The following is a 52,660-nucleotide window of genomic DNA, read 5'->3' on the forward strand; positions in this document are numbered from 1 at the left end:
TCTTTAAAGTCGCATTCAATCTGATTTGATTCTATAATACTTTTTATCTCTTGAAACGCATCATAATTAGAATCAAAATATTCTTTTGCCTTACTTTTATTATATGCCTCATATATATCAACACAAAGCACATCATGTAAATAACTAACTTTAGCTGTTGTATGACCTGTTGTTTTACTTGCAAGTGTATCACTCTCTATCAATGCAACCTTTAAATTACTATTATTTAATCGATATGCTAGAGTAATACCACTCATTCCCCCTCCAACAATTACAATATCATAACAATCATCCCACTTTATACTAGGATAACTAGGCATATTTACTGTTTTTTGCCAATATGATTCATTATTCATCTTTTATCACCTTATTAATTATATCCATTATAAAAAAAAAGATACTGACGATTCCAGTATCTAATATGGTTTTAAATTTTTCATTGAAAAATCAAGAATTGGTGCAGCATAAGTAATTGCTCCAGAAGAAATAAAATCTACTCCTATTTCAGCTATCTCTAATAATCTTTCTTTAGTAACATTACCAGAACATTCACTTTGTGCTTTATTTCCAATTAAAGCAACCGCCTCTTTCATCATCTGATTATTCATATTATCTAACATAATAATGTCTGCTTTTGCTTCTAATGCTTCTTTAACTTGTTCTAAATTTTCTACTTCTACTTCAATTTTACGTACAAATGGTGCATAATCACGAGCCATTTCTATTGCTTTTGTAATACTTCCCGCAGCTCCAATATGATTATCTTTAATCAAAATACCATCTGATAAATTATAACGGTGATTTGTTCCACCACCAACTTTAACCGCATATTTTTCAAAAATCCGATTATTTGGTGTTGTTTTACGAGTATCAAGTAACTTTGTTTTAAACCCTTTTAAAACTTCCACTGATTCATGGGTATATGTTGCAATACCACTCATTCTTTGTAAATAATTTAAAGCTACTCTCTCTCCTGACAATAATACTCTAATATCACCAATTACTTCTCCAATATAGTCTCCAGCTTTTATTTTATCACCATCATGATATTTAGTAATAAACTTACTGTTACTATCTAATAATTTAAAAGTTCTTTTAAAAACCTCTAGTCCACATATAATTCCATCTTGTTTACAAATTAAATCAACATGCCCTAATTTAGCATGAGGCATAACAGCATTAGTAGTAACATCATCACTTGTAATATCTTCTTTTAAAGCATTTAAAATATAATCATCAATATTAATCTTAAGATTTACACCATTTATCATAAAACTCACCGTCTTTTCTTTTAATTTCATCCATAATTATTTTTTTATTTTCAAGTTCCAGTTTATCTTTATCATATCCACTAACATCAATATATTTTGGATCAAAATCAATATTATTAATAGTTTCCTTTATAACTCCAGCTGCACGTTTTGCAAATACTAAACTTTCTAACAAAGAATTACTTGCTAAACGATTAGCACCATGAACCCCATTACAAGCAGTCTCTCCGACAGCATAAAGATTTTCCATTGATGTTCTACCATATGTATCACTTTTAATTCCACCCATTAAATAATGTTGTGCAGGAACAACTGGTACTGGCTCTTTATACATATCATATCCTTCTTCTAAACATTGTTTATAAATATGAGGAAATCTAGTTTGAATTTGTTTATGATCCATATGCATAACCGATAAATAAACATGGGCTGAATTATATTTATCCATTTCTTTTTTTATTGCATTACTTACTACATCACGTGGTAACAGTTCATCTACAAAGCGTTCCATATCAGGGTTTAATAAATATGCCCCCTCACCACGAACTGACTCACTAATTAAAAAACTTCTTCCTGGTTTAGTAGTATACAAAGTTGTTGGATGAATTTGTATATAATTAATGTTTTCTAACTCAATATTATTTTTTAATGCAATAGCAAAACTGTCACCTGTAATATGTTTAAAATTTGTAGAATGCTTAAATAACCCTCCTACTCCACCTGTAGCTAAAATGACTACTTTAGCATTCATTTGAACAACATCACCATTATTTTCCATTATAATTCCAGTTACTTTATTGCCATTACAAATAATATCCAGCATCGTTGCTTCTTCTACAAGTGTAACATTATTACACAATTCAATTTGTTTAATTAATTTAGAAGTAATCTCTTTACCTGTAACATCCTGATGATGTAAGATTCTAAATTCTGAATGTGCACCTTCTCGAGTATAAGCTAGATTTCCTTCACTATCACGATCAAATTCAACTCCAAAATCCATTAGATTTTTCATTATTTGTGGAGCTTGTTGAATCATTATTTTAACTGATTCTGGATTATTTTCATTACGCCCAGCTTTCAATGTATCTTGATAAAATGCATCAAAATCATCTGCACTTTTCAATGTACAGATTCCTCCTTGAGCTAAATAGGAATCACTATTTTCTATTTTGCTTTTTGTAATCATTAAGATATTTAAATCATGAGGTAAACAAAGTCCTGCAAATAAACCAGCAGCACCTGTTCCTACAATGATTACATCAAAATTATTATTCATTGTTATTCACCCTCTTATTTTGCTAACTCATGCATTTTTATTAATGGTTTTTTAGCTTTAGTCATAAATTCTTCATCAAGATTAACTTGGTTAGTATTATTCTTTAAACAATCTCTTATCTTCTCTAATGTATTTTTTTTCATATTTGAACAAATTAATTTATCTGTTGCTAAATAGAACTTTTTATTTGGATTACATTTTTCCATTTCATGAATTACCCCTGCTTCTGTAACAACGATAAATTCTTCATGTTCTTGATCATTTGTCGCATAATCAATAATACCAGACGTACTGCCTGCATAGTCAGCTAATGCTACACATTCAGGTTTACATTCTGGATGAATTAACACTGGGGCATTAGGATGCAATGCTTTTGCTTGTTTAATATCTTTAGATGTGACTAAATAATGTATTGGACAATATCCATCACAGAAAATAAAGTTTTTTTCTGGTACAAGTGCAGCAATATGTTTACCTAAATTTTGATCAGGTATAAATAAAATGTTCTTATTTGGTAAAGCTTCAACTATCTTTTTAGCATTTGATGATGTTACACATACATCTGCCATAGTTTTAATTTGAGCAGTCGAATTTATATAACATACCACACATAAATCTTCATACTCTTGACGCATTTGAGCAATAAAACGCTCATCAACCATATGTGCCATCGGACAATCAGCATTACAATCTGGCATTAATACTGTTTTATTAGGATTTAAAAGCTTAGCACTTTCTCCCATAAACTCTACTCCTGCAAAAACAATAACATCTTGTGGACAACTTACCGCAATTTTAGATAAATAATAAGAGTCCCCTAAATAATCAGCAATATCTTGAATCGCTCCATCAACATAATAATGTGCTAAAATAACAGCATTTCTTTCTTCTTTTAATTTTTGAATTTCCTCAATAATTTCATTCATTTAACTATCCCCATTTACTTAATTTCAAAATTCTTGTACATTAGATAAAATATCCCATAAATCACAACTAATGTCAAGTGAAATAGTTAACAAGACATTAGTTACTAAATCAAAATATTCCCTTTTATTATACTTATTTCCCTTTACAATTAAAAGACCTTAAAATAATAAATCCCTGGTTAACCCAGGGTTCTATTACATAGATAATAATGATGATGATATTGACTCTAAATTAATTTTTGCACTTTTAATTTCATCAAATTTTTCTTGATTACAAGTTTCATAATCAATTTTTTTTGTAAGCTTTTTAAAAGATGTTAATTCATTTTTGATATTTGATTTTAATACTTTATCAATTTGTTTACCATTTTTTGATAAAGCTGCTTCAATTGAAATAACTAAATTTTCTACTTCGTTTTTAAAGATCAAACGTTCTTTAATAATTGCATCTTGTTGTTCAAACTGTTTAGCTTCATTAACCGCTCTTTCAATATCAATGTCTGACATATTTGATGTATTTTCAATAGTGATACTTTGCATATTCCCACTAGCTAGATCTTTAGCTGATACATTGACAATTCCATTTGCATCAATATCAAATGTTACCTCTATTTGCGGTACACCACGCATTGCTCGTTTAATCTTTTTTAATTTAAATTTACCTAGACTCTTATTATCTTTAGCAAGTGGCCTTTCACCTTGTAAAACATTAATTTCAACTTGAGTTTGAAAATTTGCAGAGGTTGTAAATATCTGCGAATGACTTGTTGGAATAGTAGTATTACGTTCAATCAAAGGGGTTGCTACACCACCTACTGTTTCAATTGATAAAGTTAAAGGTGTCACATCTAATAACAATACATCAAAGTTTCCAGTTGTACTAACATCACCAGATAACTTTCCTCCCTGAATACTGGCACCTAAAGCAACACACTCATCAGGATTTAAAGATTTACTAGGTTCCTTACCTGTAATCTCTTTAATTTTCTCTTGAACAGCAGGAATTCTTGAAGAACCTCCAACTAAGATTATCTTATTTAGTTCTTCAGGAGTTAATCTAGCATCATTTAAAGCATTTTGCATAGGAATCACAATTCGATCAACTAAACTTCTTGTTAAATCATTAAATTTAGCTCTTGTTAGTTCTATTTCTAAATTTTTTGGTCCCATATTTGTATTAGTAATAAAAGGTAAATTAATAATTGTAGTAACCATAGTTGAAAGTTCAATTTTAGCTTTTTCTCCAGCTTCATTAATTCTTTGTATAGCAATTTGATCATGAGTTAAATCAATTCCCTCAATTCTTTTAAATTCTTCAACTATATACTTTGCAACACAATCATTAAAATCATCACCACCAAGATGATTATCACCAGAGGTAGAAAGAACTTCAATAACACCATTTCCAATTTCAATTATAGAAACATCAAAAGTTCCACCACCTAAATCAAACACCATCACTTTTTGACCATAACTATTTTCTAACCCATATGCAAGAGCAGCAGCTGTAGGCTCGTTAATAATTCTTTTAACTTCCAATCCTGCAATTCTACCAGCATCCTTTGTTGCTTGACGTTGAGCATCATTAAAATAAGCAGGAACTGTAATTACTGCTTCAGTTACCTTTTCTTGTAAATATGTTTCAGCATCTATTTTTAATTTTTGTAATACCATTGCTGATATTTCCTGAGGACTATAAACTTTACCATTAATTGTTTTTCGATAACCAGTTCCCATCTCTCGTTTAATTGACGATATGGTATTACCAGGATTTGTTACAGCTTGACGTTTAGCATTTTCACCTACTAACCGTTTTCCATCTTGATTAAAAGCTACTACACTTGGCGTTGTTTTATTCCCTTCTCCATTAGGGATGATCATTGCCTTACCATTTTCCATATAAGCCATACAACTATTAGTCGTTCCTAAATCAATTCCAATTACTTTACCCATTTATATTTTCTCCTTTTAACAAACCCTACAGCCACAACAATTTAATAAACAACTACACAACATTATATTATAACAAAATGACATGTCATTAAATGGCGACCCATATGTTTCCTGCCCCGTTTGATACTGTCTTTGTCCACCTTTTAACTGTTGTAATAATAATAAATATTGCAAGTTACCAGGCTCCATTTGAGCCGCAGTTTGAGCATATTCTACTGCAGTTATATTATTACCAATTCCATTTTCAGCAATTGCACTATAATAAAACCACATTCCATTATGCGTTCTAATTTGATTTAAAATATTAAGTGCTTCCTGATATCGCCTAGCATTAATAAAACCTGCGGCTTCATTAAAAGCTGCCTGATCATTACCAGTATATTGATAACTATATTGTCCACTTTGACTTGTATTTGTACCACTACCATAATTACGGTTAGTAAAACCACGTTTACGATCATCCATTATTGTCTTATAGGCAGTTTGAACCTCTTTGAATTTTTCTGTATATGCTGCTTGATTTGGATTGTTTATATTAGCATCAGGATGATATTTTTTACTCAATGTCCGATATGCTTTTTTTACCTCGTCATCACTTGCACTTGGATCTATTCCTAATATTTGATATGGGTTCATTATTTCCTACCTTCCATTCGTTTTTTCTTAATTAATTCATATTTTGTCCATACACCACTATATAATATATTTCTAATGATTTCAGCATTTTCAATTATTGGCAATCTTTCAAAAGCCATAGTTGCCTCAGATATCATTAACTCTAAAATATCTTTACATCGTTCATCAAACTGCTTTGTTTGATACATCTTTTTTAAAGGATTATAATTCCCTTTCTTTAAATCATCCTCTATATCTTCATAAGCATCAATAAAATAGATAAACCTTCCTAAATAAAAACCAAGCTCATACAATTCATCATACCATTCATCATCTTTATATGCACAAATAAGTCCCATGACTTCTCCAAAGTACTTTGAGACTTCATCTAAATTATCTAATCCCTGCTTTTCATAATCATTTATTTTATGTAAACATAATTCTATTCTGTTTACTTTATCAGGATATTCTTTTTTAACCTTATTATAAGCTTTTTTTATTATTTTCTTATATGTTTGGCGACTAACTTTTCTTTCATCCAGCCAATCATCTTCACATTTAAAGTATGTTAAAACTATTGTCATTTTAGCTGCATAATCAACACATTGATTATAACGTTCCTGGTGTTTTTTTAGGGGATGCATAATACATCTTTCATACTTTAATTCTGTTTCAGGCTCATATAACCCTGTCAGTAAAAGAGCTAAGAAATTCATATCAAAATTTAGTGAGACTTGTGCTCTTAATCCAAATCTATTTTTCAATGTTTTACACAAACCACAATAATAAGAATGATATAAATCAAACTCTTTAAACTTCATTTCTGGTTTATTTACAACTACATATCCAAACATAATCAGCTTCTCTTTTCAAATTTATTTTTACAACTAGAACATGTTATAATACTTTATCACGTCCGCTTAATCCCCTTATATACCCTACATAAACTTTCTAATATTAAATTTCTATGACATAGTATATTTTTTTATTATTAACTATTCATGAACTTAGCTATTATAGCACAATAATTTTAGATTGTATAATCAACATAAATATAAAAATTTGACTAACTCCTTCAAATTAGTCAAACTTTTCAACTATAGCGATTTAAAAAATTACTTAAATCCATTTTGAATGCTATCTCCAATAGCACTTCCAACAAGACTTATTCTATATCCAAGAAGATATATAAGCGCTACTATTAAAGAAAAAAATAGTTATTAAAAATGCAAAATATATCTTAAATGAATATATCATTCTAAAAATAATTGAACATATAAAAACAATAGTTGGTATTTCAATTAATAATAAATACATAGCTAAACCTGTACCTACTATAAATGATAACGGTATATAAATCAATCAATATAATTATTAAGATTATGATAAATAATATTATATTTTTTCATATAGCTATTTTTTATATACTATAAAAGTTAACATGATTAGAAATCAAATCTATTTACAACTTTAATTCTCAAAAACCAGCATAACAAGGTATACTGGCTTTTATTCTAAACCTAATTAACTTTTTTATTTACAAAAATTCCTGAACAATACATACCATCTTCCACTTTATGTTTTATACTCTCTGTTAACAAAAAGTTATCCTTAATGTTATATATGCAAAGCTCATTATCGTTAGTTAATACAATTAATAGACTATCAATTACATCTATTGACATAATCGGTTTTTTAATATCTATTATCTTTTTACTATTATCTTTTAAATCAAGTAATGTGAGTTTCGTTCCTTCTAATAAAACCTCACTAGTATGAGCTATTATAATATTATCTTCAATTGCTCCACTAGCATCAACTATGTCACTTGGATATTCTTCATCTAACTCAATTTTTACTATCTCAAAGGTATTCAAATCAAGCATACTTATACTACTTTCTGGAGTTGTATTTTTTGTATATGCATTTGAAAAAATAAGTTTATCATTTTTGATAAGATATTTAGAATGGCTACATCCATACTCTGTTAAATTTATACTATTGACTTTTTCGAGTTTTTCATTATATACATCTATTCTTGATTCAATTGGTAAATCAGGTTTGGCACTTTGAATAAAAGCAAATACTAAATTATTATGAAGTGCTATTAATCCTAAATATTCATCTACTAATGCAATTTCTCTTTCTGTTTTTTTGTTTTTATCATATTGAGATAGGTATGAAGTAAAGTTTATATTACTACCAGCATAAACATATTTTTTATTTGCCGCAGTACATTGAATATTACTTTTATCAATTGAATATTCAGTTGCTTTTCCCGTCTTTTTTTCAATACTAACTATTTTTCTAGTATCATGTCTTTTCATCAACCCTTTAGGAACTATATAGACTTGATCTTCACTATACTCAGGTTTTAAAAAATGTGTTCCAAATTCAGCATATTTATATTTAAAAGAATCCATTTTTTTTAATTCCCAATCATAATATGTTATTTTGCTTTTTTCTTTATTTGAAGCAGTCTCTATTACAGCAACAGTAAACTCATCTAAATTCACCTTTGCCTTATTGAAAATACATCCTGAAAATATCCCACCTAAAATCAAAAATAATATCAATAAATATTTTTTCATTTTTATCACCTCCAATATATAAGCACTTCTAAGTTTTTATTTTTTCCGATAAACTAAAGAAGTTTTTGGCCCATTTACAAGTTCCATTGGATGAATTGCTTTAGCACCAGCTACGTCAAAATCACCAGTATTCAAATCTATTCCATACAGATCCAAATATGCAGATCGTATCAAATGGGAACAATAAAACTTATCTCTATAGTCCATTCTATAAAAATTAGGATTATATGGCAATCCTCTGCGGTTATAACACCAATTAGCTGCATCTATATCTTGTGCATTTGTAACCGATGTTACTGTTACACCATATGCCTGATCCTTACTTTTATCCCAATTATTATTCCCTATCTCTACACCAGTCGCATTAGCTTCAACCACTTGAGATGGTATATATATAATACCAGCGTGTCCAATATTTACACCTTTGTATGGATCAGGAGTAACGAGAATAACTCCTTTTCTAGTTGGATAACTACCATACGATGCTCTTGTATTTATCCCTTTATCCATCTCAATAAGCATATCATTTGCAATTTCTACTAATTCTTTTACTTTTTCTTTGTTAAAAACTTCACTTGCTGATGGAGGATCATCTTGATTAGTTGCATTTACTGTTATTATTCCAGATATCACTATCGACATAGAAACAATTGTTATAGAAATTAATTTTTTTATTTTTAGTTTCATAAATAATCACCTTCCTTTTGAATTAATAATTTACTAAAAATAATATTCTCAATACTATACTTTTTATCACTCTCCTTTTTCCATTTTCATCTATTTAAGTACTAACCTATATATTTTCATTGTAAATAAAGGTAAAATAGTGTGTTCATATTTTATTTTAACTTTAATAAATTAACCTTCTTTTAAGTTTAAATATCTATTTCACTATAAATATAACATAAAAAATATAAACTTATTTATTTTTGTATTGAATGGTTAAAATATATGATTGAACGGTTATGTTATTGTTAAAATTAATTTTTTATATATACTTATATTCCTAAATATTATAGATTTTTTCATGTTATGCTTTTTAAAATATTTAATAACAAATATAAATTAAATTACAATATAAATACAATCTTATCTGAACTCATCTATATAAGAATATTCCCCCCAGCAGCAAGCGTCCATCTTATGATCTCACTTCTACCTTGTTAGAAAAAACTGCATATGAACTACGTGATGTTTATGAAGCTTTATCTGTTTTAACTAATAAATCAGATTGTATTTAGGCTGTATTATATAAAAACAGTCATTTTATCAAAAAAAGAAATACCTTTATACTTTATTATGACTGCACCAACTATTATTTTGAGATAGAAAAGTGTTTTAGAATAATAAAAACTGACTTTAAAGCCAGACTAGTATATTTACAAAATGAAGACAGTATCAGGGGACACTTTTTGTTATGTTTTATTTCACTTATCATCTATAGATTACTGGCAGAGAAACCAAAAGAAAAATATATAGTAAATGAAATTGTGAAAACATTAAGAGAAATGGAAGTAGTAGATATACAATATAATGGATATATACCAGCATATAAAAGAACATAACTAACAGATGAACTACCTCAAATATTTGGATTTAGGACAGATTATGAGATCATAGGAAAGAAGATGAGAAATATAATAAAAAATACGAAGAACATATAAAATACGCATATTCTAAGCAAAAAGAAAAAGTATGAAAAATATTGAATATATCAATGTTTTCTATACTTTTTTATACTGTTGAACTGTCAAAGATAGAATTATAGCATAATAATTTTAGATTGTATAATCAACTAAAAATATGCATTTTTGTTACATAAAAAATTACTGACAACACTAGTTTGAAAATGACTTACATATATTTAACTACATACTAAACATATACACAACAAATAATATTAAAAATCTTAACCCCTTTAAAAAGTTCACAAAAATTAAAACATTATTTCCTACAGATAAAGGTTTATTTAAATCACTGTATTTAAAACTATCACTAAATACAACACTTAAAAATCATAACATGCTTAAAAAAGGTAAAATAAACTTATATAAAAGTATTTTACCTGTATTAATAAACAAATCAAAATAGTCTATATTATGATTATTTTTCAATTATATCATTTGGTGAAATTATTTTATATTTTTGATAAATAGTATCACTACTATGTATTTCTACTGCAATAAAATCTTCATTTTCTAATTTATAGATTTTTGTTCCAACTTCTAATTTACTTGCTTCACAATTAACAAACTCATACTTTCCATTAGTTTTAGGAGTTGTCAATTTTACTTGGCCCAATTCAGTACCTAATTCATCCAAAGAAACCGCATCAGATGTTCTTTCATAGTATAGATCATTAACTTTTACAATATTCTTAAATTTTAAATTATTTACTGAACTACGCCCTAAAAAAATAAAAACAACAATTAACAATATAGCTAGTGCCCCTATAATTACCTTTTTATTTATAGTTTTAAATTCCATGAGCTCCCTCCTTTATTCAATAACATACTTTAATATATACAGACAGTAAATTTTGACCATGTAAATAATTAAAAAAATATTTCCCAACTTCTATCTTACTTTAACTAAACCTAGGCTATTTAATTATCTAACTTAATCAACTTTTTTATGATCAAATAATTCATACATGTAATAATAATTATAGCCAGCACAAGAACAATTGAAACCATCATATCCATAGCTCTAAAATAATAAACCGCTAAACATCCACCTACAATAAAATTAATTCCAACAAGACTGCTTAAAATCCTAAAATTTTTAAAATATTATTTTTACTTTTTATCATAAAAAAGAGCTATCCAATAATATTATCGCCATATATTATTAAATAGTCCCTTTCATTCAAAGCCACAAGTTATTTTGCAAACCCAAAATTATGTTCAATTTCTATCTGTTTTAACATAACAATTTAAAATTAATCAGACTTATTTTAATTACTGTTAGTTTTCCTTATCTCGATAATCATAACCTTTATAAATATCAATAACTCTACCATTGATTCGGATATGTTGATTATCTATCCATTCAACATCACACGTTTCCCAATAGTCGTCACCATCTAAACCATTTGATACTTCACTGCTAGCTACTTTTTCCCAATAAATAGTTTTTAAAACGTGATAAACACGATCTTTTGAAACTACCAATTCTCCCTTTATATATGATTCATTACTACTTTTATCTTCTTTACATATATCTACTATCACAGTATGCTTATTATCTGGAGAATCAAGACCATAACGAACACCATATTCAATGTGACATAAACTTGTATCAATTTCATTTACAGGCTTATTGCTATAGATTTTATAACTGACAATCAGTAATATAAGCAATAATCCTATCGCTACCTTTTTATTTATAAGTTTAACTTTCATAAACTTCCTCTCCTATTTAATTAACTTCTTCTTTTTATAAAAGCCTATATTTCAATAACTGTATTACAATTTTGAGCTACAACATTATCATGTGTAACTATGATAATTGTTTTACCTTTCTTTTGCATTTCTAATAATATTTTAATTATATCATTTCGATTTGACTCATCAAGATTTCCAGTAGGTTCGTCAGCTAAAATCAATTTAGAAGGTTTCAATAAAGTTCTTGCTAAAGATACCCGTTGTTGCTCTCCACCACTTAAAGAATATATTTTCTCATTAATATCTTTTTCAATTCCAACTTTTTTTAAAGTCTTTTTGATTAAATCTTTTTTTTCTGTTTTATTCATCTTAACATATTCTAAAGCAAGCATTAAATTATCTTTAATTGACTCATCGTCAATTAAAGCATAATTTTGAAATAAATAGCTTATATTCTCACGAATAAACTGTTCTCTTTTCTTTCTATTAAGATTGCTAACATCTACACCATTAATAATAATATTTCCTTTATAATCATTATCTAATAAACCAATTATATTTAATAATGTTGTTTTACCACTTCCACTCATTCCCTTAATTGCAACCATTTCGTTTTCATTAATTTCACAATTAAAATTTTTAAATATTTGATTATCATTATACTTTTTACACAAGTTATTTATTTTTATCATCAACTATTCCCCTTTCAATAAACATATAATATTATCTAAATTAATCTTATTGCAAGAAATGATAAAAACTATGTTTTCAAATATAATTAACAGAATCAAAGAAAGTAATAAACTTAAATTAAAGCCCCAACCAATTAAAATCATTATAATATTCAATAAAATAATTGGTACTAAGATAGAACAAATATTAAAATAATAAATACCTCGATATACCTTTACTCTACTAAATCCCATAAATATTTTTGTACAAATCTTAGATTTTTCTTTTTCAATCATTAAATAGTTTGTCTCAAAGGTTAAAACGATATAGATAATAATAACGAATATCAACATAATACTTTCAGCATAAATAATATTTTGATAATTATTAATATCTTCACCAATTAATTCTCCCATTGTTACAAATGTTTGTAATGTAAAAATTTTATCTATATTATTTTCAATTAATAAAGGTAAAAGCTGATTATATGTATTATTTTTATCTATCTCAGTATCTATTTTCAAGCTTGTTGTTTTACTTGTACCTCCAACATTCAATCCAATCATATAATCTAAATAATTGATTGGAAAATTACTATAAGTAACTCTTAAAATAGGAATATCTATTAATATATTACTTTTGACCTCATTACTACCATCTTCATTTGATGAATATTTTAATAACTCTGTATCTTTATACATATAAAAATCATAATTACTATTTATATTATTTATCCCGTATCTTTCTAAGCTCGTTTTATAATACCTAATAAACTTTTCATAATAATCTTTGTACTTTTCTGGAAACACAAAGATTTCAAAATTATTGGCCTTAATTTCAACTTCTTTACCTTTTTGATCATATATTTTAATATTATTCTTTTTCAGATAATTCAGATCAACTGTTGCAAACGGTATATAAGAACCTTTCTTTATAGCTCTATTAGTTCGTTTCAAATCTTCTTTATCCAATAAACGATACTGTGAAAATTCAGCATAGATATAATTTAAATCAGTATCCTCTAATAATTTGTATAGCCTATTTAAATTACTTCTATCAATTTCATTATATTGCTCATTATGTTCATTTATTTGAGCAAAAAAAGCATAATTTATAATTTCTTTCATATTATGTAATTCTTCTAACTTATTAAAATATGAAGAACTAGTAGTTAGAGTAATCATTAAGATAATAATAAATAATGAATTTATTATTATTTTAAAAGCTCCACATAATTTTATTAATTTAGAAATAATAAGCTTATTTTTTAATAATTCAATCATACTCTTTTTATAACAGATAATATATATACTCAAATATGATAGACCTAAAAAAATTAATATTATAAGAACATAAATAATAATAAACGAAAATATATTTGCCTTATAAGGAATAATAATAAAATCAATTATTATTAATAACATTGATAAAGATATATATAAAATAATATCTTTTTTTACTACCTTTTTTAATATCATAAAATTACTAAATCCTAATAATTTCATAATAACTAGTTTTTTTGAAATATTATAAATACTAAAAACCTTGATAATCAAATAAAACAATCCAGCAATTATTAATATTAATAATGATATTAATATTTCATTACTACTTTGTATATTCTGCTCTTGTATATTAACTTTCAAGTCATTCCCAAATATTTCTTTAATTTGATTAATATACTCAGTATACTCTTGTTCATTTTCATAAAATATCTGATAGTCAGAAAATAGATATCCCTGGTTATCAATCAATTTTTTAAACGAAAAGATAGCAAAGTTATCATTATGTAAAATATCATCAAGTTTATATTTTAATAACTTATCATTACTTTCCTTAGTCGCAGCATAAATGTTACTTGAATCTTCAGTTTTATTTGAAAGAACTTCATATTTTAAGTTCATTAATTTTAATGCATCTTGTACATCTATGGAAACATATATTAAATTAGTTAGCTTTTGATCTTGGTACCTTGTTTCTATCTTTGTTAAAAGGATATTATATTTTTGTGATAAAGTTATTAGCTTATAAAAATCATCATTATCATATTTTTGATTATAATCAATAGTTAATGTAGCACGATTATAATTATTAAGATTTATAAATTTATTTTTCTCCTTTAAATCTAAGTTTATTACTAATAGTATAGAAACAAGTAGAAAAATAAAAATTATATATACTTTTCTTAGATATTGTAATTTCATATATATTATCAACTATAATTATATTTATAATCGTATTTACTATTATCTATTGACCCAAATAATCCATAATTTTTCTTATAAGCTCTTAATGATACTGAACTTATCCAATTCCCTTTCAATACAATGTATCCTATTTTATGAAATTCTTTCAAATTTTCAAAAGTACATGTTATACCACAAGCATAAACACTTGTCATAGTTACACATAATAATAAAGATAAAATACTAATCTTAAAGAAATTTATCTTTTTCATAATAACTTCCCTTCCTTTCTTCTAATAGAATTAAAACAGATTACTTAATAAGAATAAATATTATAATCTTTATCTTTTATACTTTGTTATTTAATAAATCTTGATATTATAAATATTTTTCCTTCCAGCTTATCTAATCGATTAATTAAATTTTTAACTTCTATAGTTTTACTATAGCATAAAAAAAGGAAGAATTGTTTCTTCCTTGTTCCAACGGTTGTAAATATGATTAAACGGTAATAAAATCATTTTCTATTTAATATTTTTAATGAGAAATTTAATAATATAACCAAACTATTAATCACTCAAAAGTTTTCAAAAAAGCCTTTAAAACTACCTTTCTTTGTCTTCGACTAATACGAAATAACCTTTTTATTCCCTTTAAATAAACACCACTATCCGATATACTAAATACTTTATTTTTATTAATAGCGGTTCTTCGACTAATCGGTATAAAATCATCCCCTAAAATTTCTAATACATCTTTAAAAGATTTATTTTTTACTGTTATTTGTTTATTATTAGCTATTATAACAGTATTCATACCACCTATATATGTACAATATATTATATCATTTACTTTTACCTTAACTTTTTCTCTATTTACCTTAAACTCAACTACTGCATTCTGTTTTTCTATTCTAATAAGCATCTTTGAAACATTTTCAACTAACTCTGTTTCTAAATTATCTTTTCCAATAAATCCATAAATATTAGGGCCAAATGCTTCTTTGCATCTACTATCATAACAACTTACAAAAAGTATTTTTTTATCCTCATTCTTTTTAGCGAACTCAACACCATCACAATCTGGCATATTAATATCCAATAATATAAAATCAAAATCCTTATCCAACTGATTTACTGAACTATATGTATACACATTTATATTATCAAATTTCTGTAATAGAATATTTTTCATCATATTACAAAATACTGGTTCATCATCCACTATTCCTATCTTAATCATTTAATCCCTCTCCCTTATCAATTTTAATGTTATTATAAATATATTAACATTAAAATGAATAATAGTAAAATGATTAAGATATTTGAAAATTTATTCTTTTTTTAAATTTCTACCAATTGTAAACCACATCGTAATATAACATGCCCCACCACCGATAAAATTACTAATAGCTTCAGCTATAAAAACCCCGTTAATGCCTATATAAAATGGTAATATTATAGTTAATGGAGCGACAATAATCACTTTTCTAAATACTGAAAAGAAAATTGCCTGTTTGGCTTTTCCTAATCCAACTGCTACTGCTTGACCTGCCATCTGAAAGGCCATCATGAAAAAACCAAAAAAATAAAGTCTTAAAGCACTAGTACCATTATTTATTATCTCTTGGTTTTGTGAAAAAATTTTGATAAACATTTCTGGAAAAATAGTTATTGATAACCAAAGTATTAACATCATTGATAGAGAAGTCAGTGTTACAAATTTAATCCCCTGTAACACTCGATTATATTCACCAGCACCATAATTATATCCTAATACAGGTTGACAGGCATTTGCCATTCCCTGTCCTGGAAGTGATGCTACTTCACGAATTGAATTGATGATTGTCATAATAGCAATATATAAATCCCCACCATATGTTTGTAACGTTGCATTACAAATAATTGTTACAATTGAATTAGTTATTGCCATCATAAAACCTGCTGTTCCTAAAGAAAATATTTTTGTTACATACTTTTTCTTTAAAAACATATTTTTTATTTGTAGTTTAAGAATTGTTTTTTTACCTGTTAAAAAATATATAGTCCAAAAAGCTGAAATAAATTGAGAAATAACCGTTGCTAGAGCTGCTCCTTTAACCCCTAATCCTAAAGTAAAGATAAATATTGGATCTAAGATAATATTTATTATTGCACCAATCAATACAGTCAACATCCCAATCTTAGCAAAACCTTGGCTATTAATAAAACTGTTCATCCCCAAACCAATTAATACAAACACTGTTCCTAATAAATATATCCCCATATAATCATTAGCATAAGAAATTGTACTTTTACTTGCACCAAACAGCCATAGTAGATCTTCTTTAAATAAAAAAACAATAATAGTTAATATAATACCAAAGATAATTAATAAGATAAATGAATTTCCCATTATCTCTTCTGCTTCTTTATTTTTACCTTGCCCTCTTGCAATTGAACAAAGTGGTGCTCCACCCATACCAAATAAATTTGCAAATGCAATAATAATAGAAATCAATGGTAAACATAGCCCCAACCCTCCCATTGCTAGAGTGGCAACATTGGGTATTCTACCAATATAAACTCTATCAATCACATTATATAAAACGTTAATTAGCTGAGCGATAATCATTGGCCCAGCTAAATTTATAATATGTCGTGGTATACTCCCATAGGCAAAATTATTTTTATCAGTCTCCATTTTGATCACCTTTTTATTATTTATCCATTATTTGAACATTTTTGAGCATCAATAGCTAAAACTATCATTAAAACATATAGTGCATTTTGAGGACTATTAATATTTAAAGAATATGTATCTGTTAAATTAAAAATCTCTTTATTAATATCACCAATAATTACTCCATTATCATCAATTATTTCATAATTCCATTCTAAAAAATCACCTGTAATTTGCCAATTATTACAATCAAGGATAAATGATGGTTTAAAAAGAGTAAATTCCTTTTTTATTTGTCCAATATATTGATCATTTATATACATCTTAAACCTTGGAAGTAATGTTAAAACTTCCTCTTTAATAGTTCCAATATGTAATCCCTGATTATCATAGATACATAGTTTATGCCCCCAACTTAATTCTCCCTTTACAGTATATATGACATTTCCATATTCATCATATATATCATAGCTATCAAACCATGAAAATAACCTTTGTTTAAATAATAATTTCATCCTTCTTCCTCCATATATATTTATCATAACATAAAAAGGATAGCTTAAACTATCCATTTATATTCTTTTCAATAATAAAGCTTACACCAACATCTCTATTCACTGCTGTTACATTATAGCCATACATTGTACATGTTTTATAAACAATTGACAAACCTAATCCAAATTGACCTTTGGTTCCTTTTTCATAGGGTTTAAATAATGCTTCTATATTTTCATTATCTAATGATTCTCCATCATTATATAGTTCTAAATAGTTTTGTTTTAAAGTTATCTTGATTTTACTGTTCACATAACGATATGCATTTTCTATAATATTTTCTACACAGATACGCCAACACTCTTCATCGCCTTTAAACGAAACAAATGCTAAATCAGTTTCTATTGCTATTTCTGGATGCATTCCTTGTAACTGAAGAGTTATGTGTTCAATTAATGTTTTCATATCTACTTCATTATTAACATTTTCACTACTTAAAAAATCTAAGCGATTTAAATATAATAAACTTTTGACTTTACCATCTAATCGATCTGCATTTTCTATAATAACATCCATAGAAGCATCTTTATCACCATATGGATATATATCATCTTTTACACTTTGTGAATATGATTTTATTAAAGCAATTGGTGTTTTTAAATCATGTGAAATATTATGAATCATTTCTTCTTTAGTCTTGTTTTGACGATCAATTTCTTCTTTCATCACTACCAGCTCATTAGAAACAATTCCAATTTCATCACTACGATCAATTTTAAGTTCACTCTTTTTATCATTTCTAATATCTTCAATATAATTTCTAATAGCCTTTAATGGTTTGATTAAATTGCTTACCCATAAAAAAATGACCACACCAATAATTGTAAATGACACATATAAAATATTAATTATCTGTTGTTTTATTGCAGAAATCAAATTAGCTGAATAATCACTATATACTAATGATACAATATATGTATTATCATCTTTTTTTGTAATTTGATAATATACTGTAGCACCTGAAAGATTACCTTTTTTTTGAATCTTTTCTTTATCATTTTCGATCATTTCAAATAAATTATTTCTAAATACATAACTTAATTTTTCAGCATCACTATATGTTATATTGGCTGAAGGAATCAAAACATTATTTTCAGCATCATACTTCATATGATAAATTTGTTTATCTGTAGATTTTTCAATTGGGCTATACCCATAATCAACATAACCACGTTGAGCTGTTTCAAGAGTTTGAAACATTTGATTATCAATTAAATTTGTTAAATTCTTATTAATAAGAGGTACTAGAATTACTAAAACAACTAGCGCAATTAATGAAAATATAATAATTAATTGTCGCTGTAGAGAGAATTTCTTTAACATTAGTCTAAACGATAGCCAAATCCATAAATTGTACGAACATTAATTTCTGGCATTTTCTTTCTAAGTCTTCTTAATGTATCATCAACTACACGATCGCTACCAAAATAATTTTCATCCCAAACTTTATTAAGTACTTGTTCTCGAGATATAGCTAAGCCTTTGTTTACAATAAAATAAACTAATAAATCATATTCTTTTGTTGTTAGAACAATTTCTTCATCTTGACAAAACACTCTTCTTTTTTCTAAATCAATATTATAACCATCCATTTTTATCTTTGATGGATCATCATATGAACGTTTAATTAAGTTATTGATTCTTAAAACAACTTCTTTAATATTAAATGGTTTAGTTATATAATCATCAGAACCTTTTTCTAAACCAATGATTCGATCAAACTCTTGATCACGAGCAGACATAAAAATAATTGGCATTTTAGGACGAGCACTTTTTATTTCATTAAATAATTCAAACCCACTTGAACGATCTAACATAATGTCAATTAACCACAAATGAACATCATCACTTTTATGCATTAATGCTTCATCATATGTATAAAAAGAATATACAATGTATCCTTCTTTTTCTAAATAGGTTCTTACTAAATCATTTAAATTTTTTTCATCATCTATGATATTTATTTTAAATTGCATTTATTTCACCTCACTTTTAATATATATAAAATATTGCCATATTATATGGCAATATTATGTGATATTATGTTATTTTATCTTTTAATAATAAAACCTTTCTCTTTCATCTTGTCAACAATCTTATTTACATTAATCAAACATTTTTCATCACTGTCAGCTTCAACCATTACTCTTACAACTGGCTCAGTTCCACTTTCACGAACAAGAACACGTCCATTTTCACCTAAATCAGCTTCAACTTCAGCAATTACAGCTTTTACATCTGGATCCTGTTGAGCTTCTTTTTTATCTCTAACAGGTACATTTTTCATTAATTGAGGATAAATAGTAACAGGTTCTATCAATTGTGCAATCGTACGTTTACTTTCAATTACAGCTTCCATAACTTTTAATGATGTTAATATTCCATCACCAGTTGTAGCATGTTTTGAAAAAATAATATGCCCTGATTGTTCTCCACCTAAAACATGACCATTTTTTACCATATTTTCATTTACATATTTATCTCCAACAGCAGTTTTTTCATATTTAATATTTTCTTTATCAAAAGCTTTATATAAACCTATATTTGACATAATTGTAGTGACTACTGTATCATTTGCTAATTCACCATGATCCTTTAAATATTTTCCACATACATATAAAATCAAATCACCATCTACAACTCTTCCAAATTCATCAACACAAATACAACGATCAGCATCACCATCATAAGCAAAACCAATATCTAAAGCATTTTCTTTAACATATTGTTGCAACACTTCAATATGAGTTGATCCACAATTTGTATTAATATTTAATCCATTAGGATCACTATTGATTACAAAAGTTTTAGCACCTAATGCATCAAAAACACTTTTAGCAATAGCACTACTTGCACCATTTGCACAGTCCAAACCAACTCGATAATTTCTAAAAGCCCTTGTTGGAATTGACATCAAATATCCAATATAGCGATTACGTCCTATTGAGTAATCTAAAGCACAACCAATTTCATCTTTTGTTGCATATGGTAATTCATCAATCAACCCATCTATATACTGTTCAATTAAGTTTTCAATATCAGCATCTATTTTATGACCATTACCATCAAGTATTTTAATCCCATTATCATAATAAGGATTATGAGATGCTGAAATCATGATTCCACAATGAAATTCTTCACTAGTTACCACATATGAAACTGAAGGTGTAGTTGTTACATGCAATAAATAAACATCTGCCCCACTTGCAGTAAGACCAGATACCAATGCATATTCCAACATATAAGAACTTCTACGTGTATCTTTTCCAATTACAATTTTAGCTTTTTCATTACGAGAGTAGTACCAACCTAGATAACGTCCTACCTTATAGGCATGTTCAACTGTTAGTTCAACATTGGCTTCCCCTCTAAATCCATCTGTACCAAAATATTTACCCATTACCTTTTCCTCCTATTTTTTTAAAGTAACTGTTATTTTTTCAGGCGAAACTAACTTATAACTTAAATATCCTTTATTAGTATCCAAATCTACTTTAACAGTATTACTTCCAATTTTCAAGTCTTCTAAATTAATTGATGCAACAAAATCACTAGCTGATACACTATCTAATTTTTCCGCTACCCCTTCAACTTCAATTGAAACTTTCTCTTGTCCATTAGTAAAAATAACTCGATAATTACCTTCATTATTAACTATATTAATGGGGACATCTGTAACAAGTTTTTTTATAGCTGGGGAAACTCTTATTGAAGCATCAACTGTATCAAAAGCAAATTTATTAATTTTATCAATTTTAGATATTGGCAATTTACTATAGCTTTTATCCCCACTTAAATCAGATATATCTATATTCACATATACATTATTAACACTATTTAAAAATTCTTCTTTTCCATATATTTTAACTTTTTCTTTTGATAATGTAACACTTTCTAATCCATAGCCACTTTCAAAATGTCCTGTATATTGCGGAAGTATTAAAACTTCTTTACTATATGAAGAAACATCACATTGTACTTTTACAGTATTGGGAATTATTTCAACATCAAGTTTTTTACCACTACGATCATAGGCAAAGATTCTAGCTTTTTGTTCAAAAGCACCTTTAATCTCTTTTAGATCAATTGCTGCTTTAACAGCATTAATCTTGCCTATTGTATCTTGAGAACCTCGTACTTCTACTTGCTGATGCTCCATTGACTCAACTGAAACAGAATATTTATTATCTAATTCTTCTTCATTAATAAAATTGTAGCCTAACTCAAACGTTTTAGTGATTTTTTGAGTAATCTTAACATTTACTGTCTGAGGTACGATCATAACTTGTAAATCACTAGGAAACCCTTCACTTTTAAACTCGATTGTATGATCACCTTCTCCTAAACTAGAAAAATCAGCAATAATTTTATAATTCTTAGCAATCTTTGCCGAATATATATCTATTGAAGGACCAACAAGTGCCACATTTACTGTTTCAGGTAAACCAACAACATCAAAATCATCTTGTAATCCTTGAGCATCAATTTTCACATCATAAATATAATCTCCACCATTTAGTTTAGAAAAGATACTATTGACACTACCATTAATTGTAAACAACAATACAATTGCCATAATAAAAGATAAAACTTTCATCGATAGATTTGACTGTAACATTCGATCTAAAAATACATTCAAAGAATTAACAGTTTTATAAAGAATTTCAAAAGCTTTATCCTTTACATTAAATGTCTCTTCATTATTTCTTATTAATGTTTGTTTATCATTTTTCTTATTCTCTGACTTTTGTCGTGTAATAAAATTTAAAAAGAAATCTGTAGTAGAATCCTTCTTAATCGATGGTTTTTGATTATCCTTTTTGATCATCTTTTTCACCATCCTTTTCTTTTGAATTAAACCAGTTTAATTCATTAACTAAAGAAGCTCTTAATTCCTTACGAGGAATTTTTCGAAGTTTTCCATTAACCGCAAATGAAATAGTTCCTGTTTCCTCAGACACAACTACTGTTAATGAATCAGTTATTTCACTGATACCTAGAGCTGCACGATGTCTTGCACCATATAATGGACTTAATTCCTGATTAGTTGGAGGATAAAATGCAGCAGCACAAATAACACGATCATCTTTTATAATAGTTGCCCCATCATGTAATGGTGTCCCCTCCCAAAATATCGTTGTAAATAATTCAGACTTTATATCTGCATTTATTTTAGTACCTGTATTTATATAATCTATTAATGATTGGCTTCTTTCAAATGTAATTAGTGCTCCAGTTTGATCTTCGGATAATTTTGTAATAGCCGCCACTAATTCATCCATTAAACGTTCCTTTTCATCATCTGATAAATTATCATGTTTGATTTCAAGTTTAGTTCGACCAATTTTTTCTAATAATCCTCTAATTTCTGGCTGAAATACTATAATAATGGCTACAACACCCCATGTTAGCACTGTGTCTACTAAATAATCCATTGCACTTAATCCTAATAAATTTGTAAATATTTTTAAAATAAGAATTAGTAGAACTCCTTTAAATAATTGCATGGTACGCATATTCTGTCTCATCATTGAAACTAAAACATATATAACATACCAAACTAAAATCAAATCTATAATAGTTCTGACTACATTAAAAATCAAACTTAAATTAAATGTAATTGCAGAAACAATCGGCATCAAAATACCACCTACTTTCATGACCTATTATAACATTATCATATCTAAAATAAAAATCATTTATTATATATTTAAATCTCTTTAATCTAACAAATTACAACATTACTAATACATATAGTAAACAATATTAAAATATCTTAATTCTATAAAATAAATATGAAAACAATAAGATTTTATGTTAAAGAAAATAATTTAATTACTTTATTACTTTACGATTTTAAAAATCTCTGAAGCAGTAACTACTAATTCACTTACAAACCAATTAAAGAATAATTTTCATGAAAACTAGTTTGCCAACAATTTTAATAAAAACTAAATACCTCACTTAATACCATTTGTATGATTTTTGTTTTATAACATAATAGCTTGTCCTAACAAGATAACAATTAATAAAATAATTGAATTATTTTAGCATTTGGTTATTAACTTTATCAAAAAATAGGTCTATACTATAAACAGGAGGTAACTAAGATGTTAAATAAAAAAATTGTAGAACTATTAAATGATCAAATTAATAAAGAATTATATTCTGCTTATCTTTATTTAGATTTTTCTAATTATTATAAAGATAATGGATTAGACGGATTTGCAAATTGGTACAATATCCAAGCTCAAGAAGAAAGAGATCATGCAATGTTATTTGTTCAATATCTTCAAAATAACAATGCTAAAGTAATATTAGAAGCAATTGATAAACCAGATAAAGAATATACAAAATTAAATGATCCTCTTATCTTTGGTTTAGAACATGAAGAATATGTAACTAGTTTAATTCACAATCTTTATGATGCTGCATATTCAGTAAAAGATTTTCGTACAATGCAGTTTTTAGATTGGTTTGTTAAAGAACAAGGTGAAGAAGAAACTAATGCAAATGATTTAATTACAAAATTCAACCTATTTGGTTCAGATTCTCGCTCTCTTTATTTACTTGATAGCGAATTAGCAGCACGTGTTTATAGTGCACCATCTCTTGTCCTATAAAAATTAAAAGTCATAACGAATAAATATTAACTATTTATTCACTATGACTTTTTTAATTACTATTACTAAAAACGCTTTACAATTTAGCAGGTTCTTCTCTTTTATAGTATGAGTATTTAAATTTTTATAAACTACTTAAAAATAAGAATAATTATGCTATTTAAATAAATTTGTGTCAAATTTTTTTCTAATTTATCGCTATTTCCTTGAAAATAACAATAAAAGTAGTAATATATAATAAGGAAAAAGGAGAATGATTATGACTAAAAAAATTATCGTTGAAACTTCAGCAAGACATATTCATTTATCAGATGCTGATTTAGAAACACTATTTGGTAAAGGTTATCAATTAACTAATAAGAAAGATTTATCACAACCAGGACAATTTGCATGTGAAGAAAAAGTAACAGTAGTTGGTAGTAAAGGTGAACAAAAAATGTCTGTGTTAGGACCAACACGTAGTGCTACTCAAGTTGAACTATCACTAACTGATGCTCGTTCTTTAGGTTTGCCAGCAGCAATTAGAGAATCTGGTGATATAGAAGGAACAGCTGGATGTAAATTAATAGGCCCTGCTGGAGAAGTTGAAATTCCTTGTGGAGTAATTGCAGCTAAAAGACATATACATATGACCCCTGCTGATGCAGCTGAATTTGGTGTTACTGATAAACAAATCGTTAAAGTAGAAATTGAAACTGATGGTCGTTCATTAGTATTTAAAGATGTTGTTTGTCGTGTAAGTGAAAGTTATGCTACTGCAATGCATATTGATACTGATGAATCAAATGCAGCTGGATGTGGTCGTGAAGTATATGGAACTATCATTAAATAATTAAGCCTTCGGGCTTTTTATTTTTATCATTAATTGTCGAATTATGTTATAATAATGTTAGGTGAGAAAAGTGAAAATATTAGATATATTAGGAAAAACAAAAAAAGCTATTGGAGGTATTATTGCTATTTTTTTAGTAGCTTTATTAATCTTTTATGCAGGTACAAGGTTTGCTAGTGGCAGTGAACAACCTAAAATATCCTCTACTGGTTTGACCCAACAGCTTCAGGAAATTGAAGAATTAGCTACCTTATCTTATAACTATACTAAGGTTGGTAAATTCTCTGATAATTTGACCTTTAATGGGTGGGATATTCCTTTAACTCAAAAAAGCTTTTTAATTACATATGATGGTAGATTAAAAGCAGGAATTAAAATGAATAACATAAAAATTGAAATTGACAATAATACTATTACTGTTTCTATTCCAGATATTGAAATTTTAAGTAATGAAATTGATGAAAGTAGCATTGAAGTATATGATGAAACTAAAAATGTATTTAATCCAATTTCTATTAATGACTATACCAAATTTGCTAAAAAGCAAAAGGATGCTGTAGCTGAAGAAGCAATTGAAAATGGTTTATTAAGTGAAGCTGCTACTAAAACTCAAAGTATTATAAAAAAATATTTAAATGCTTTACCAGATATTAATGGAAAATATGAAATTATTGTCAAATTTATAGAATCCTCAAAAAAGAGCTAATATTTAGTTCTTTTTTATTATTAAACTACTTATTTTATAGCAAATTCTATTTAAAAGCGAATAATTCAACTGCTGGTAACTTGTTTTAATTAGTATTTATCATATAATTATTCTGTATCTAAAAAGGAGTTTTTTATGGATAATATCAAAATTGGAAAATATATTTCTTATAAAAGAAAACAAAAAGGACTGACACAAAAAGAATTAGGTGAAATGCTACTAATGAGTGATAAAGCCGTTTCTAAATGGGAGCGGGGGATTAGTTTACCTGATATCTCTTTATTACCAGAACTTGCTAAAATATTTAATATTACCGTTGATGAATTATTAAATGGTGAAGATAATACTTTTACAGTTAATAAAGAAAAAAATAGCCTTTATATATTTAAACTAACAGCAAAGGCATATAAACAGGTTTTATATTTTCAGCTTTATTCTAAAAAAATCTGGTTATATGTTATTAATCTACTTGCTTTTATTTTTATTTTTGGAGGATATGCACTCTTTTCATTACAACAATATTATTCTTTTCATCTAGATATTATTGGCTTATTGATTATTGTATTGGGAATTAGTTTATTTTTTATTCCAATATTACTACCAATTATTAAAGCCAGCTTCTTTAAGGAGACGGAATATCAATATACTTATGATCAAGAAAATTTAACATACATTAAAGATGGGCGAGAAACTTGTTATAAATATAGTAATTTTCATCATTTATATAAATCTAATGATTATTGTATATTAATAAATAATAGCGAAAAATTATTTATTAATCTTAAAGATTATAAAGTAATTAGCAAATTTTTAACATGCCCTATTACAAATATTATTTCTAAAAAAGAAAAATGGATAACAAACTCGCAAATAGCTTTAACAACACTAAGTATTTTATTATTAATTTTAGAATTAGGTTATCATATAATTTTAAAAAACCTTGGTTTTGAACTAATCTATGCTCAATTAGAATATATCATCATTATAACAATATTATTATCGACTATTATCTGTATAATCATATCTAAGATAAAAATTAATTTAATTACTACCTTAAGTATTATTACTTCTAGTATAATTATCCTCATTACTACTTGGTTAATTAGTGGTAACTTTGTTACACAAATAACATATTATTCAATTTCCCCAGATTTTTCATCACAACTTGTATTAAAGCAAGATAAAAATACTGGAAAAATAAATGATTATCACTATACATATCTTTGTTTCGCTAAAAAAACCACTTCATTTAATGCTTCTTCAATTAAAAAAATATCAACTAGATGGCTTACAAATGATTGTAATTATATAAGTTATCAAAAAGCAGATGGTAGTAGTGGTATTTATATTGCAACTTATGGTGATCGTAGTGATGGAATTGCATATTACTCTGTTTTAAATAGTTTAAATGGAGACTGGATAAATAAATATGATGATGAACCAAGATATCATTTAATGACAAAAAATAATTCTATTACAATCAATAATACTGAAACTTTTTCAGAAAGTGAAATCGAACAATTTGGTACTATTGCAATTACATTATCAAAAGGGAGTGAAACTAGATATATCATAGCTTTAAATAGTAATTGTATTATCGATGATAATGGTTTAATCAAACATGATGGGACAATTGAAATCATTCCAGTTTTTCAAGTCAATGTCCCTGCAACCGAGCTATTCTGTACTACTTATAAAAAAGATGATCAAGTTCAACAAAATATCAATAATCAAAAACGTCAAGAAGCTTTAGATATAGTTAATGAGATGCATAGTTTAATTAATAATAAAGAAGATTATAATAATTTCAAATCTCGTGGCGACTTATTTAAAATACAAACTAATTCTAATGATTATATTGAAATAACTGGTTTGGCTTATCAAAAAGAACAAGAACTTGGTGGTGATACTGGTGTCATAGTTGATACAAATGGGACAAATTTAAGCATAAAAGCTGGCACAATTAATGATTTTTATGTAGAATTTTCAACTAAAGGTAGTTATCGTTTACATGATAATGAGGAAATCTCAGAAGTTAGCTATAGTTATAGAATTATTAAAAGCTATGATGGATATTTAATTGCTAAGATAGGTTATCGAATACCTGGTAATATTGGACTAGTTGCTTTATCTCCAACTATAGAAGCTGATATCAGTAATAATGAGTTATTTCATCATAGTTCCTCATAGTTAAAATAATCATAAAGACCATATATATTCATAATCCAATCTTATTAATTTCTAAATATATTCAAACACAAAAGTTTCATTATGTTTTAAAATGATCATAACATACAATTAAAAGAGTTCTTATTTCTGATATTTTTGATCAGTTTTTCTTCTAAATTAAAAATGACCCTTGGGTCATTTTATATTATATTATTTATTTACAGCATTCTTTAAAGCGCTACTAGATTTGAAAGCTGGAGCTTTGCTTGCAGCAATAGTCATAGTTTCACCAGTTCTTGGATTACGCCCTATTCTTTCTCCTCTTTCACGTACCTCAAAATTTCCAAATCCTTTTAATGATACCTTGTCGCCTTTTACTAATGCTTCAGTTACTACATCTACAAAAGCAGTTACTACTTTATCAACATCAGTTTTTGTCATTTCTGTGTTAGAAGCAATTGCTTCTACTAATTCAGTTTTATTCATTTTAATTTCTCCAATCTTTATATTTCATATACACATTATATTACTTATTATTAGTGATTACAAGCAATAATATACCTCTAATCATTAATAAATTGATTGATTTCTTTTATAAATTCTTCTACTTCTTTTCTCTGTGTTGCCCATGAAGTAACAAGACGAATACAGTTGTGATTATCATCTATTTGATCCATTACAATAAAAGAATAATCTTGCTTTAATTTTTCAATTAACTTCTTAGGTAATATTGGGAAAACCTGATTACTTGGTGAATCAACATACATATCAAAATCTTTAAGTCCAGCTCGTAAAATATCAGCCATTAAATTTTCATGTTTACCAATCTCTATATATAAATTATTGCTAAACAATTCTTTAAATTGTACACCTAATAGCCTACCTTTAGCTAACATTGCCCCACGTTGTTTTATATTATATCTAAAATCTGTTTTTAATTGATCATTTATAATAACTAAACACTCTCCAAATAAAGCCCCCATTTTAGTACCCCCAATATAGAAAGCATCACTATAATTAACTAAATCTTTTAAAGTTGGGGTGTTTTCAAGTGCTAATGCACTACCAAGTCTCGCTCCATCTACAAATAAATATAGATTATTTGCTTTACAGAAATGATAAATATCCTTTAATTCATTAAGCGTATATACACTTCCATATTCTGTTGTTTGTGAAATATAAACCATTTTAGGCTGTACCATATGTTCATCAATATGCTCATCAATTATACTCTTGATCATATTTACTGTTAATTTACCATTGAGATGTGGTCGTGTAAGTACTTTGTGACCAGTTGCCTCAATTGCTCCTGTTTCATGAACATTAATATGACCACTATCTACAGCAATTACAGCCTGATATTGTTTTAAAGAAGATGAAATAAATACAGCATTAGTTTGTGTGCCACCAACTAAATAATGTACATCTATATCATTATTATCTACTAATTTCTTTAAAATATTTGTTGCTTCTAAGCAGTACTTATCTAGTCCATATCCCTCGCATTGTTCGTAATTTGTTTTTAACAATGCTTCTATTATTTTAGGATGTGCACCTTCACTGTAATCATTTGTAAAACTGTACATAAAAAACCTCCTTAATTTATCTTCTCGGATATAATAACCCATAACGTACATACAAAACATCAAAATATGTTTTAATAACAGTTGATCCAGATAAAGATGATTCCGTAAAATCACTTTCTTTACCTCGAACAATAAATGTATGGTCCGCCAGTTTTATTACTTCACTATTTTCATTCATTGTTATTAATATAACTTTAGCTCCTCTATTTTTTATAGCTTTAACTAATTCACCAATTGGAATTGGCCGAGCTCTAACTGACAATACAATAGCCACACTATTTTCATCTAATAACTCTATTCTTTGACTATCATCTCCACGGTCTGCAAAAGCATAAGAAAATTTTCCTAGTTTTACTAACTTAAATTGAATATCTGAAGCCAAAATCTTATTAAACTGAAATCCAAAAAAATGTAATTTTTTAGCATCATAAATAATATCACATAACCGATCTATTTCATGAATATTAACATATTTTTTACTCTCAATTAAAGAATTTACAGATAAATCATAGACCATATCTATACATTTTGAAGGATTCTTGTGAATTGCCACTAAATCTTCTGGCTCTAATTTTATTTCATGACTTGCCTGTTGTAACCCAGCTTGAACTTCTTTCTTAAACACTGCAAAATTATCACATTTCAACGCCTTACAAAAACGTGATATTGTTGCTGGTGAAGTATAGCACAAATCAGCTAATTCATTAATACTAATACCTGGTATTTTATCAATATTATTTAATATCTGATAACAAATTGTATAATACATATCTTGAGTATAAGAAGCATTAATGTAGGTTAATAAGTTATATAAGATATCAACCTCTACATTTTCTCTACGATTCATAGTATCGCCCTCCTTATAGGATATATTATACACAATTTATATAAAAAAAGAAAACAGGAAATCCTGTTTTCTACCTTTCTTCAACATTTAAAATTAAAAACTTCTTAGCATAATTATATAAACCTTTCAGTTAAATTCTTTATGATTATATTATTTTAAATATTTTTAGTAATATAATCTTTATTAAGAATAATTTTAAGATTATAACTTATAATTCTATCCATTTACATATTTTAAGATAAATTCTTTCAATGTATTTTTAAAATCGTCTGTTTCTTTTAATTCATATAAATAATGTTCATCTCTTAAAACAAATAAAACTTTACTTCCACGATTAGCGTTATATAAAGGATATACCATATCTAAAGGTACAAAATCATCTTCCTTCATATGTATAAATAATGTTGGAATATCATTATGTTTCAACATCAATGGATAAGATTCTTTAATATTTATTCTAACTTCCTGTTTTATCTTCCGTTTTAACATTTGCATAGTTGGAAATTTTGGAACCTTGTAATCTTTAATCATTCGATATCCTAAAATATCATATACACTTGTATAAGCACCATCACTAATAATTGCATTAACGTTTTTAAGTAAATGTTTACTAGCCGCCTTTAAAATAGTATTTGCTCCAGTTTCTTTACCATATAAAACAATTCTATGATCTTTACCATATTCATTAAGCAGATATTTATTCCAACAAACTAAATCATTTACATCTTTAATTCCTAAACCACGAATATAACCATCACTTTGTCCATGGCTACAAGCATCAACTAATAATATGTTCCATTTAGGATATCGTTCTTTAAAAAATGGGACATATAAAGACATATCTTTTGCTTCAAGAGCAAAAGGATGTAAAATAACTAATGTTATATCAGCTAAATTTTCCGTTATTAATATTCCTCTTAATTTAATTCCTTGACGATTTTTAATAAATACATTTTTACCACCATATTTTGTTTCTAAAATACTTGGTTTATCATCTTCTTTGTGATGACGATACAACATTGCTTTAACTGTACGATTGACAAACATATTTAATGCTCCTGCACCAGATGCTAATCCAGCTAAAACCGCTAAAGAGGTAAATACTTTCTTTCCTTTTTTATCCATTTTTACCATACTCCTTATAATTCTCCATTAATAAACGATTTATATTGCTTACTTGTTCAAATGAACTTAAACGATATTCATCATGTTCCATTCTTCCAGCATAAAATCTAATTGCCTTTTCTAATTCTTCACGAATTTTTTCATGATATTCACTTGGGAACGTTGAAATTGGAAAACATACAAATACAAATGTATTATAGTCTTTTGAAAATAAATTTATAAGTAAATCGTATCCTTCACTTTGTACTACTGAATTCCCAATTGCTAATTGTAAGTCATGATTTGCAAAAGTGAGCATATCACTCATAACAAATCTAATTACATTCATTGCAGCATCTCTATAAGCATCATGATCACTTTCAAAAATAGCCTTTAAATAAGAAACAACAATATTTGAATTTCCATCATTTTCAAATCGTTCATCAATATATTTGAAAATAGCCTTAGTTACTCGATAATGTGATAATACTAAATTTCCAAAGTCAGTCATAATTGCAAATGCAAATCTTTGTGAATTACATAAACGCCATATTGCCTCTAATAAACAATCTTTGACTTGGTCATAAAAAAGATTAAGCTGTTCAAATACCATTCGTATTATCATTCTAAAATAATATAAATGATATTGATATTGGGTATCTAAATATTTAGCTGTAGTTCCATCCCACTCGTATTCATATAAAATTTTATCAAGTAACAAATTGACTGAGTCCATGAATTTTTTATAATTTCCACTTTTTATTAATTTATGTAGATAAGGCATAAAAAATTCATAAAAATAATCAATTGTTTCTTGATTAATACCTCGATGATATTCTAAATAGTCAAGTATGTTACGATAATCTAATGGCTCTAACATACTCTCGGTATTTTTATTGTCTATATAATGCTGAAAATCATAGCAGTGAAGAATTGTAAGATATTTATTGAAATATATAATCTTTTTTAGTGCATCTTTGATGATATACTCTTCTTCTTGTTCATGGAGGTCAACTGAAAAAGTAGTTTTAATTTCAGGTCCATAGTAATCTAAGGTTAGAAAAACATTAATCTCTCGAAACTGAATATCTCGAATATAATAATGAAACTTATGTTCAAATTTTTTAGTTTGTACACAACTATGACAACGATATTTACCCTGATAATTACTTTTATGATCTTCTAAATACTTATGAATACATTCTCGTATCATAATTTCACCTCCCTTTTCTATGACTATTTTACCACTAATAAATAAATATTAAAACTAATAAGGGAAATAAGTATCTAATATTTAATTAGTTTCTTTTTTGCCCTTTTTAAATTCAAATTTATCAACAATATTTAAATGATACTTTTTAGCAAATTTATATAAATCTTCATATATTTCTTTATTAAAATCTTCTGGACTATGAGCATCTATTCCTAATATCACTTTACACCCCATTTTGCCTGCAATCTCAAAAAAATGAGCATTAGGATAAGGATAAAGCTTTTCATCACCGACTTTACGTAATCCTCTACGAATCCCACCGCCATTTATTTCTAATGGAATATCACTTTTTAAAGCTTTTAGACATATTTCCCTGGTAATATTTTCACAGAACTCATCAAAATATACTTTTCCAGTCATAAAAAGATCTGGATGGGCTATATATGAAAATAAATTAGAATCCATTGCTTTTATTAAGTCATTTTTATATTTAATAATTTCTTCATTAGTTATGTTTAATTTTCCATAATAACGAGTATGAATAGAATATTTATTAAAATGATTACCTAAGATTAAATAATCTACTTCTCCTGAATCTAAAAGATTTTGATAATATTGTAAATAGTTTTCAAAATATTCAGCTTCAAATCCTTGATATATCTTAATTTTTTCTTTGTATTTTTCTTTTACTTTTTTTACTTTATCTAAATGTTCCTTTTTATTACAATATGGCATTCTCATCGCTGGTCCATTAGTAAAAATAGTTTTAATTGCTACTAAAAAGGCTCTTAATTCTTTTAATGTATAAGGGAGCCCTTTTAAAATATGTAGACGATAATAAGGTAAAGGAATATGATCACTAAATCCCAATTCTAAAATATCATTTTTTATTGCACTCTTTACCATTTCTTCTTCGTTACCTATAGCATGTCCACAACGAAATGTATGTGTATGAAAATTAGTTTTCATCATAAAATACCTCATATAAATATAATCCTTGTGGCTTAGCCTTGAATAAACATTTCTTTTGTCCATTACTATCTAATAATTCTTGTAATCTTTCTTTTGTTATACGTTTTGCTCCTACTTGTATTAAGCCTCCTACAATATGCCTTACCATATATCTTCTAAAACCATTTCCCACTAAAACAAATTTAATTATTCCATTATCATTGCTTATAGATAATTCATATAGTTCCCTAATTGTATTACCATATTGATCATAACTACAAAATGAAGCAAAATCATGTACACCAATAAATATTTTAGCAGCCTCTTTCATTAAGTTAATATCCAATGAACGCCCATATTGAAAAATGTAATTAGTTTGAAATGGACTATACTCATTTGTACTAAGTAAATAGTGGTATTCTTTTTTTATTGCACTATAGCGGCTGTGAAAGTCATTACTGACAAATTTAGTATCAAGAATATAAATATCATTAGGTAAAAAGTGATTAATTGCTCTTTTCCATTGTGATTCTGGCATTTCTCTTGTCGTATCAAAATGGAATACTTGTTTAACCCCATGAACTTTAGCATCCGTTCTACCAGAACCATGAATTATTATTTCTTCTTTACAAATATTTTTTAAAGCTTTTTGTATCTCTCCTTGAACCGTTCTTAATTTATTTTGAATTTGAAATCCATGAAACTTACTACCATCATAATTTACAATGCACTTAACTCTAGTCATTATATAAATATACTTAAAGCTATTACGCTTCCAGATACCATGACAGTAAATATTAATGCTATGGTATCATATTTTCTCCAACAAAGTGATTTATATCTAGTTCTAGTAGCTTCTGGATTATAATTACGGCTTTCCATTGCATTTGCTAAATCTTCCGCTCTTTGAAATGCAGAAATAAATAATGGAATTATTAATGATACAATTGCTTTTATTTTTTCAGATAACTTTCCTTCATTAAAATCAACTCCTCGACTGGCTTGAGCTTTCATAATTCTTTTAGCTTCATCTAATAAGTCTGGAATAAAACGTAAAGCTATAGAAATCATCATTGCTAATTCATGAGCTGGAAATCCAAATCTTTTTAAAGGATTTAGAAGATTTTCTATTGCCAAGGTAAGATCTAAAGGTTTGGTAGAAGACGTTAAAATCGTTGTCATAGTTATTATTAGAATTAAACGAATAAATATATATGCTGATTGTAATAAGGCTCCTGAATATATTTTAAGACTTCCTAATCTAAATACAACTTCTCCTGTGTGGATTAAAAAAATATTAAAAATCATTAAAAAAAGCATCATAAATAACATCGGTTTAATTGCTTTTAAAATATGTTTAATAGATATATTTGAGGCAATAGCACTAATCAAAACAAATATTGCCATGATTCCATAGCCAAGAAAACCTGAATCAAAAAAGATTGCAATTAAGAATATTAATAAAGCCCCCATTTTTAAACGTGGATCTAAACGATGAATAACTGAATCAATAGGAATATACTTACCAAATGTCATATTATCCATTTATTTCACCACCAATTGCTAAAACTAATTGATCAATATTATTAATTGAAGAATCAATATTAAAACCATGATTATTTAGTTTTAAAATAAAATCTGTAATAATAGGTAAATCAATTCCTAAACTATTCAAATAATTACTATCTTTAAAAATATTTGTTACTGAATCATGTTTTTCAACTCGACCATGATTCATTACTACTACTTCATCACAATATTGTAAAACATGGTTCATATCATGAGTTATTAAAATAATTGTTTTTCCTAAGTCATTAATTTTTTTAAACAAACTCATCATTTCATTTGTACCTTGAGGGTCTAATCCTGCAGTTGGCTCATCAAGAATTAAAATATCTGGATTCATTGCAAGAATTCCAGCAATCGCAACACGACGCTTTTGTCCTCCTGATAATTCAAATGGTGACTTACTTAAATAACTTTCATTTAACCCAACCATTTTTAAAACTTTACTAGCAATTTTTTTTGCTTCTTCTTCACTTACCCCAAAATTCATTGGACCAAAGATAATATCCTTTTCAATTGTTTCTTCAAATAATTGATATTCAGGAAACTGGAAAACAAGACCGGCTTTTTTACGTAATGGCTTTAATTTACTAGGTTTATCTGTTGCAGTAATAATAAATTCATCAACATTTATTTCACCACTTGTAGGTAATAATAAAGCATTAATATGTTGAATTAATGTACTTTTACCACTTCCCGTCTGTCCAATAATGGCAGTAAAACTTTTATCTTTAATATTAAGATTAACTCCTTTTAAAGCCTGATAAGAAAATGGAGTATTTTCACTATATATATGTTCTATTTCTTTAAATGTAATTGGCATAATTCTTTTATTAAAACCTCCATATCTAAAGTCTTACTAGTCTTTATTCCATTCTTTTGCAAACCTAATGCTACTTTTAGTGCAAAGGGAATATCTAGTTCATATTTTCTCAAATTAGTTTCATTACTTAAAATATCCTTAGGTTTACCTTGGGCAACTATCTTTCCAGAATTTAATATTACTACTTGATCAGCATTCTTTGCTTCTTCAATATCATGAGTTATAGATATAATAGTTACTTCCTTTTTTTGATTTAATTCTTTAACTATCGTATTTATTTCACGGCGCCCCATCGGGTCTAACATACTTGTTGCCTCATCTAATATAATGATTTTAGGATTCATTGCCAAAATACCAGCAATAGCTACTCGCTGTTTTTGACCCCCAGACAATTTTGTAGGTTCATGATCAAGAAAATCACTCATGCCTACTTTAGAAGCATAAATATTAATAATCTCTCCCATATCCTCTTGAGGAACACAGTTATTCTCTAATCCAAATGCAATATCATCTCGTACAGTCGCTCCAATAAACTGATTATCTGGATTTTGAAAAACTATTCCAATGTTATCTCTCACTTTATATAAATTATCCAAATTTAATTCATCATCATTAATAATTATTGATCCTTCTGATTTTTCCAATAAACCAATTAATAGCTTTGCAATCGTACTTTTACCACTACCATTATGTCCCAAAATTGCCACATAATCTCCTTGTTCTATATCAAAAGATATGTGGTCAATTGTTTTTAGTCCAGGTTCATATTCAAATGATAAATCTCTAACTCTTATAATTTTATCCATTCCTTCACCGCCTTATTATACTACTGTTAATCATTCTATATTTATTAAACCTTTTAGTCAAGTAAAAGAAAAAAAGACCCATAGGTCTTTATTAATTAAACTAATGTGATAATTGCCATTGGGGCATTGTCACCTTTACGATTGTAAGTTTTTAAGATACGAGTGTATCCACCATTTACATCTTTATATTTAGGTGCTACTTCATCAAACAATTTTTGTACAGCTGTTTTTCCTGTTGATTCATCAATTACATTATGTAATACAGCAGCAGCTTGACGTCTTGCATGTAAGTCACCACGTTTACCTAAAGTAATTAATTCTTCTACAACAGAACGAACTTCTTTAGCTCTAGTTTCTGTAGTTTCTAGTTTACCATACATTATTACTTCTGTTGCAAGAGAACGTAACATCGATTTTCTAATGTCAGAAGTACGTCCTAATTTTCTATTTTTAGCCATGAGATTAGCGCTCCTTCCTTCGTATTTGCGAATTAATCGATAGGTTTAAACCCTAACCCTAATTCAACTAACTTCTCTTTTACTTCTTTTAAAGATTTCTTACCTAAATTTCTTACTTTGATCATATCATCTTCAGATTTAGCGGCAAGGTCTTGAACAGTTTGAATTCCTGCTCTTTTTAAACAATTGTATGAACGTACTGATAAATCTAATTCTTCAATTGTCATATCTAAAACTTTATTACTTGTATCATTTTGTGCTTCAGACATAACTTCCATATTCACAGCCATATCAGTTAACTCTACAAACATATTTAAATGTTCTACTAAAATCTTTGCAGCTAAAGAAATAGCTTCATAAGGTTTTAAAGCTCCATTTGTTTCGATTTCTAGTGTTAATTGATCATACTTTGCACTCTCACCAACACGAGTTGGTTCAACTGTATAAGATACATTTTCAACTGGTGAAAAAATGGAATCAGTAGGAATAATACCAATAGTATTAATATCTTTCTTATTTTGATCAGCACTTACATATCCACGATCTTTTTTTGCATATAATTCCATGTATAAGTGAGCACCTTGAGCAACATGAGCAATTACCATATCGTTAGAGATCATTGTTACTTCAGAAGGGCATTGAACATCAGCACCTGTTACTGTAGCAGGTCCCTCAACATCAATAATCATTGTAGCCGATTCATCACTATCTACATCAAAAACTAATTTTTTAAGATTTAAGATAATTGATGTAACATCTTCGACAACACCATCTACTGCAGAAAATTCATGAATTGCTCCTTGAACTTTAATTGCATAAACAGCAGATCCAGGTAAAGAAGATAGAAGAACTCTTCTAAGTGAATTCCCCAATGTAGTACCGAATCCTCTTTCTAAAGGTTCGATAACAAATTTACCATAATTATCTGTTTCATCATAATTAGCTATATTAAAATTTGCCTTTTCAAACTTTTGCATTATTTCCCTCCTCACTAGGAATTATTATTTTTTTGATCATACAATAATTATCCACGAGGACGTTTTGGTGGACGACACCCGTTATGTGGAATTGGTGTAACATCATTTATAGATGTTACTTCTAATCCAGCAGCTTGTAAAGCTCTAACTGCAGCTTCACGTCCTGGTCCTGGACCTTTAACACATACTTCAACAGATTTTACTCCATGATCCATTGATGCTTTTGCTGCAGCTTCAGAAGCCATTTGAGCAGCAAATGGAGTAGATTTTCTAGAACCTTTAAATCCTAATGCCCCAGCACTAGACCATGTTAATACATTACCATGTTCATCAGTAATTGTCACAATAGTGTTATTGAAAGTTGAATGAACATGTGCTACACCTTTTGCGATATTCTTTTTTACACGTTTTTTACCGCGTACTTGTCTTACTTTTGCCATTTCTAATTCAACCTCCTATCCTACTTTTTCTTTCCTGCGATTGGTTTAGCTTTACCTTTACGAGTACGAGCATTTGTTTTAGTTTTTTGACCACGCACAGGAAGACCTTTACGGTGACGGATTCCTCTGTAACTTCCAATTTCCATTAAACGTTTAATGTTTAAAGCTACTTCACGACGAAGATCACCTTCAACCTTAATTGATTCTACTTCTTTTCTGATTTTACCGATTTCATCTTCAGTTAAATCTTTAACTCTAGTATCTTCACTTATACCAACTTTTGCTAAAATTTCTTGTGCTGTTGGTTTTCCAATACCATAGATATAAGTTAATGATATAACCACACGTTTGTCACGTGGGATATCAACTCCAGCAATACGAGCCATTTTATTTCCTCCTAATCGATTACTAATTAACCTTGTCTTTGTTTATGTTTAGGGTTTTCGCAAATAACCATTACGCGCCCTTTTCTTTTAATTACTCTGCATTTATCACAGATTGGTTTTACAGATGGTCTTACTTTCATCTTGTCTACCTCCTCCTGGAAGATTTAAGTTTTATTTATGTCTAAATGTAATTCGCCCACGTGTTAAATCATATGGAGAAATTTCTACCGTAACCCTGTCCCCCGGTAAAATGCGAATGTAATGCATACGGATTTTACCAGAAACGTGAGCAAGGATTTCTACTCCATTTTCTAACGCTACTTTAAACATTGCATTTGGTAATGTCTCTAGTACCGTTGCTTCTACTTCAAGAACGTCATCTTTCTTTGCCATAGGTCTCAACTCCCTTTTAATTAAAGTTTTGTCAAAATTTCATAACCATCATCAGTGATGACGATTGTATGTTCATAATGAGCCGCTAAAGAACGGTCTTTTGTTACAACTGTCCAATCATCTTGTAATACTTCAGTCTCACATCCCCCAAGATGAGCCATTGGCTCAATTGCAAGTGTCATACCTGACTTAAGTCTTGGACCACGACCAGCTTTACCATAATTTGGAACTGCAGGATCTTCATGAACCTCACTACCTATTCCATGCCCTGTATAGTCAAGTGGTGTAGTACAACCATGATCTTCAAGATAAACCTGTATTGCATGAGAAATATCTGATAAGCGATTGCCTGGCTTAACTTGTTGTAATCCAGCATACAATGATGCCTCACAAACCTCCATTAAACGTTTAGCTTCATCACTTATTTTACCAACTGCATAAGTCCACGCGCTATCTCCGTGGTACCCTTTGTAGCAGGCACCTACATCCACAGAAATAATATCTCCTTCTTTTAACTTCTGATTACTAGGTATCCCATGTACAACCACTTCATTTATTGAAGTACATACACTATTAGGAAATCCATATAAATGAAGAAATGAAGGAGTTGCATTATTATCACGAATCACTTTTTCACAAATATCATCAATTTGTTTAGTAGTGACTCCAGGTACAATCACATCTTTAAGCTTTTCATGTACTAATGCAACAATTCTTCCAGCTTCAGCCATCAATTCAATTTCTCTACGGTCTTTAGTAACAATCATTATTTAACCTCCAGGCTAGCTTTGATATCCTTAAAGACGTATTCCATAGATTGATCACCATTTATATTAGTGATTTGACCTTTCATTGTATAATAGTCAATCAAAGGTCTTGTTTGCTTTTCATAAGTATCAAGTCTGACTTTTACAGCATCTTCGCTTTCATCAGGTCTTTGATACAATTCTCCACCACAAACATCACAGATACCTTCAACTTTTGGTGGATTATATTCAATGTGGTAACTTGCACCACACTCTTTACAAGTACGTCTACCTGAAAGTCTTGGAACTAAACGATCTAGCTCAATATCTAAATTGATTACAGCATCAATTTCAAAGCCAAACTCTTTTGCTATACTTTCAAGTTCACGAGCCTGAATAATAGTACGAGGGAACCCATCAAGAATGAACCCTTTTGAAAATTCATTTTCTTGTAGGTACTCTCTTACCATTTGGATAGTATAATCATCAGGAACTAAATGTCCAAATTGCATAAAATATTTAGCAATTACACCATATTTAGTTTGTTCCTTAAGTGCTTTTCTAAAAATGTCCCCTGTAGAAATATGAGTAAGTCCATACTCTTTAACTAAATTAGCTGCCTGAGTTCCCTTACCGGCTCCAGGTGGCCCCATTAGAATAATATTCATGTATATGCGCCCTCTTTCTTATACTATCTACGAATATAACCGTGATATTCTTTTCTTGTAATATGCGTTTTAATTTGTTTCACAGTTTCTAGTGCTACCCCTGTAACGATAATTAATCCAGTACCACCAAGTGATAATGATGCGTTAGCAGTTTGTGACCAAATAACTGGTGTTATAATAGGAATCGCTGCAATAATACACAAAGATAAAGAACCTACTACAGTAATTCTATTTAAAACTTTTTTAATATAATTTTTAGTATCAGTTCCTGTTCTAACTCCAGGAATAGATCCACCATTTTTCTTTAAATCATCACTAATTTTTTCAGCATCAATCTGTAAATTAGAATAGAAGAATGTGAATCCAATAATCATCAAGATGTATAAAATAAATCCTACTGGTTCCTGATAATTAAATATTGTATTAATCCATTTAGTAACATCACTAGTTTCCATAAAACTAACAATTGTTCTTGGTGCTGCTAATACTGAAGAAGCAAAGATTACAGGAATAACTCCAGAACTATTAATTTTAATAGGCATATGAGTTTGATCTTTAGTTCTCATTGTTGTATTAGAGCTTGTTGCATAAATAATTGGTATTTTTCTAACGGCACCTTCATTGAAGACAACAAAGATAACAATTGAAAGATAAACTACCACAAATAATGCATACCAGGCAATTCCTAACCACATATCTGTAGCTTTAGCACTAGTATCAACTAAATTATTAAAAGTACTAATAAAGCTAGTTGGTAAATTAGAAACAATTCCTGTAAAAATCAGTAATGAAACTCCATTACCAATTCCCTTATTTGTAATCTGATCCCCTAACCATACTGCTAACATACTTCCAGCCATCATAACTAAGACAACGTAGATGTATGTCCAAATACTTGAATCTGATAAAATATTATATCCATTATCGAAAGCATATGTTAATACGCCTCCTTGTAATGCTGCTAAAAATAAAGTTACATATCTTGTAACACGGTCTTTTTTCTTTTTACCAGTGTTACCTTCCTTACGCCATTGACTTAAAACAGGAATTACATCCATTGATAAAAGTTCAATAATGATAGAAGAAGTGATATAAGGTGAAACTCCTAGTGAGAACAATGAAAATCTTTCTAAAGTTCCCCCACCAAGTAAGTTCATAATCCCAAAAATTCCATTAGTAGCATCACTAGAACTTAATGCTCCAGTATTGACACTTGGAATAGTAATCGCAGCCCCTAAACGGTAAACAAATAAGATTCCTAGAGTGAAAATTACTTTTTGGCGAAGCTCCCCTTTTTTGAAAACATTTTTCAAAAATGTAAACATACTAGATCACCTCAGTTTTTCCACCTGCAGCTTCAATTGCGGCAACAGCAGATTTAGAAAATTTATGAGCCTTAACTGTAATAGCTTTTTCTAATTTACCATTACCAAGAACTTTTACACCGTCTAATTCTTTCTTAATAATTCCAGCTTCCTTTAAAGCTTCAGGACATACAACAGCCCCTGCTTCAAAAGTATTTAATTGTTCTAAATTAACAATAGCGTATTCTGTTCTGTTGAAATTTGTAAAACCACGTTTTGGTAAACGCATAAATAATGGTGTTTGTCCCCCTTCAAATCCTGGTTTCTTTCCACCACCTGATCTAGCACCTTGTCCCTTTTGTCCTCTACCAGCAGTTTTTCCAGTACCAGAACTTGTACCACGACCAACACGTTTTCTAGCTTTACGTGCACCTTCAGTGTATTGTAATTCGTGTAGTTTCATTAGTTACACCTCCCTATTTTTCTTCTACTTTTACTAGGTGTTCAACGACCTTAATCATTCCTTGAATAAATTCGTTATTTTCTTTTTCTACAGTTTTATTTAATTTTGTTAAACCTAACGCTTTAAGAGTAGCCCGTTGTTTTGGTAAACGACCAATTGGACTTTTTACAAGCGTAATCATAACTGTTTTTGCCATTTTTTACGCCCTCCTATCCAAAAATTTCTTCTACTTTTTTATCTCTTAATTCAGCAACTTGGTTTACAGTCTTTAATGAAGCTAATCCTTGCATTGTAGCTCTAACCATGTTAATAGGTGTTCTAGAACCTAATGATTTAGATAAAATATCAGTATAACCAGCTAATTCTACAACTGCACGAACAGGTCCTCCAGCGATGATTCCTGTACCTTGAGATGCAGGTTTAATAAATACTCTACCTGATCCATAAATACCAGTAACATCATGAGGAATTGTTCCATGAACTGAAGGAACGTTAATAATATTTCTTTTTGCATTTTCAGACGCTTTTCTGATTGCATCAGGTACTTCATTAGCTTTACCAGTACCAAAACCAACTCTACCTTTTCTATCACCAATTACAACTAATGCAGCAAAACGAAATTTACGACCACCTTTAACTACCTTAGTTACACGGTTAATAGTAACAACACGTTCTTCAAATTCTTTTTCTTCTCTTCTAGGTCCATTGTTTCTTTGACCTTTTTTAGGTCCATTGTTTCTTGGTCCATTGTTTCTTGGTTTACGTTGTTCCATATTGACCTCCCTCTAGAATTCTAATCCAGCTTCTCTAGCAGCTTCAGCTAGGGCTTTTACACGACCATGATAAACATATCCACCACGATCAAATACTACTTTTTTGATATTCTTTGCAATTGCTGCTTCAGCTACAGCTTTTCCTACTGCAGAAGCTGCAGCGATGTTAGAACCGTTTTCTAATTTCATATCAACACTAGATGCACTCGCTAAAGTAACACCGTTAACATCATCAATAACTTGCGCATGAATATGAGCATTTGAACGGAACACGTTTAAACGTGGGCATTCAGGAGTTCCACTGATTTTAGCACGAACTCTAGCATGTCTTTTTAAACGAACATCATTACGAGATTGTAATTTTGACATCTTATTTTGCTCCTTTCGAAACTACTTCTTACCAGCAGTTTTTCCTTCTTTTCTGATGATTCTTTCATCACTATATTTAATTCCTTTACCTTTATAAGGTTCAGGTTTTCTTACTTCTCTAATTTGAGCAGCAACTTGACCAACACGTTCTTTTGAAATTCCAGATACAATAATCTTAGTATTAGATGGAGCTTCAATTGTAACTCCTTCTTCACCTTCAATTTCAACTGGATGAGAATATCCTATATTTAATACTAAAGTATTCCCTTTCATTTGTCCACGATATCCGATCCCAACTATTTCTAATTCTTTTTTGAATCCAACGTGTACACCTTCAATCATGTTTGCAAGCAATGCTCTTGTTGTACCATGTAATTGTTTATGAGTTTTTTGTTCACTACTTCTAGCAACAGTAATTACATTATCCTCTTGATTAATTGAAATTACTGGTGAAAATTGTCTTACTAAAGTCCCTTTTGGACCTGTAACAGTTACTGTATTATCAGCAGCGACTTCTACTGTAACTCCTTCAGGTACATTAATTATTTTATTACCGACACGAGACATCAGTTTGCACCTCCTGAATTATATTTTTTATTACCAAATATATGCAAGTACTTCTCCACCGACTTGTTTAGCACGAGCTTCTTTGTCAGTCATTAATCCTTGAGAAGTTGATAAGATAACGATTCCTAGACCATTTAATACTTTAGGGATTTCGTTCACTTTAGCATACACACGTAATCCTGGTTTAGAAATTCTTTTTAAATCAGTGATTACACGATCATTTCCTCTATATTTTAGAGTAATTACGATGTTTTTAATTGGACCTTCGCCCTCAATTTTATAACCTTTAATGAATCCTTCATTTTTCAAAATTTCAGCAATATCAACTTTTAATTTTGAAGCAGGCACCATTACTGTTTCGTGATGTTGTCTATTTGCATTACGGATTCTTGTTAACATATCTGCAATTGGATCTGTCATAACCATTTGCTAAATCCTCCTTCCATCTGGATAAAAATTATTACCAGCTTGCTTTTTTTACACCTGGAATTTCACCTTTGTAAGCTAATTCGCGGAAGCAAATTCTACAAAGTTTGAATTTTCTGATTACTGAATGTGGTCTTCCACAACGTTCACAACGTGTGTATTCACGCACTTTGTATTTTTGAGGACGTTGTTGTTTCACCTTCATTGATGTTTTTGCCATATTCTTGTGAGTCCTCCTTCTTATTTCTTGAATGGCATTCCTAATTGAGCTAATAATTCATGACCTTCTTCGTCAGTTTTAGCTGTAGTTACGAATACAATATCCATTCCTCTTAATTTATTTACTTTATCAAAATTGATTTCAGGGAAAATTAACTGTTCTTTAACACCTAAAGTATAATTTCCTCTTCCATCAAAAGAATTGTTTGAAACACCTCTAAAATCTCTAACACGAGGTAAAGAGATATTAACTAATTTATCTAAAAATTCATACATTCTTTCACCACGTAAAGTTACTTTGCATCCGATTGGAGCCCCTTCACGTAATTTGAATCCAGCGATTGATTTTTTAGCTTTAGTAATAACAGGTTTTTGTCCACTAATCAATGATAATTCATTAACTGCTTCATCTAATAATTTTGAATTAGATACTGCATCACCTACACCAATATTTAAAACAATTTTTTCAATCTTAGGAGCTTGCATTCTTGAAGAATAATTGAATTTTTCCATTAAAGATTTAACCACTTCGTTTTGATAACGTTCCATTAAACGGCTCATTCTTTATCCTCCTACTTCTTTTTCTTTTTATCAACTTCAGCCCCAGTTTTTTTGTTAACTCGAACTTTAATTTTTTTACCGTCTTTTTCAACGATTTTATACCCAAGTTTAACAGGTGCTTTAGTTTTTGAATCATAGAATGCAACATTAGAAACATGAATAGGTGCTTCTCTTGTTACAATTCCACCTTCAGGATCTGCTTGTGAAGGTTTAATATGTTTAGTTACAATATTAACTCCTTCAACGATTACTTTGTCTTGTTTTGCAAGAACTTGTAACACTTCACCTTGTTTTCCTTTATCTTTACCTGCGATAACTTCTACAGTATCACCTACACGGATTTTCATGTCTAAGTTCCTCCTATAATACTTCTGGAGCTAATGATACGATTTTCATGAAATCTGCATCTCTTAACTCTCTTGCAACTGGTCCGAAGATACGAGTCCCTTTTGGAGACTTATCTTCCTTTATAATTACACAAGCGTTATCATCAAATTTGATATATGAACCATTCTCTCTTCCGACTCCATATCTACTTCTTACAATAACCGCTTTTACTACTTCACCTTTTTTTACAGAACCACCTGGTGCTGCTTGCTTAACTGTCGCTACAACTACATCACCAATGTTACTAAATTTACGATTAGATCCACCTAAATTACGGATTACTAATACTTCTTTAGCTCCAGTGTTATCAGCGACTTTAAGTCTACTTTCGTTTTGGATCATTTTTGGTTACCTCCTTTTAGAGTTTTAATATATTAAACAATTTCTGCTTTTTTAACAATTTCTACTAAACGGAAACGTTTTGTAGCAGATAATGGTCTTGTTGACATGATTTTTACTGTGTCACCAACATTAGCAACATTTTCCTCATCATGAGCATGAAACTTAGTTGAAGATTTCATACGTTTACCATATAATTTATGTTTTACATGTGTTTCTACTAGCACTGTAATAGTTTTATCCATTTTAGTAGATACAACTGTACCAGTATAAACTTTACGATTGTTTCTTTCCATTGTATCTCCTCCTATTGGTTCAATTCTCTTTCTCTAATAATTGTTTTAATTCTAGCGATAGATTTACGAACCGTTCTAATACGTGCTGTGTTTTCTAATTGTCCTGTAGCTTGTTGGAAACGAAGTCCAAATAGCTCTTTTTTGTATTCTTCTACTTTAGCAAGTAAAGCAGCGTTATCTAACTCTCTAATTTCTTGAACTGTCATGACTATTCACCCTTTCCAATGATTTTACATTTAATAGGTAATTTATGAGATGCAAGTCTAAGAGCTTCTCTAGCAAGTTCTTCATCAACACCTGCTACTTCGAAAAGAACACGACCAGTCTTAACAACTGCTACCCATTCTTCTGGAGAACCTTTCCCAGATCCCATACGTACTTCTAATGGTTTCTTAGTTTTAGCTAAATGAGGGAAAATTCTAATCCATACTTTACCACCACGGTTCATACGACGGTTAATAGCAATACGAGCAGCTTCAATTTGACGAGATGTTATCCAAGCACCTTCAGTTGCTTGTAAACCATATTCACCAAATGATACTTTAGTTCCGCCTTTAGCTTTACCTTCATATTTAACACGATGAGGTCTTCTGTATTTTGTTCTTTTAGGCATCAACATGATTATTTATCCCCTTTCTTCTTTTCAGGAAGGATTTCTCCCTTACAAATCCAAACTTTAACTCCTAATTTACCATAAGTAGTATCTGCTTCAGCAGTAGCATAATCAATATCAGCTCTTAAAGTATGAAGAGGGACATTCCCTTCAGAGTAACCTTCAGCACGAGCCATATCAGCTCCACCCAAACGTCCTGAAACACTAGTTTTAATCCCTTTAGCTCCAGCTCTCATTGCTCTTTGAATAGCACGTTTTTGAACTGTTCTAAAAGATGCACGATTTTCTAATTGTTCCGCAATGTTATTTGCAACTAATTGAGCAACAACATCAGGATTTTTGATTTCTACAATATTGATAAACACTTGTTTATCTTTAACCATTTTACTAACTTCTTTTCTTAATGCATCAACTGCTTCACCATCTTTACCAATAACAACACCTGGTCTAGATGTGTGAACAAAGATAGTAACACGGTTTTTTGATCTTTCAATTTCAACACGAGCAACTGATGCCGTTTTAAGTTTCTTTAATAAGTATTCACGAATCTTGATATCTTCATGTAATAAGCCTGCGAAATCTTGATCGTTAGCATACCATCTTGAATCCCAATTACGGTTAATTCCAACTCGTAATCCAATTGGACTTACTTTTTGACCCATAATGTGACCTCCTATCTTTCTTCTACCACACAAGTGATGTGGCTAGTTCTTTTTAAAATTCTTGTTCCGCTACCTTTAGCTCTAGCAGCGAATCTTTTTAATGTAGGACCTTCATCTACATAGATTTCTTTAATATATAACTTTTCTGCTTCTGCACCGTTATTATAAACAGCGTTCTGTGCAGCAGATTTTACAACTTTAATGATTGCAGGAGTTGCACTTTTATTTACATATTCTAACATACCAAGTGCTTCTTTAACTTGCTTACCTCTCACTAAGTCAACAACTAATCTTGCTTTTTGAGGTGAAACACGAATCATTTTAGCTTGAGCTCTTGCTTCCATGTTTTAAATTCTCCTCTCTCTATTTTCCAGCTTTTTTATCATCAGCCCCATGACCGTGATAAGTTCTTGTTGGAGCGAATTCTCCTAATTTATGTCCGACCATATCTTCAGTTACATAAACTGGGATATGTTCTCTTCCATTATACACTGCAAATGTGTGCTCAATAAATTGAGGGAAGATAGTTGAACGTCTAGACCAAGTCTTGATTACTTCTTTTTTACCTGAGGCATTTAATGCTTCAACTTTTTTCATTAAGTGTTCATCGACAAATGGTCCCTTTTTTAAACTACGTGCCATTATTTCTTCCTCCTCTTATTATTTAGAATTTCTGCGACGTACAATTAATTTAGTAGACGCTTTCTTATTTTTTCTAGTTTTAACACCCATAGCTTTTTTACCCCAAGGTGTCATTGGAGCTTTACGTCCGATAGAAGTTCTACCTTCACCACCACCATGTGGATGATCATTAGGGTTCATTACAGAACCACGCACAGTAGGCTTAACACCTTTCCATCTCATACGCCCAGCTTTACCATAGTTAACTAATCCATGGTCTTCGTTTCCTACTACCCCAACAGTAGCTCTACATACAGCTAACAATTTACGTACTTCACCAGATGCTAATCTTACAATTACATATCTTTCTTCTTTACCTAAGATTTGTGCAGACACACCAGCAGAACGTGCGATTTGTCCACCCTTACCAGGTTGCATTTCAATATTATGAATTACTGTACCTTCAGGCATATTCCCCATTGGTAAAGCATTTCCTACTTTAATATCTGCATTTTGACCAGATACGATTTTGTTTCCAACTTCTAATCCTTTTGGAGCTAAAATATATCTTTTTTCACCATCTGCATAGTTGATTAATGCGATATTTGCTGATCTATTTGGATCATATTCAATAGTTGCTACAGTTCCTACGATATCATCTTTATTACGTTTGAAGTCAATAATACGATATTTACGTTTATGTCCTCCACCATGATGACGAGTTGTAATAACACCTTGATTATTACGCCCACCGTTTTTACTTACTTTTGCAACTAAAGATTTCTCAGGTTTATTTGTAGTAATTTCTTCATATGTTAATGAAGTCATATTACGACGACCATTCGTCACTGGCTTATATGTTTTAATTGCCATCTTTAGTTTCCTCCTAGTTATCTGGAATTATGTATTCCAATATTTTACTTAATTATTCCTCACCGAAATAATTGATTTCACTGCCTTCAGCTAATTTAACAATAGCTTTTCTTCTACGATTAGTTTTACCTTCGTATCTACCCATTCTTTTAGCTTTAGGTCTAACGTTCATAACATTAACACTTTCAACTTTTACACCAAACATTGCTTCAACTGCTTGTTTGATTTCAATTTTATTAGCATTAACATCTACATCAAATGTATATTTGTTTTCATTCGCTTGAAGAGTCATTGTTTTTTCAGTAAGTACTGGTTTTTTTAATACATCTGTAATATGTGCCATTATCCTAGTACCTCCTCAACAGATTTAATAGCAGCTTCAGTCATAATCAACTTATTGCTGTTTAAAATATCATAAACATTCACATGTTTTGCATCTAATAATTTAACTCCAGGTATATTATTAGCACTTCTAGCAACATTTGGACAAATTTCATCAACAACGATCAATGTCTTACGAGGTGCTTTTAAATTACCTAATACTTTTACCATTTCTTTAGTTTTTGGAGCGTCGAATTTAATAGCTTCTAAAGCCATAAATTCATTATCGTTAATTTTAGTTGATAAAGCTGATTTAAGAGCTAATCTTCTAACTTTACGATTTAATTTAAATTTATAACTTCTAGGTGTTGGACCAAATACAACTCCTCCTCCACGCCATTGTGGTGCACGGATTGATCCTTGTCTAGCTCTACCAGTACCTTTTTGACGCCATGGTTTTTTACCACCACCACGAACTTCAGTACGGTTTTTTACTTTATGAGTACCTTGTCTTAATGATGCTCTTTGTAATAAGACCATATCAAATAATGCTTGTTTATTTGGCTCAATTCCAAATACAGCTTCATTTAATTCTAAATCTTTCACTTCAGAACCTTCTTGGTTATATACTTTAACTGTAAGCATATTGAATCCTCCTTCCCTAAATTATTCAGCTGTTTCAACTGGCGTTTCAGTTGCTACATCTGCTTCTTTAGTTTCTTCTACTACTGGTGTAAAGTCTACTAATTCATGAGCTTCGTTTACTTTACCAGCTGCTTTAATTCCAGATTTTACAATTACTAATCCTTTTTTAGGTCCAGGCACTGAACCTTTGATTAATAACAAATTATTCTCCACATCAACAGCTACAACTTCTAAGTTTTGAACTGTTCTAGTTACATGTCCCATTTGTCCTGGTAATTTTTTACCTGGAGCAATTCTGTTTGGAGCAATTGGTCCCATTGAACCAACAATTCTATGAGCTCCTGAACCATGTCCTTTAGGGCCGATATGTTGACCATGTCTTTTAATAACACCTTGATAACCTTTACCTTTAGAAGTTCCAGTTACATCCACAACTTCACCAGCTACGAAGCTATCAACAGTAATTTTATCTCCAACTTCATAACTCATCATTTCGTCATAACGAAATTCTTTGATGAAGCGCTTAGGAGCTGTGTTAGCTTTTTTCACAATACCTAATTCAGCTTTATTAGCTAATTTCTCTCTCTTGTCTTCAAAACCAACTTGGATTGCATCATATCCGTCAGTTGCAACTGTTTTCTTTTGTAATACTACATTAGCATCAGCTTCTACTACAGTTACAGGGATTAACAAACCATCAGTTGTGAAGACTTGAGTCATTCCAATCTTACGACCTAAGATTCCTTTCATGAGTTACACCTTTTACCTTTCTTATAACTTAATTTCAATGTCTACACCACTTGGTAATTCTAATCTTGTTAGAATATCAACTGTTTCTTGTGTAGGATTCACAATGTCAATTAAACGTTTGTGAGTTCTGATTTCAAATTGTTCACGAGAATCTTTATACTTATGAACCGCTCTTAATACTGTATAAATTTCTTTTTCAGTTGGTAGAGGTACAGGACCTACTACTTGAGCTCCAGATTTCTTAGCAGCACCAATAATTTTTTCTGCTGAGCTATCTAGAATTTTGTGATCAAATGATTTTAATCTAATTCTAATTTTATTATTTGCCATGATTTTTCTCCTTTCAACTTATAGGATGTGACTTACTCAATACGAATTCCCTGAAACATGCCGTTTCATGACAACGCCTTTCGGTGTTTCAGCAACCTCGCACATCTACGCAACGTCAACGCTAGTATTTTAACAAAAAAAGCCCACTAATGCAAGGCTTTTTTTTATTTATTTCGATTAATTTTTCCTCATTAAATCATCCTATATTTAATACTCCACTTACTTACAAATTACATATACTCAATCATATGATAATCAATAATTGTAATTAAACAGTTATCAAAAGCTACAACAACATTAATATAATATCGCTCAATATTAACCACAATCTTCATATGCAGTTATCAAAATGATCTCATCAAGATACAAACAAACAATCCCATCTAGTTTTTAAAGAAATGTAATAGTCATCCGTCATTACTGAATAATAAATCTCATCAGGAAATAAAAATTCCAGAAGAAAGTACGAGGAAATAAAAAAAGACAAAAAAAAGAACCGGCAGCTTGCTATTGTCGCACCGCAGTACTATCTTCGCCGTTATGATGCTTAACTTCTGTGTTCGGTATGGGTACAGGTGTGTCCATCATGCTATCGCTACCAGATCTTCTTTTTTAAGCAATCCCTTTTGAGAATCACTCAAAACCGGATAATAGTTCTACTGCGTCTTTTGTCTTCCTTTTCTCTCAAGCCTTAACCTTTCTTCTCTAGGTTAAGTCCTCGACCTATTAGTATCAGTCCGCTTAACATGTCG

General features: G+C 29.1%; 66 protein-coding genes, 1 rRNA gene and 1 pseudogene (1 of these 68 running past the window's edge). 5 read left to right on the forward strand and 63 right to left on the reverse strand.

Annotation, left to right across the window (positions count from 1 at the left end; all coding sequences use genetic code 11):
- The 9 genes from BMW96_RS01780 to BMW96_RS01820 form a co-directional block, all read right to left on the reverse strand.
- Window positions 1–356: the beginning of an FAD-dependent oxidoreductase gene (locus BMW96_RS01780; RefSeq protein ID WP_092351903.1), read on the reverse strand. It extends 1,009 nt beyond the left edge of the window; 356 of the gene's 1,365 nt are visible here — the first part of the coding sequence; the start codon lies at window positions 354–356; its stop codon lies off the left edge, out of view.
- Window positions 357–416: 60 nt separating this feature from the next.
- The gene (nadC, locus tag BMW96_RS01785) at window positions 417–1,271 is read right to left on the reverse strand and encodes a carboxylating nicotinate-nucleotide diphosphorylase (RefSeq protein WP_092351905.1); all 855 of its coding nucleotides are present in this window, start codon (window positions 1,269–1,271) and stop codon (window positions 417–419) included.
- Window positions 1,249–2,550, reverse strand: a complete 1,302-nt coding sequence (locus BMW96_RS01790; protein ID WP_092351907.1) for an L-aspartate oxidase — start codon at window positions 2,548–2,550, stop codon at window positions 1,249–1,251. Before BMW96_RS01790 ends, nadC begins: the two co-directional genes overlap by 23 nt.
- A gap of 14 nt (window positions 2,551–2,564) precedes the next feature.
- Complete coding sequence (gene nadA / locus BMW96_RS01795; RefSeq protein ID WP_092351909.1) at window positions 2,565–3,476, reverse strand: quinolinate synthase NadA; 912 nt, start codon at window positions 3,474–3,476, stop codon at window positions 2,565–2,567.
- Between the two features lie 195 nt (window positions 3,477–3,671).
- Complete coding sequence (gene dnaK, locus BMW96_RS01800) at window positions 3,672–5,429, reverse strand: molecular chaperone DnaK (protein ID WP_092351911.1); 1,758 nt, start codon at window positions 5,427–5,429, stop codon at window positions 3,672–3,674.
- Window positions 5,430–5,444: 15 nt separating this feature from the next.
- A complete protein-coding gene (locus BMW96_RS01805; RefSeq protein WP_092351913.1) occupies window positions 5,445–6,065 on the reverse strand; it encodes a J domain-containing protein in 621 nt (206 codons plus the stop codon).
- Window positions 6,065–6,898, reverse strand: coding sequence for a DUF5685 family protein (locus BMW96_RS01810; RefSeq protein ID WP_092351915.1), 834 nt, complete (start codon window positions 6,896–6,898; stop codon window positions 6,065–6,067). The genes BMW96_RS01805 and BMW96_RS01810 overlap by 1 nt, the downstream gene beginning before the upstream one ends.
- 666 nt (window positions 6,899–7,564) lie before the next feature.
- A complete protein-coding gene (locus BMW96_RS01815; RefSeq protein WP_092351917.1) occupies window positions 7,565–8,635 on the reverse strand; it encodes a hypothetical protein in 1,071 nt (356 codons plus the stop codon).
- 36 nt (window positions 8,636–8,671) lie between these two features.
- Entirely contained in the window at window positions 8,672–9,322 is a 651-nt protein-coding gene (locus BMW96_RS01820; protein ID WP_092351919.1) for a hypothetical protein, read from the reverse strand.
- Between the two features lie 632 nt (window positions 9,323–9,954).
- On the opposite strand from BMW96_RS01820, the pseudogene BMW96_RS14755 reads away from it, so the two are divergent.
- A pseudogene (locus BMW96_RS14755) lies at window positions 9,955–10,299 on the forward strand (IS1634 family transposase); the annotation flags it as partial.
- 439 nt (window positions 10,300–10,738) lie between these two features.
- On the opposite strand, the gene BMW96_RS01825 reads toward BMW96_RS14755, so the two are convergent.
- From BMW96_RS01825 to cdaA, 13 genes are all read right to left on the reverse strand, one after another.
- A complete protein-coding gene (locus tag BMW96_RS01825) occupies window positions 10,739–11,122 on the reverse strand; it encodes a hypothetical protein (protein ID WP_092351921.1) in 384 nt (127 codons plus the stop codon).
- Window positions 11,123–11,601: 479 nt separating this feature from the next.
- Window positions 11,602–12,039: a hypothetical protein gene (locus BMW96_RS01830; RefSeq protein ID WP_092351923.1), complete on the reverse strand. Its 438-nt coding sequence runs from the start codon at window positions 12,037–12,039 to the stop codon at window positions 11,602–11,604.
- A 44-nt stretch (window positions 12,040–12,083) separates the two neighbouring features.
- Window positions 12,084–12,713 (reverse strand): putative bacteriocin export ABC transporter, encoded by a 630-nt coding sequence (locus BMW96_RS01835; protein WP_092351925.1) that lies wholly within the window; start codon window positions 12,711–12,713, stop codon window positions 12,084–12,086.
- Between the two features lie 3 nt (window positions 12,714–12,716).
- Window positions 12,717–14,897: a hypothetical protein gene (locus BMW96_RS01840; RefSeq protein ID WP_092351927.1), complete on the reverse strand. Its 2,181-nt coding sequence runs from the start codon at window positions 14,895–14,897 to the stop codon at window positions 12,717–12,719.
- An 8-nt stretch (window positions 14,898–14,905) separates the two neighbouring features.
- Window positions 14,906–15,151 carry a hypothetical protein gene (locus BMW96_RS01845; protein ID WP_092351929.1) on the reverse strand — a complete coding sequence of 82 codons (246 nt, stop codon included), beginning with the start codon at window positions 15,149–15,151 and terminating at the stop codon, window positions 14,906–14,908.
- A gap of 301 nt (window positions 15,152–15,452) precedes the next feature.
- Window positions 15,453–16,121 carry a LytR/AlgR family response regulator transcription factor gene (locus BMW96_RS01850; RefSeq protein WP_092351931.1) on the reverse strand — a complete coding sequence of 223 codons (669 nt, stop codon included), beginning with the start codon at window positions 16,119–16,121 and terminating at the stop codon, window positions 15,453–15,455.
- A gap of 90 nt (window positions 16,122–16,211) precedes the next feature.
- Entirely contained in the window at window positions 16,212–17,561 is a 1,350-nt protein-coding gene (locus BMW96_RS01855; RefSeq protein ID WP_092351933.1) for an MATE family efflux transporter, read from the reverse strand.
- A gap of 20 nt (window positions 17,562–17,581) precedes the next feature.
- Complete coding sequence (locus tag BMW96_RS01860; RefSeq protein WP_092351935.1) at window positions 17,582–18,055, reverse strand: LURP-one-related/scramblase family protein; 474 nt, start codon at window positions 18,053–18,055, stop codon at window positions 17,582–17,584.
- Between the two features lie 49 nt (window positions 18,056–18,104).
- Window positions 18,105–19,418 (reverse strand): HAMP domain-containing sensor histidine kinase, encoded by a 1,314-nt coding sequence (locus tag BMW96_RS01865; protein WP_092351937.1) that lies wholly within the window; start codon window positions 19,416–19,418, stop codon window positions 18,105–18,107.
- The gene (locus BMW96_RS01870) at window positions 19,418–20,071 is read right to left on the reverse strand and encodes a response regulator transcription factor (RefSeq protein WP_092351939.1); all 654 of its coding nucleotides are present in this window, start codon (window positions 20,069–20,071) and stop codon (window positions 19,418–19,420) included. The genes BMW96_RS01865 and BMW96_RS01870 overlap by 1 nt, the downstream gene beginning before the upstream one ends.
- 74 nt (window positions 20,072–20,145) lie before the next feature.
- A complete protein-coding gene (glmM, locus tag BMW96_RS01875) occupies window positions 20,146–21,495 on the reverse strand; it encodes a phosphoglucosamine mutase (protein WP_092351941.1) in 1,350 nt (449 codons plus the stop codon).
- A 12-nt stretch (window positions 21,496–21,507) separates the two neighbouring features.
- Complete coding sequence (locus BMW96_RS01880) at window positions 21,508–22,923, reverse strand: CdaR family protein (protein ID WP_092351943.1); 1,416 nt, start codon at window positions 22,921–22,923, stop codon at window positions 21,508–21,510.
- Window positions 22,907–23,755 (reverse strand): diadenylate cyclase CdaA, encoded by an 849-nt coding sequence (gene cdaA / locus BMW96_RS01885; protein WP_092351945.1) that lies wholly within the window; start codon window positions 23,753–23,755, stop codon window positions 22,907–22,909. The genes BMW96_RS01880 and cdaA overlap by 17 nt, the downstream gene beginning before the upstream one ends.
- Window positions 23,756–24,205: 450 nt before the next feature.
- Between cdaA and BMW96_RS01890 the strand changes: the two genes are divergently transcribed.
- The 4 genes from BMW96_RS01890 (at window position 24,206) to BMW96_RS01905 (ending at window position 28,446) form a co-directional block, all read left to right on the forward strand.
- Complete coding sequence (locus BMW96_RS01890; protein ID WP_092351947.1) at window positions 24,206–24,718, forward strand: ferritin; 513 nt, start codon at window positions 24,206–24,208, stop codon at window positions 24,716–24,718.
- Between the two features lie 259 nt (window positions 24,719–24,977).
- Entirely contained in the window at window positions 24,978–25,550 is a 573-nt protein-coding gene (pduL, locus tag BMW96_RS01895) for a phosphate propanoyltransferase (protein WP_092351949.1), read from the forward strand.
- 70 nt (window positions 25,551–25,620) lie between these two features.
- Window positions 25,621–26,256, forward strand: a complete 636-nt coding sequence (locus BMW96_RS01900) for a DUF4230 domain-containing protein (protein WP_092351951.1) — start codon at window positions 25,621–25,623, stop codon at window positions 26,254–26,256.
- 135 nt (window positions 26,257–26,391) lie between these two features.
- Complete coding sequence (locus BMW96_RS01905) at window positions 26,392–28,446, forward strand: helix-turn-helix domain-containing protein (protein ID WP_092351953.1); 2,055 nt, start codon at window positions 26,392–26,394, stop codon at window positions 28,444–28,446.
- Between the two features lie 189 nt (window positions 28,447–28,635).
- Here BMW96_RS01905 and BMW96_RS01910 read toward each other — a convergent pair whose 3' ends face one another.
- The 41 genes from BMW96_RS01910 to rrf all read right to left on the reverse strand — a co-directional run bounded on the left by BMW96_RS01910 (window position 28,636) and on the right by rrf (window position 52,511).
- The gene (locus tag BMW96_RS01910; RefSeq protein ID WP_092351955.1) at window positions 28,636–28,911 is read right to left on the reverse strand and encodes an HU family DNA-binding protein; all 276 of its coding nucleotides are present in this window, start codon (window positions 28,909–28,911) and stop codon (window positions 28,636–28,638) included.
- 77 nt (window positions 28,912–28,988) lie between these two features.
- Window positions 28,989–30,011, reverse strand: a complete 1,023-nt coding sequence (locus BMW96_RS01915; RefSeq protein ID WP_092351957.1) for a threonine aldolase family protein — start codon at window positions 30,009–30,011, stop codon at window positions 28,989–28,991.
- Window positions 30,012–30,027: 16 nt separating this feature from the next.
- Window positions 30,028–30,858 (reverse strand): MurR/RpiR family transcriptional regulator, encoded by an 831-nt coding sequence (locus tag BMW96_RS01920; protein WP_092351959.1) that lies wholly within the window; start codon window positions 30,856–30,858, stop codon window positions 30,028–30,030.
- Between the two features lie 216 nt (window positions 30,859–31,074).
- Window positions 31,075–31,983 carry an alpha/beta hydrolase gene (locus tag BMW96_RS01925; protein WP_092351961.1) on the reverse strand — a complete coding sequence of 303 codons (909 nt, stop codon included), beginning with the start codon at window positions 31,981–31,983 and terminating at the stop codon, window positions 31,075–31,077.
- On the reverse strand, window positions 31,976–33,175 hold the full coding sequence (locus tag BMW96_RS01930) for a hypothetical protein (protein ID WP_092351963.1): 1,200 nt from the start codon (window positions 33,173–33,175) through the stop codon (window positions 31,976–31,978). Before BMW96_RS01930 ends, BMW96_RS01925 begins: the two co-directional genes overlap by 8 nt.
- Window positions 33,176–33,256: 81 nt before the next feature.
- Window positions 33,257–34,147 (reverse strand): PHP domain-containing protein, encoded by an 891-nt coding sequence (locus BMW96_RS01935; protein WP_228762457.1) that lies wholly within the window; start codon window positions 34,145–34,147, stop codon window positions 33,257–33,259.
- Window positions 34,134–34,871 (reverse strand): tRNA pseudouridine(38-40) synthase TruA, encoded by a 738-nt coding sequence (gene truA / locus BMW96_RS01940; RefSeq protein WP_092351965.1) that lies wholly within the window; start codon window positions 34,869–34,871, stop codon window positions 34,134–34,136. The genes BMW96_RS01935 and truA overlap by 14 nt, the downstream gene beginning before the upstream one ends.
- Window positions 34,871–35,671 carry an energy-coupling factor transporter transmembrane component T family protein gene (locus BMW96_RS01945; RefSeq protein WP_092351967.1) on the reverse strand — a complete coding sequence of 267 codons (801 nt, stop codon included), beginning with the start codon at window positions 35,669–35,671 and terminating at the stop codon, window positions 34,871–34,873. Before BMW96_RS01945 ends, truA begins: the two co-directional genes overlap by 1 nt.
- Window positions 35,664–36,515, reverse strand: a complete 852-nt coding sequence (locus BMW96_RS01950; RefSeq protein WP_092351969.1) for an energy-coupling factor transporter ATPase — start codon at window positions 36,513–36,515, stop codon at window positions 35,664–35,666. Before BMW96_RS01950 ends, BMW96_RS01945 begins: the two co-directional genes overlap by 8 nt.
- Complete coding sequence (locus BMW96_RS01955; RefSeq protein WP_092351971.1) at window positions 36,491–37,321, reverse strand: energy-coupling factor transporter ATPase; 831 nt, start codon at window positions 37,319–37,321, stop codon at window positions 36,491–36,493. The genes BMW96_RS01950 and BMW96_RS01955 overlap by 25 nt, the downstream gene beginning before the upstream one ends.
- A 95-nt stretch (window positions 37,322–37,416) precedes the next feature.
- Complete coding sequence (rplQ, locus tag BMW96_RS01960) at window positions 37,417–37,779, reverse strand: 50S ribosomal protein L17 (protein WP_092351973.1); 363 nt, start codon at window positions 37,777–37,779, stop codon at window positions 37,417–37,419.
- Between the two features lie 32 nt (window positions 37,780–37,811).
- Window positions 37,812–38,756: a DNA-directed RNA polymerase subunit alpha gene (locus BMW96_RS01965; RefSeq protein WP_092351975.1), complete on the reverse strand. Its 945-nt coding sequence runs from the start codon at window positions 38,754–38,756 to the stop codon at window positions 37,812–37,814.
- Between the two features lie 47 nt (window positions 38,757–38,803).
- Window positions 38,804–39,196, reverse strand: a complete 393-nt coding sequence (gene rpsK / locus BMW96_RS01970) for a 30S ribosomal protein S11 (RefSeq protein ID WP_024722572.1) — start codon at window positions 39,194–39,196, stop codon at window positions 38,804–38,806.
- 20 nt (window positions 39,197–39,216) lie between these two features.
- Window positions 39,217–39,582, reverse strand: a complete 366-nt coding sequence (gene rpsM / locus BMW96_RS01975; protein ID WP_092351977.1) for a 30S ribosomal protein S13 — start codon at window positions 39,580–39,582, stop codon at window positions 39,217–39,219.
- A gap of 26 nt (window positions 39,583–39,608) precedes the next feature.
- On the reverse strand, window positions 39,609–39,722 hold the full coding sequence (rpmJ, locus tag BMW96_RS01980) for a 50S ribosomal protein L36 (protein WP_006505646.1): 114 nt from the start codon (window positions 39,720–39,722) through the stop codon (window positions 39,609–39,611).
- A gap of 31 nt (window positions 39,723–39,753) precedes the next feature.
- On the reverse strand, window positions 39,754–39,975 hold the full coding sequence (gene infA, locus BMW96_RS01985; RefSeq protein ID WP_003536851.1) for a translation initiation factor IF-1: 222 nt from the start codon (window positions 39,973–39,975) through the stop codon (window positions 39,754–39,756).
- 20 nt (window positions 39,976–39,995) lie between these two features.
- The gene (map, locus tag BMW96_RS01990) at window positions 39,996–40,742 is read right to left on the reverse strand and encodes a type I methionyl aminopeptidase (protein ID WP_092351979.1); all 747 of its coding nucleotides are present in this window, start codon (window positions 40,740–40,742) and stop codon (window positions 39,996–39,998) included.
- A complete protein-coding gene (locus BMW96_RS01995) occupies window positions 40,742–41,389 on the reverse strand; it encodes an adenylate kinase (RefSeq protein WP_092351981.1) in 648 nt (215 codons plus the stop codon). Before BMW96_RS01995 ends, map begins: the two co-directional genes overlap by 1 nt.
- 23 nt (window positions 41,390–41,412) lie before the next feature.
- Window positions 41,413–42,714, reverse strand: a complete 1,302-nt coding sequence (secY, locus tag BMW96_RS02000; protein ID WP_092351983.1) for a preprotein translocase subunit SecY — start codon at window positions 42,712–42,714, stop codon at window positions 41,413–41,415.
- A 1-nt stretch (window position 42,715) separates the two neighbouring features.
- Window positions 42,716–43,156, reverse strand: coding sequence for a 50S ribosomal protein L15 (rplO, locus tag BMW96_RS02005; protein ID WP_092351986.1), 441 nt, complete (start codon window positions 43,154–43,156; stop codon window positions 42,716–42,718).
- A 13-nt stretch (window positions 43,157–43,169) separates the two neighbouring features.
- Window positions 43,170–43,352 carry a 50S ribosomal protein L30 gene (gene rpmD / locus BMW96_RS02010; protein ID WP_004610089.1) on the reverse strand — a complete coding sequence of 61 codons (183 nt, stop codon included), beginning with the start codon at window positions 43,350–43,352 and terminating at the stop codon, window positions 43,170–43,172.
- 13 nt (window positions 43,353–43,365) lie between these two features.
- Window positions 43,366–43,929 carry a 30S ribosomal protein S5 gene (gene rpsE, locus BMW96_RS02015; RefSeq protein ID WP_092351988.1) on the reverse strand — a complete coding sequence of 188 codons (564 nt, stop codon included), beginning with the start codon at window positions 43,927–43,929 and terminating at the stop codon, window positions 43,366–43,368.
- Window positions 43,930–43,941: 12 nt separating this feature from the next.
- On the reverse strand, window positions 43,942–44,298 hold the full coding sequence (rplR, locus tag BMW96_RS02020) for a 50S ribosomal protein L18 (RefSeq protein WP_092351990.1): 357 nt from the start codon (window positions 44,296–44,298) through the stop codon (window positions 43,942–43,944).
- Between the two features lie 21 nt (window positions 44,299–44,319).
- The gene (rplF, locus tag BMW96_RS02025) at window positions 44,320–44,865 is read right to left on the reverse strand and encodes a 50S ribosomal protein L6 (protein WP_092351992.1); all 546 of its coding nucleotides are present in this window, start codon (window positions 44,863–44,865) and stop codon (window positions 44,320–44,322) included.
- Window positions 44,866–44,895: 30 nt separating this feature from the next.
- Entirely contained in the window at window positions 44,896–45,291 is a 396-nt protein-coding gene (rpsH, locus tag BMW96_RS02030) for a 30S ribosomal protein S8 (RefSeq protein WP_092351994.1), read from the reverse strand.
- A gap of 34 nt (window positions 45,292–45,325) precedes the next feature.
- Window positions 45,326–45,511: a type Z 30S ribosomal protein S14 gene (locus BMW96_RS02035; RefSeq protein ID WP_003536834.1), complete on the reverse strand. Its 186-nt coding sequence runs from the start codon at window positions 45,509–45,511 to the stop codon at window positions 45,326–45,328.
- A gap of 20 nt (window positions 45,512–45,531) precedes the next feature.
- On the reverse strand, window positions 45,532–46,071 hold the full coding sequence (gene rplE, locus BMW96_RS02040; protein WP_092351996.1) for a 50S ribosomal protein L5: 540 nt from the start codon (window positions 46,069–46,071) through the stop codon (window positions 45,532–45,534).
- An 11-nt stretch (window positions 46,072–46,082) separates the two neighbouring features.
- A complete protein-coding gene (gene rplX, locus BMW96_RS02045; RefSeq protein ID WP_092351998.1) occupies window positions 46,083–46,418 on the reverse strand; it encodes a 50S ribosomal protein L24 in 336 nt (111 codons plus the stop codon).
- 13 nt (window positions 46,419–46,431) lie between these two features.
- Window positions 46,432–46,800, reverse strand: coding sequence for a 50S ribosomal protein L14 (gene rplN, locus BMW96_RS02050; protein ID WP_092352000.1), 369 nt, complete (start codon window positions 46,798–46,800; stop codon window positions 46,432–46,434).
- Window positions 46,801–46,832: 32 nt separating this feature from the next.
- Window positions 46,833–47,093: a 30S ribosomal protein S17 gene (gene rpsQ, locus BMW96_RS02055; RefSeq protein WP_092352002.1), complete on the reverse strand. Its 261-nt coding sequence runs from the start codon at window positions 47,091–47,093 to the stop codon at window positions 46,833–46,835.
- Between the two features lie 11 nt (window positions 47,094–47,104).
- Window positions 47,105–47,299, reverse strand: a complete 195-nt coding sequence (gene rpmC, locus BMW96_RS02060) for a 50S ribosomal protein L29 (protein ID WP_092352004.1) — start codon at window positions 47,297–47,299, stop codon at window positions 47,105–47,107.
- Window positions 47,300–47,301: 2 nt separating this feature from the next.
- Window positions 47,302–47,712 carry a 50S ribosomal protein L16 gene (rplP, locus tag BMW96_RS02065; protein WP_092352007.1) on the reverse strand — a complete coding sequence of 137 codons (411 nt, stop codon included), beginning with the start codon at window positions 47,710–47,712 and terminating at the stop codon, window positions 47,302–47,304.
- A gap of 2 nt (window positions 47,713–47,714) precedes the next feature.
- Window positions 47,715–48,368: a 30S ribosomal protein S3 gene (gene rpsC, locus BMW96_RS02070; protein WP_092352009.1), complete on the reverse strand. Its 654-nt coding sequence runs from the start codon at window positions 48,366–48,368 to the stop codon at window positions 47,715–47,717.
- Between the two features lie 11 nt (window positions 48,369–48,379).
- Complete coding sequence (gene rplV, locus BMW96_RS02075) at window positions 48,380–48,712, reverse strand: 50S ribosomal protein L22 (protein ID WP_024722589.1); 333 nt, start codon at window positions 48,710–48,712, stop codon at window positions 48,380–48,382.
- 19 nt (window positions 48,713–48,731) lie between these two features.
- A complete protein-coding gene (gene rpsS, locus BMW96_RS02080; RefSeq protein WP_092352011.1) occupies window positions 48,732–49,010 on the reverse strand; it encodes a 30S ribosomal protein S19 in 279 nt (92 codons plus the stop codon).
- Window positions 49,011–49,028: 18 nt separating this feature from the next.
- Window positions 49,029–49,862, reverse strand: a complete 834-nt coding sequence (rplB, locus tag BMW96_RS02085; RefSeq protein WP_092352013.1) for a 50S ribosomal protein L2 — start codon at window positions 49,860–49,862, stop codon at window positions 49,029–49,031.
- A gap of 52 nt (window positions 49,863–49,914) precedes the next feature.
- Complete coding sequence (gene rplW / locus BMW96_RS02090) at window positions 49,915–50,205, reverse strand: 50S ribosomal protein L23 (RefSeq protein ID WP_092352015.1); 291 nt, start codon at window positions 50,203–50,205, stop codon at window positions 49,915–49,917.
- Window positions 50,205–50,828, reverse strand: a complete 624-nt coding sequence (rplD, locus tag BMW96_RS02095; protein ID WP_092352017.1) for a 50S ribosomal protein L4 — start codon at window positions 50,826–50,828, stop codon at window positions 50,205–50,207. Before rplD ends, rplW begins: the two co-directional genes overlap by 1 nt.
- A gap of 21 nt (window positions 50,829–50,849) precedes the next feature.
- A complete protein-coding gene (gene rplC, locus BMW96_RS02100; protein ID WP_092352019.1) occupies window positions 50,850–51,578 on the reverse strand; it encodes a 50S ribosomal protein L3 in 729 nt (242 codons plus the stop codon).
- A 21-nt stretch (window positions 51,579–51,599) separates the two neighbouring features.
- Window positions 51,600–51,908 carry a 30S ribosomal protein S10 gene (gene rpsJ, locus BMW96_RS02105; RefSeq protein ID WP_092352021.1) on the reverse strand — a complete coding sequence of 103 codons (309 nt, stop codon included), beginning with the start codon at window positions 51,906–51,908 and terminating at the stop codon, window positions 51,600–51,602.
- A 494-nt stretch (window positions 51,909–52,402) separates the two neighbouring features.
- Window positions 52,403–52,511, reverse strand: a 5S ribosomal RNA gene (gene rrf, locus BMW96_RS02110).
- Window positions 52,512–52,660 lie beyond the last annotated feature (149 nt).

Source organism: Thomasclavelia cocleata, assembly GCF_900102365.1.
In the GTDB taxonomy this organism is placed as follows: domain Bacteria; phylum Bacillota_I; class Bacilli_A; order Erysipelotrichales; family Coprobacillaceae; genus Thomasclavelia; species Thomasclavelia cocleata.

Bases quoted from the DNA above. Each gene is read 5' to 3' on its own strand.
- nadC (WP_092351905.1), bottom strand. From the start codon at position 1,271: ATGATAAATGGTGTAAATCTTAAGATTAATATTGATGATTATATTTTA.
- BMW96_RS01790 (WP_092351907.1), bottom strand. From the start codon at position 2,550: ATGAATAATAATTTTGATGTAATCATTGTAGGAACAGGTGCTGCTGGT.
- nadA (WP_092351909.1), bottom strand. From the start codon at position 3,476: ATGAATGAAATTATTGAGGAAATTCAAAAATTAAAAGAAGAAAGAAAT.
- dnaK (WP_092351911.1), bottom strand. From the start codon at position 5,429: ATGGGTAAAGTAATTGGAATTGATTTAGGAACGACTAATAGTTGTATG.
- BMW96_RS01805 (WP_092351913.1), bottom strand. From the start codon at position 6,065: ATGAACCCATATCAAATATTAGGAATAGATCCAAGTGCAAGTGATGAC.
- BMW96_RS01810 (WP_092351915.1), bottom strand. From the start codon at position 6,898: ATGTTTGGATATGTAGTTGTAAATAAACCAGAAATGAAGTTTAAAGAG.
- BMW96_RS01815 (WP_092351917.1), bottom strand. From the start codon at position 8,635: ATGAAAAAATATTTATTGATATTATTTTTGATTTTAGGTGGGATATTT.
- BMW96_RS01820 (WP_092351919.1), bottom strand. From the start codon at position 9,322: ATGAAACTAAAAATAAAAAAATTAATTTCTATAACAATTGTTTCTATG.
- BMW96_RS01825 (WP_092351921.1), bottom strand. From the start codon at position 11,122: ATGGAATTTAAAACTATAAATAAAAAGGTAATTATAGGGGCACTAGCT.
- BMW96_RS01830 (WP_092351923.1), bottom strand. From the start codon at position 12,039: ATGAAAGTTAAACTTATAAATAAAAAGGTAGCGATAGGATTATTGCTT.
- BMW96_RS01835 (WP_092351925.1), bottom strand. From the start codon at position 12,713: ATGATAAAAATAAATAACTTGTGTAAAAAGTATAATGATAATCAAATA.
- BMW96_RS01840 (WP_092351927.1), bottom strand. From the start codon at position 14,897: ATGAAATTACAATATCTAAGAAAAGTATATATAATTTTTATTTTTCTA.
- BMW96_RS01845 (WP_092351929.1), bottom strand. From the start codon at position 15,151: ATGAAAAAGATAAATTTCTTTAAGATTAGTATTTTATCTTTATTATTA.
- BMW96_RS01850 (WP_092351931.1), bottom strand. From the start codon at position 16,121: ATGATTAAGATAGGAATAGTGGATGATGAACCAGTATTTTGTAATATG.
- BMW96_RS01855 (WP_092351933.1), bottom strand. From the start codon at position 17,561: ATGGAGACTGATAAAAATAATTTTGCCTATGGGAGTATACCACGACAT.
- BMW96_RS01860 (WP_092351935.1), bottom strand. From the start codon at position 18,055: ATGAAATTATTATTTAAACAAAGGTTATTTTCATGGTTTGATAGCTAT.
- BMW96_RS01865 (WP_092351937.1), bottom strand. From the start codon at position 19,418: ATGTTAAAGAAATTCTCTCTACAGCGACAATTAATTATTATATTTTCA.
- BMW96_RS01870 (WP_092351939.1), bottom strand. From the start codon at position 20,071: ATGCAATTTAAAATAAATATCATAGATGATGAAAAAAATTTAAATGAT.
- glmM (WP_092351941.1), bottom strand. From the start codon at position 21,495: ATGGGTAAATATTTTGGTACAGATGGATTTAGAGGGGAAGCCAATGTT.
- BMW96_RS01880 (WP_092351943.1), bottom strand. From the start codon at position 22,923: ATGATCAAAAAGGATAATCAAAAACCATCGATTAAGAAGGATTCTACT.
- cdaA (WP_092351945.1), bottom strand. From the start codon at position 23,755: ATGAAAGTAGGTGGTATTTTGATGCCGATTGTTTCTGCAATTACATTT.
- BMW96_RS01890 (WP_092351947.1), top strand. From the start codon at position 24,206: ATGTTAAATAAAAAAATTGTAGAACTATTAAATGATCAAATTAATAAA.
- pduL (WP_092351949.1), top strand. From the start codon at position 24,978: ATGACTAAAAAAATTATCGTTGAAACTTCAGCAAGACATATTCATTTA.
- BMW96_RS01905 (WP_092351953.1), top strand. From the start codon at position 26,392: ATGGATAATATCAAAATTGGAAAATATATTTCTTATAAAAGAAAACAA.
- BMW96_RS01910 (WP_092351955.1), bottom strand. From the start codon at position 28,911: ATGAATAAAACTGAATTAGTAGAAGCAATTGCTTCTAACACAGAAATG.
- BMW96_RS01915 (WP_092351957.1), bottom strand. From the start codon at position 30,011: ATGTACAGTTTTACAAATGATTACAGTGAAGGTGCACATCCTAAAATA.
- BMW96_RS01920 (WP_092351959.1), bottom strand. From the start codon at position 30,858: ATGAATCGTAGAGAAAATGTAGAGGTTGATATCTTATATAACTTATTA.
- BMW96_RS01925 (WP_092351961.1), bottom strand. From the start codon at position 31,983: ATGGATAAAAAAGGAAAGAAAGTATTTACCTCTTTAGCGGTTTTAGCT.
- BMW96_RS01930 (WP_092351963.1), bottom strand. From the start codon at position 33,175: ATGATACGAGAATGTATTCATAAGTATTTAGAAGATCATAAAAGTAAT.
- BMW96_RS01935 (WP_228762457.1), bottom strand. From the start codon at position 34,147: ATGATGAAAACTAATTTTCATACACATACATTTCGTTGTGGACATGCT.
- truA (WP_092351965.1), bottom strand. From the start codon at position 34,871: ATGACTAGAGTTAAGTGCATTGTAAATTATGATGGTAGTAAGTTTCAT.
- BMW96_RS01945 (WP_092351967.1), bottom strand. From the start codon at position 35,671: ATGGATAATATGACATTTGGTAAGTATATTCCTATTGATTCAGTTATT.
- BMW96_RS01950 (WP_092351969.1), bottom strand. From the start codon at position 36,515: ATGCCAATTACATTTAAAGAAATAGAACATATATATAGTGAAAATACT.
- BMW96_RS01955 (WP_092351971.1), bottom strand. From the start codon at position 37,321: ATGGATAAAATTATAAGAGTTAGAGATTTATCATTTGAATATGAACCT.
- rplQ (WP_092351973.1), bottom strand. From the start codon at position 37,779: ATGGCTAAAAATAGAAAATTAGGACGTACTTCTGACATTAGAAAATCG.
- BMW96_RS01965 (WP_092351975.1), bottom strand. From the start codon at position 38,756: ATGCAAAAGTTTGAAAAGGCAAATTTTAATATAGCTAATTATGATGAA.
- rpsK (WP_024722572.1), bottom strand. From the start codon at position 39,196: ATGGCAAAAGTAAGACAAGTACGCGGTAAAAAACGTGTAAAAAAGAAT.
- rpsM (WP_092351977.1), bottom strand. From the start codon at position 39,582: ATGGCTCGTATTGCTGGAGTTGATATCCCACGTGACAAACGTGTGGTT.
- rpmJ (WP_006505646.1), bottom strand. From the start codon at position 39,722: ATGAAAGTAAGACCATCTGTAAAACCAATCTGTGATAAATGCAGAGTA.
- infA (WP_003536851.1), bottom strand. From the start codon at position 39,975: ATGGCAAAGAAAGATGACGTTCTTGAAGTAGAAGCAACGGTACTAGAG.
- map (WP_092351979.1), bottom strand. From the start codon at position 40,742: ATGATTGTTACTAAAGACCGTAGAGAAATTGAATTGATGGCTGAAGCT.
- BMW96_RS01995 (WP_092351981.1), bottom strand. From the start codon at position 41,389: ATGAATATTATTCTAATGGGGCCACCTGGAGCCGGTAAGGGAACTCAG.
- secY (WP_092351983.1), bottom strand. From the start codon at position 42,714: ATGTTTACATTTTTGAAAAATGTTTTCAAAAAAGGGGAGCTTCGCCAA.
- rplO (WP_092351986.1), bottom strand. From the start codon at position 43,156: ATGAAACTACACGAATTACAATACACTGAAGGTGCACGTAAAGCTAGA.
- rpmD (WP_004610089.1), bottom strand. From the start codon at position 43,352: ATGGCAAAAACAGTTATGATTACGCTTGTAAAAAGTCCAATTGGTCGT.
- rpsE (WP_092351988.1), bottom strand. From the start codon at position 43,929: ATGGAACAACGTAAACCAAGAAACAATGGACCAAGAAACAATGGACCT.
- rplR (WP_092351990.1), bottom strand. From the start codon at position 44,298: ATGTCAAAATTACAATCTCGTAATGATGTTCGTTTAAAAAGACATGCT.
- rplF (WP_092351992.1), bottom strand. From the start codon at position 44,865: ATGTCTCGTGTCGGTAATAAAATAATTAATGTACCTGAAGGAGTTACA.
- rpsH (WP_092351994.1), bottom strand. From the start codon at position 45,291: ATGGTTATGACAGATCCAATTGCAGATATGTTAACAAGAATCCGTAAT.
- BMW96_RS02035 (WP_003536834.1), bottom strand. From the start codon at position 45,511: ATGGCAAAAACATCAATGAAGGTGAAACAACAACGTCCTCAAAAATAC.
- rplE (WP_092351996.1), bottom strand. From the start codon at position 46,071: ATGAGCCGTTTAATGGAACGTTATCAAAACGAAGTGGTTAAATCTTTA.
- rplX (WP_092351998.1), bottom strand. From the start codon at position 46,418: ATGAAAATCCGTGTAGGTGATACTGTAGAAGTTATCGCAGGTAAAGAT.
- rplN (WP_092352000.1), bottom strand. From the start codon at position 46,800: ATGATCCAAAACGAAAGTAGACTTAAAGTCGCTGATAACACTGGAGCT.
- rpsQ (WP_092352002.1), bottom strand. From the start codon at position 47,093: ATGGAAAGAAACAATCGTAAAGTTTATACTGGTACAGTTGTATCTACT.
- rpmC (WP_092352004.1), bottom strand. From the start codon at position 47,299: ATGACAGTTCAAGAAATTAGAGAGTTAGATAACGCTGCTTTACTTGCT.
- rplP (WP_092352007.1), bottom strand. From the start codon at position 47,712: ATGTTGATGCCTAAAAGAACAAAATACAGAAGACCTCATCGTGTTAAA.
- rpsC (WP_092352009.1), bottom strand. From the start codon at position 48,368: ATGGGTCAAAAAGTAAGTCCAATTGGATTACGAGTTGGAATTAACCGT.
- rplV (WP_024722589.1), bottom strand. From the start codon at position 48,712: ATGGAAGCAAGAGCTCAAGCTAAAATGATTCGTGTTTCACCTCAAAAA.
- rpsS (WP_092352011.1), bottom strand. From the start codon at position 49,010: ATGGCACGTAGTTTAAAAAAGGGACCATTTGTCGATGAACACTTAATG.
- rplB (WP_092352013.1), bottom strand. From the start codon at position 49,862: ATGGCAATTAAAACATATAAGCCAGTGACGAATGGTCGTCGTAATATG.
- rplW (WP_092352015.1), bottom strand. From the start codon at position 50,205: ATGGCACATATTACAGATGTATTAAAAAAACCAGTACTTACTGAAAAA.
- rplD (WP_092352017.1), bottom strand. From the start codon at position 50,828: ATGCTTACAGTTAAAGTATATAACCAAGAAGGTTCTGAAGTGAAAGAT.
- rplC (WP_092352019.1), bottom strand. From the start codon at position 51,578: ATGAAAGGAATCTTAGGTCGTAAGATTGGAATGACTCAAGTCTTCACA.
- rpsJ (WP_092352021.1), bottom strand. From the start codon at position 51,908: ATGGCAAATAATAAAATTAGAATTAGATTAAAATCATTTGATCACAAA.